This is a genomic window from Bacteroidota bacterium (assembly GCA_016711505.1).
Lineage (GTDB): Bacteria > Bacteroidota > Bacteroidia > AKYH767-A > 2013-40CM-41-45 > JADKIH01.
Window position 1 is genome coordinate 519,043 of record JADJSV010000017.1, and the last position, 53,180, is coordinate 572,222.

40 protein-coding genes and 3 pseudogenes are annotated in these 53,180 nt (G+C 36.1%); 8 read left to right on the forward strand and 35 right to left on the reverse strand.

Translation table 11 applies throughout. The annotated features are described in order from the left end of the window. Positions 1-215 precede the first annotated feature (215 nt). The 4 genes from IPL24_15830 to IPL24_15845 form a co-directional block, all read right to left on the reverse strand. On the reverse strand, positions 216-1,202 hold the full coding sequence (locus tag IPL24_15830) for a T9SS type A sorting domain-containing protein (GenBank protein MBK8365075.1): 987 nt from the start codon (positions 1,200-1,202) through the stop codon (positions 216-218). A 234-nt stretch (positions 1,203-1,436) separates the two neighbouring features. After that, entirely contained in the window at positions 1,437-1,949 is a 513-nt protein-coding gene (locus IPL24_15835) for an SRPBCC domain-containing protein (GenBank protein ID MBK8365076.1), read from the reverse strand. Positions 1,950-2,244: 295 nt separating this feature from the next. After that, positions 2,245-2,679: an SRPBCC domain-containing protein gene (locus IPL24_15840; protein MBK8365077.1), complete on the reverse strand. Its 435-nt coding sequence runs from the start codon at positions 2,677-2,679 to the stop codon at positions 2,245-2,247. A 119-nt stretch (positions 2,680-2,798) separates the two neighbouring features. After that, on the reverse strand, positions 2,799-3,278 hold the full coding sequence (locus IPL24_15845) for a DinB family protein (GenBank protein ID MBK8365078.1): 480 nt from the start codon (positions 3,276-3,278) through the stop codon (positions 2,799-2,801). Positions 3,279-3,420: 142 nt separating this feature from the next. Between IPL24_15845 and IPL24_15850 the strand changes: the two are divergent. After that, positions 3,421-4,403 (forward strand): annotated as a pseudogene (locus IPL24_15850) (helix-turn-helix domain-containing protein). Between the two features lie 21 nt (positions 4,404-4,424). Here the strand turns inward: IPL24_15850 and IPL24_15855 are convergent. The 22 genes and pseudogenes from IPL24_15855 to IPL24_15960 all read right to left on the reverse strand — a co-directional run bounded on the left by IPL24_15855 (position 4,425) and on the right by IPL24_15960 (position 29,364). Then, positions 4,425-6,142, reverse strand: a pseudogene (locus tag IPL24_15855) (HAMP domain-containing protein). After that, positions 6,139-7,263, reverse strand: a complete 1,125-nt coding sequence (locus tag IPL24_15860; GenBank protein ID MBK8365079.1) for a sensor protein KdpD — start codon at positions 7,261-7,263, stop codon at positions 6,139-6,141. The pseudogene IPL24_15855 and the gene IPL24_15860 overlap by 4 nt, the downstream one beginning before the upstream one ends. A gap of 72 nt (positions 7,264-7,335) precedes the next feature. After that, on the reverse strand, positions 7,336-8,412 hold the full coding sequence (locus tag IPL24_15865; protein MBK8365080.1) for a porin: 1,077 nt from the start codon (positions 8,410-8,412) through the stop codon (positions 7,336-7,338). A gap of 10 nt (positions 8,413-8,422) precedes the next feature. Continuing rightward, positions 8,423-8,983, reverse strand: coding sequence for a K(+)-transporting ATPase subunit C (locus IPL24_15870; GenBank protein MBK8365081.1), 561 nt, complete (start codon positions 8,981-8,983; stop codon positions 8,423-8,425). Between the two features lie 12 nt (positions 8,984-8,995). After that, positions 8,996-11,005, reverse strand: coding sequence for a potassium-transporting ATPase subunit KdpB (gene kdpB / locus IPL24_15875; protein MBK8365082.1), 2,010 nt, complete (start codon positions 11,003-11,005; stop codon positions 8,996-8,998). Positions 11,006-11,025: 20 nt separating this feature from the next. Beyond that, positions 11,026-12,726 carry a potassium-transporting ATPase subunit KdpA gene (gene kdpA, locus IPL24_15880; protein ID MBK8365083.1) on the reverse strand — a complete coding sequence of 567 codons (1,701 nt, stop codon included), beginning with the start codon at positions 12,724-12,726 and terminating at the stop codon, positions 11,026-11,028. Positions 12,727-12,730: 4 nt separating this feature from the next. After that, positions 12,731-12,808, reverse strand: a complete 78-nt coding sequence (gene kdpF, locus IPL24_15885) for a K(+)-transporting ATPase subunit F (GenBank protein MBK8365084.1) — start codon at positions 12,806-12,808, stop codon at positions 12,731-12,733. Positions 12,809-13,290: 482 nt separating this feature from the next. After that, positions 13,291-14,640 carry a sigma-54-dependent Fis family transcriptional regulator gene (locus IPL24_15890; GenBank protein ID MBK8365085.1) on the reverse strand — a complete coding sequence of 450 codons (1,350 nt, stop codon included), beginning with the start codon at positions 14,638-14,640 and terminating at the stop codon, positions 13,291-13,293. Positions 14,641-14,736: 96 nt separating this feature from the next. After that, positions 14,737-15,582: an alpha/beta hydrolase gene (locus IPL24_15895; GenBank protein ID MBK8365086.1), complete on the reverse strand. Its 846-nt coding sequence runs from the start codon at positions 15,580-15,582 to the stop codon at positions 14,737-14,739. 140 nt (positions 15,583-15,722) lie between these two features. Continuing rightward, positions 15,723-16,103 (reverse strand): VOC family protein, encoded by a 381-nt coding sequence (locus IPL24_15900; protein MBK8365087.1) that lies wholly within the window; start codon positions 16,101-16,103, stop codon positions 15,723-15,725. A gap of 180 nt (positions 16,104-16,283) precedes the next feature. Further along, positions 16,284-17,141 carry a T9SS type A sorting domain-containing protein gene (locus IPL24_15905; GenBank protein MBK8365088.1) on the reverse strand — a complete coding sequence of 286 codons (858 nt, stop codon included), beginning with the start codon at positions 17,139-17,141 and terminating at the stop codon, positions 16,284-16,286. A gap of 34 nt (positions 17,142-17,175) precedes the next feature. Then, on the reverse strand, positions 17,176-18,162 hold the full coding sequence (locus tag IPL24_15910; GenBank protein MBK8365089.1) for a hypothetical protein: 987 nt from the start codon (positions 18,160-18,162) through the stop codon (positions 17,176-17,178). A 151-nt stretch (positions 18,163-18,313) separates the two neighbouring features. Then, positions 18,314-18,742 carry a hypothetical protein gene (locus tag IPL24_15915; protein MBK8365090.1) on the reverse strand — a complete coding sequence of 143 codons (429 nt, stop codon included), beginning with the start codon at positions 18,740-18,742 and terminating at the stop codon, positions 18,314-18,316. Between the two features lie 1,163 nt (positions 18,743-19,905). After that, entirely contained in the window at positions 19,906-21,117 is a 1,212-nt protein-coding gene (locus IPL24_15920) for a T9SS type A sorting domain-containing protein (GenBank protein MBK8365091.1), read from the reverse strand. 206 nt (positions 21,118-21,323) lie between these two features. Beyond that, complete coding sequence (locus IPL24_15925; GenBank protein ID MBK8365092.1) at positions 21,324-21,533, reverse strand: T9SS type A sorting domain-containing protein; 210 nt, start codon at positions 21,531-21,533, stop codon at positions 21,324-21,326. Positions 21,534-21,602: 69 nt separating this feature from the next. Beyond that, positions 21,603-21,776, reverse strand: coding sequence for a hypothetical protein (locus tag IPL24_15930; protein ID MBK8365093.1), 174 nt, complete (start codon positions 21,774-21,776; stop codon positions 21,603-21,605). Beyond that, positions 21,754-22,566 carry a galactose oxidase gene (locus tag IPL24_15935; GenBank protein ID MBK8365094.1) on the reverse strand — a complete coding sequence of 271 codons (813 nt, stop codon included), beginning with the start codon at positions 22,564-22,566 and terminating at the stop codon, positions 21,754-21,756. Before IPL24_15935 ends, IPL24_15930 begins: the two co-directional genes overlap by 23 nt. A gap of 254 nt (positions 22,567-22,820) precedes the next feature. After that, a complete protein-coding gene (locus tag IPL24_15940; GenBank protein MBK8365095.1) occupies positions 22,821-23,867 on the reverse strand; it encodes a hypothetical protein in 1,047 nt (348 codons plus the stop codon). 360 nt (positions 23,868-24,227) lie between these two features. Next, positions 24,228-25,949 carry a T9SS type A sorting domain-containing protein gene (locus IPL24_15945; protein MBK8365096.1) on the reverse strand — a complete coding sequence of 574 codons (1,722 nt, stop codon included), beginning with the start codon at positions 25,947-25,949 and terminating at the stop codon, positions 24,228-24,230. Positions 25,950-25,994: 45 nt separating this feature from the next. Continuing rightward, complete coding sequence (locus IPL24_15950) at positions 25,995-27,410, reverse strand: T9SS type A sorting domain-containing protein (protein ID MBK8365097.1); 1,416 nt, start codon at positions 27,408-27,410, stop codon at positions 25,995-25,997. A 301-nt stretch (positions 27,411-27,711) separates the two neighbouring features. Continuing rightward, positions 27,712-28,227, reverse strand: a pseudogene (locus IPL24_15955) (transposase). 258 nt (positions 28,228-28,485) lie between these two features. Then, a complete protein-coding gene (locus IPL24_15960) occupies positions 28,486-29,364 on the reverse strand; it encodes an FkbM family methyltransferase (GenBank protein ID MBK8365098.1) in 879 nt (292 codons plus the stop codon). 127 nt (positions 29,365-29,491) lie between these two features. On the opposite strand from IPL24_15960, the gene IPL24_15965 reads away from it, so the two are divergent. Continuing rightward, a complete protein-coding gene (locus IPL24_15965) occupies positions 29,492-31,513 on the forward strand; it encodes a tetratricopeptide repeat protein (GenBank protein ID MBK8365099.1) in 2,022 nt (673 codons plus the stop codon). A 52-nt stretch (positions 31,514-31,565) separates the two neighbouring features. On the opposite strand, the gene IPL24_15970 is transcribed toward IPL24_15965, so the two are convergent. Further along, positions 31,566-33,089 (reverse strand): T9SS type A sorting domain-containing protein, encoded by a 1,524-nt coding sequence (locus IPL24_15970; GenBank protein MBK8365100.1) that lies wholly within the window; start codon positions 33,087-33,089, stop codon positions 31,566-31,568. Then, positions 33,056-34,378: a hypothetical protein gene (locus IPL24_15975; GenBank protein MBK8365101.1), complete on the reverse strand. Its 1,323-nt coding sequence runs from the start codon at positions 34,376-34,378 to the stop codon at positions 33,056-33,058. Before IPL24_15975 ends, IPL24_15970 begins: the two co-directional genes overlap by 34 nt. Positions 34,379-34,551: 173 nt before the next feature. Here IPL24_15975 and IPL24_15980 point away from each other — a divergent pair, with 173 nt between their 5' ends. Further along, positions 34,552-37,863: a hypothetical protein gene (locus IPL24_15980; GenBank protein MBK8365102.1), complete on the forward strand. Its 3,312-nt coding sequence runs from the start codon at positions 34,552-34,554 to the stop codon at positions 37,861-37,863. Between the two features lie 81 nt (positions 37,864-37,944). Here IPL24_15980 and IPL24_15985 read toward each other — a convergent pair whose 3' ends face one another. Further along, positions 37,945-38,871: a hypothetical protein gene (locus IPL24_15985; protein ID MBK8365103.1), complete on the reverse strand. Its 927-nt coding sequence runs from the start codon at positions 38,869-38,871 to the stop codon at positions 37,945-37,947. Positions 38,872-39,665: 794 nt separating this feature from the next. Continuing rightward, a complete protein-coding gene (gene tnpA, locus IPL24_15990; GenBank protein MBK8365104.1) occupies positions 39,666-40,118 on the reverse strand; it encodes an IS200/IS605 family transposase in 453 nt (150 codons plus the stop codon). A gap of 52 nt (positions 40,119-40,170) precedes the next feature. On the opposite strand from tnpA, the gene IPL24_15995 reads away from it, so the two are divergent. Further along, positions 40,171-40,446 (forward strand): hypothetical protein, encoded by a 276-nt coding sequence (locus IPL24_15995; protein MBK8365105.1) that lies wholly within the window; start codon positions 40,171-40,173, stop codon positions 40,444-40,446. Positions 40,447-40,631: 185 nt separating this feature from the next. Here the strand turns inward: IPL24_15995 and IPL24_16000 are convergent, their stop codons facing one another. Further along, positions 40,632-42,326 (reverse strand): T9SS type A sorting domain-containing protein, encoded by a 1,695-nt coding sequence (locus tag IPL24_16000; GenBank protein ID MBK8365106.1) that lies wholly within the window; start codon positions 42,324-42,326, stop codon positions 40,632-40,634. A 245-nt stretch (positions 42,327-42,571) separates the two neighbouring features. Between IPL24_16000 and IPL24_16005 the strand changes: the two genes are divergently transcribed. Then, positions 42,572-43,744 (forward strand): DUF1624 domain-containing protein, encoded by a 1,173-nt coding sequence (locus IPL24_16005; GenBank protein ID MBK8365107.1) that lies wholly within the window; start codon positions 42,572-42,574, stop codon positions 43,742-43,744. A gap of 508 nt (positions 43,745-44,252) precedes the next feature. On the opposite strand, the gene IPL24_16010 is transcribed toward IPL24_16005, so the two are convergent. The 4 genes from IPL24_16010 to IPL24_16025 all read right to left on the reverse strand — a co-directional run bounded on the left by IPL24_16010 (position 44,253) and on the right by IPL24_16025 (position 47,511). Continuing rightward, a complete protein-coding gene (locus tag IPL24_16010; GenBank protein MBK8365108.1) occupies positions 44,253-46,373 on the reverse strand; it encodes a T9SS type A sorting domain-containing protein in 2,121 nt (706 codons plus the stop codon). A 146-nt stretch (positions 46,374-46,519) separates the two neighbouring features. Further along, positions 46,520-46,672 (reverse strand): T9SS type A sorting domain-containing protein, encoded by a 153-nt coding sequence (locus tag IPL24_16015; protein ID MBK8365109.1) that lies wholly within the window; start codon positions 46,670-46,672, stop codon positions 46,520-46,522. A gap of 105 nt (positions 46,673-46,777) precedes the next feature. Next, a complete protein-coding gene (locus IPL24_16020) occupies positions 46,778-46,873 on the reverse strand; it encodes a hypothetical protein (GenBank protein ID MBK8365110.1) in 96 nt (31 codons plus the stop codon). Positions 46,874-46,953: 80 nt separating this feature from the next. Continuing rightward, positions 46,954-47,511, reverse strand: a complete 558-nt coding sequence (locus IPL24_16025) for a T9SS type A sorting domain-containing protein (protein MBK8365111.1) — start codon at positions 47,509-47,511, stop codon at positions 46,954-46,956. A gap of 1,133 nt (positions 47,512-48,644) precedes the next feature. Here IPL24_16025 and IPL24_16030 point away from each other — a divergent pair. Genes IPL24_16030 through IPL24_16040 form a run of 3 tightly spaced genes read left to right on the forward strand, consistent with a single transcriptional unit; the run spans position 48,645 to position 52,635 of the window. Further along, positions 48,645-51,191, forward strand: coding sequence for a T9SS type A sorting domain-containing protein (locus tag IPL24_16030; protein ID MBK8365112.1), 2,547 nt, complete (start codon positions 48,645-48,647; stop codon positions 51,189-51,191). After that, entirely contained in the window at positions 51,188-51,649 is a 462-nt protein-coding gene (locus IPL24_16035) for a hypothetical protein (protein MBK8365113.1), read from the forward strand. The genes IPL24_16030 and IPL24_16035 overlap by 4 nt, the downstream gene beginning before the upstream one ends. Next, complete coding sequence (locus IPL24_16040) at positions 51,625-52,635, forward strand: T9SS type A sorting domain-containing protein (protein ID MBK8365114.1); 1,011 nt, start codon at positions 51,625-51,627, stop codon at positions 52,633-52,635. Before IPL24_16035 ends, IPL24_16040 begins: the two co-directional genes overlap by 25 nt. The last annotated feature ends 545 nt before the right edge of the window (positions 52,636-53,180 follow it).

Sequence of the window (53,180 nt, forward strand, 5' to 3'; positions counted from 1 at the left end):
AATCGAAGTCTTATCTTTCGTTCAAAAAATTAAATTCCGCTATTAATATCCGAAATTTATTTAAGTTTTAAAATAAAATATGAAAATATATAAAAAGGAGATGATGCTAAGCATCACTCCTTTTTATATTTAAAGGTTTACAATCTCAAAGTAAATTTTATTTTCTGTGTGTTAAATTTTAAATTTCTTCTTGTCTTTCTTAAGGTGGATTCAGTTTAACTCTTAATAAACTTTTTAGATCTGATGTTTTTATCATTACCGATTATAACTTCATACACTCCGACTGACAATTCTGATATATCAATAGTGTGACTTTCCTTTGAAGAGTATCCGGATTTAACAATTTCACCAATGCTATTAACTATTTTAAAAGCGCCAATTTCATTTCCTTCAATTTCTATATTGATAATACGACCGGAAGGATTTGGAAATATTTCAATCGATCCACCAATGTTCAACTCTGAAATTTCTGTACTTCCAAATCGCGGATTAAATCTGAATACAGTGCCACTATCAGGAACACCTGACATGGCAAGAAAACTATAATTCGCCGCTGAGTCAATTGCGAAATTGGTTGGCGATCCTGTTATCCAAAGTTTTTCATAACAGAGTGTAAAGTTATCCCGCGAATAAAACATTCCAACCTGCGGACCAGAAGTAGTATTAAAACCACTTGCATTGTTAGCTGAACGAGGGCCGTAATGAATTTCAATAACGCTGCTTGCCTGATAGATCCAGATCTGAAGATTAACAAAGTTGATTGCCGATCCAACACGAATTTTAAGATTTTTCCATTGGCATTTTAAAATATAATTTCCCGGTATGCCATCAATAACATGCGTAATCGATGACGCTGAATCAATACTATCCAGATAAGTGAATGCCGCATCAATAATAATGAGAGAAGAATCATTATCAATTCTCAGATTTCCATTTGGTTGAATAGCTATTGTTTTTATTCCATCAAATGTGAATGGCAAGTTGTAGAAGTAAACTGTTTGTGAATTTAATCCTTGCAAAGTATACGCATTAGTAGACGGATTGAATGCTGACCATGGAACATCAGTCGGAAATTCAAGATCGGAATACGCAGATTGCGTTGCCTGAAACTCGTAAGAATTCTGTGACCTGACCAAAGTGGATGTTAAACATAATACTACTGTCAGAATAATTTGTGTGATGTGTAGTAGATTTTTTCTCATAGTGATTAATTTTTAGTTGAGTATCTGATTTGCTTAATCACTCAAATGATTAAACTATCGCTCCAACAAAAATAAGAGCGATAATTACACAACAAAATCTTTCGGAGAATTTCTGATACTACATGTACATGTAGAAAATTATTCAATTATTTCTTCTGACAAAACTCTGACGGAGTGTCGGTTTCTGAAGCTTATAAAAATGCTTGAATATTTTTAACAAGTAATTACACAACTTTATTTTTTCAATTTCCACTTCTCAACTAACTCTGCATTGAATCCTTCTCCGACTTTCGGATTTGGAGTTCCTTTTCCTGTATCGATAAAACTGAGTAGACTTTTTGTGATGTAGCCTGTCCAGGCATCGTTACAAACTTTGTAACATTCATATTCGGGAACTAAACCTTCGTGAGTGAATTTGATCACTGAATGTGGGGGTTGATTTTTACCGGGAGTTGATGGACTTATTTCAAAGATCAATTTTGTATTTACCCATTCGGTTTTGTCATCAATGAAATTGAATTGATTGTCGAGTACAAGATAAACCAATCTTTTTCCGGGAACTGATTCGATCAATTTCAACTTACATAAGTGAACGTCTTTGTAATGATAGAAGAACTTTTCATTTAGCTTGTCGCTATTGCCTTCAATTTCCTCCGACCACCAGCCACGGAAATTCTGAATTGCCTTGAAAGCTGTTGTTTCGTCTTTGTTGATGATGATGGTTGCTGTGAAACTTTTGTTTTCCATTTTATGATTTTATAATTGGGTATGCGATTATTTTATATTTCGATTAAAATATTTTTAGAGATTTCGAACAAATGGCGATAAAGATCTGCGCTAAATCTGCGGGATTCGCGAGATCTGCGGGAAATATTTTTAAGCGAAATTTAGCTCCCGCAGATCTCGCGAATCCCGCAGATTTAGCGCAGATTTTGGCTATTTGTTATTAAGAGTATAATAATATCGGACTATTAAATATAAAAAGAAAAGAATGTCATTTCGGTAGCCTCCTCGTGAACTTTTTCTTTGTGCATCATTTTCATCAGGCTTCGATTAAAGGCTTCAGTTTGTTCTCCAGATATTGCGTCCATGCCGGCGCACATGCATCATAACATTCAACGGTTGGAGTTAAGCCTTCGTGTGTGAATTTCAATTCGGTTGAATTACCGTTTGTTGAGATCTCGAAAATAATTTTTGTTCCTGTCCACTCATCTTTATGTTCGATGAAATCCAGATTACAATAAGTGGTAAGCCATACTACTTTTTTATCAGGAATAACTTCTACCAATTTATGTTTTGTAGAATGTAATCCATCACCGGCTTCAAAACTGAATTCATCATTCAGATCTTTTGTGTTGCCTGTAATGTTTTCCGAATAATATCCGGACCACCAACTGCGTACATCCTGTATTGCTTTGAATACTTTTTGTGGAGATTGAGTGGTTTGTAAAGTGAGGGTGAAATTTTTTGTTGTCATAATTAAATTTTTTTTTCTGCGGTTTTTCTGCGTATTCTGCGCAATTCTGCGGGAAATAATTCTGGTGTTTTATTTCCCGCAGAATTGCGCAGAATACGCAGAAAAACCGCAGAGATATATTATTTTAAATATACTAACTGCCCAATATGATACTGCAAATGTGTCGTTCTGGTCAAAAGAATATTCAACTTACTACGATGTGGTTCTTTTGCGAAGTCTTCTTCGGAAACCGATGTGTGTCTTTCAAACCAGTTGTCTGAAGTCAGACGTTCGAACTTTTGTTTCATGTCTTCCTTTTGCTCATTCCATTTTGAACGCAAGTCCTTTGCTGAAGGAATTTCTGTAACTACTTTATCCGCTTCTTCCAAAAAGGCTTTCGAAAGTTCCGGATATTTTTTTTCACCCATATTTAATAGTACAAGCATGCTATCATGCACTGCGATCAAATGTCCTAACAAATAGATTCCCCGATTCTTTCCCGGTGCTACTTCTCTCTGCAGCTGTTCATCATTCACTGCATTCAGCAATTTGTTACAATTTTCAATAGATGCATTCCATCTATCCATTACCATTTTTACGATTATCTGATCTTTAGTCATTTATTTCGCTTTTTTAAGTTATTTTAGTTTATACTGCAATATTAGTGTCGCATTTTGACTTTATGTGGTGGATATATAGACATTATAACGGGTTGTTTTGGACATCCCAATTACCTAGATTTGCATTTATAGAATTGATCGTATGAAACACATAACCATATTGGTTCCCGACGGCGAAGGCAATAACTTAAGTAGTATCATCGGTCCATACAAGATACTTTCCAGAGCAAATTGGTATTATAAACAAAATAACAATCGGGAGTTATATTCAATACAACTTGCGGGAGTTCTGAAAAAGTAAATTTTTATGATGAACTATTTTCCGTAAAACCACATACAACAATTTCAAATCTTAATAAGACTAATCTAATAGTAATTCCTTCGCTGAATCACGATTACAAAAATACTGCACAGAAAAATAAATTGATGATCGATTGGATTGAGAAGCAATATAAGAATGGTGCAGAAGTCGCAGCTATTTGTACCGGTGCTTTTCTTCTTGCAACAACAGGGTTACTTGATGGGAAAAGTTGTTCAACACATTGGTCTGCCAGTGAAGACTTCAGAGTTCTGTTTCCGAAAGTAAATATAAAGGCTGACCGACTTATCACTGATGAAAATGGAATTTATACAAATGGCGGCGCGTTTTCATTTTTGAATCTTATAATTTATCTGGTTGAAAAATATTTCGACAGACAAACTGCTATTTATTGCAGCAAAGTTTTTCAGATCGAAATGGACAGAAACAATCAATCACAATTTGCAATCTTTACCGGACAGAAACTTCATGGTGACGATGTTGTTAAACAGGCGCAGGAAATTCTTGAGAAAAATATTGCTGAGAAAATTTCTATCGAAGAGTTGTCTTCAAAATTATCTGTTGGAAGAAGAAATTTCGACAGAAGATTCATCAAAGCTACCGGCAATACACCTACAGAATATTCTCAGCGTGTAAAAATGGAAGCAGCAAAAAAAGCACTCGAATCAACACGCAAAACTGTCAATGAAGTAATGTATGATGTTGGCTACTCCGATCAGAAAGCATTTCGGGAAGTATTCAGGAAAGTTACGGGGATGTCGCCGGTAGAGTATCGTGGCAGGTTCAATAATGATCCGGGAACGTGAATTGAATTCAATGACACCAATTTATGTACTAAGTACAAAACTAAATTTACTGCCTTCACCAATTTCACTATCAACCCATATTTTCCCGCCTTGAGCCTCGATAAACTCTTTGCTAATGGCAAGTCCTAATCCTGTTCCGGTTTTATTGCTTCCCGGAATTTGAAAATATCTAGTAAATATTTTATCTCTGTATCTTGATTCTATTCCTCTTCCAAAATCCTGTACTGAAAAAGTAACCTTATCAATGTCTTTTTTCACTTCTATTACAACACGACTTTTTTCCTGTGAATATCGGATAGCATTCGTCAAAAAATTGATCAAAACCCATGCTGTTTTCTCTGCATCTGCTTTTACTAATGGCAGATCAGAATCCATTTTTACTTCGAGCCCGCCCTCCTTTTGATCAGCCTGAACTTTTACTGCGTCCAAAGCATATTGTAGAATTTGAGACGAATCGCTTTGCTGTATGGTTAGTTGAACATTGCCTGTTTCTACCTGACTAAGGTTAAGTAATTCACTTGTTATTTTCAACAAACGGTTACTGTCATCTTTTATACTTTCAATAAGTTGTTTTTGTCCATCATTAAGTGAGCCTGTGTTAATATTTTCCAGGAGTTGCACACTGGCCTTAATTGTAGAAATAGGTGTTTTTAGTTCATGAGAAATTGTCGCAATGAAATTAGTTTTAGCATAATCCAGTTCTTTGAATGAAGTAACATTTTTCAAAACAATAAAATGACCAATTTGTTTTGGCTCCTTTTCACCGGTTGGAGCTATAGAAATAGGTATAACTTCTTTTTCAAAATAACTTTCCTTATTATCAGCATAAATTTTAATCGGCTTTTTATCTTGTTTGTCACTGATAACTAAACCCTGAACAAGTAAGCGCATCAGGTCATTTGTTACAGCAACATCCTGCGCAAATTTACCTGCCAAGTCTTCCTTTTTCATTCCCAAAATTTTAAGCGCTGCACCGTTCACAAACAAAATCAATTTCTCTTCATCAAGACCTATTACCGGATCGTGCTGATTATCTATCAATGTTTCAATCCTTTTTTCTCGAATAAAAGTTTAGCCAGATTACTGTTATTATATTCTTCCAATTTCTTAGCCATTATATTAAAGGCTTGTGCCAGTTCCCCAAATTCATTATGGCCTTCAAAATTTACTCTTTCAGAATATTTTTTGGCTGCAATTTGTTTAATACTTTCTGTTAATTCTTTAATTGGATTTGCGATATTCCCCGGCAAATTGACGAGGAGAACGAAAGCAATAATAAAACAAAACGTACCTGTTAAAGCAATCCACCATGTTGCCTCAGAAGCAGTTTGTTTTGCAACATCGCTTTTCCGTTGTATCGCCTGCATGTTCAACAGCATAATATCTGCCAGATCTTTTCGGATGGAAATGTAAAGCAAACTATCTTTAGGAGCAATCAGTAACTTATCAAAATCAACAGACAATTTTTCTGTCAATTCCTTTTCACCAATTTCTGTTACGTTACTTTTTTGTTTAGTAAGATTTTCAGAAAATTTAATGCGACTTTTAGTGTCAGTAATATCTTCATCTAATGCAATCAACATATTGCGGGAGTATTCAAGTGTCTTGTAATTAGCAACCAATATATTCTGTGTGTCCCTATTTAAAGCATTTATGTACACAGTACCAATCACAGCAAGCATTATGATGAAGAGAAATAATAACCCAACTCCTAAAGTCAACTTTGTTTTTATTCTCATGATAGTATGATTAAATCAATTTCCAGTTTATTCAGTTTTTTTAATAACTCATTGAAAGTATTAGTAGCCATAATAATTGTGAACAGATTAAAGTGTGGCTTCCCTATACAAATTGTTGTTATTCCCCTTTCTTCTGCTACCTCAGCAATGGACTTTGCAATATTCGAACTTTGCTTTTTAATTATTTCTGCACCTAACTCTGTTGCAAGTTTATAATTATTTATCAAATGCCTCTGTTTGTCAAGTGCAATTTTATCAGAGCTTTCTTCAGGTGTCTCTACAAAAAGTACATACCATTTACAATTATAATAATTTGCAAGACGTGCCGTCTTCCTGATTATTTCTTTAGCAATTGTTTCATTACTGCTTATGCAAGCTAAAAATCGTTCCTGACGTAAAGCTAAATTTCTGGGTAATTCTGTTTCAATTTTTCTTTCAACTTGTGATGCTACTTCTTTCAATGCCATTTCTCTTAACTGCAATATATGCTCCGCTTTGAAAAAATTCTTTAATGCGGTCTCAATCTTTTCAGCATGATATATCTTCCCTTCTTTTAATCGGGTAATTAACTCATCGGCAGTAAGATCAATATTTACGACTTCATCAGCTAGCGCAATTACTTTATCCGGAACTCTTTCCATTACTTCTATTCCGGTAATTTTCCTTACTTCTTCATTCAGACTTTCAATGTGCTGGATGTTTAAAGCACTAATAACATTAATTCCTGCATTCAAAATATCCATTACATCCTGCCAGCGCTTTTCATTTTTACTACCTTCAATGTTAGTATGAGCAAGTTCATCAACTATTACAACTTCCGGACGCAGACTGATGACAGCCTGTACATCCATTTCTTCCAGTTCTTTTCCTTTATAAAAAATCGTTCTCCTTGGAATCAATGGTAATCCCGCTAAAAGCTCATGCGTTTCTTTTCTGTTATGGGTTTCAACGTAACCAATCTTAACATCAATGCCATTTTGCAATAAAGCACGCGCTTCCTGTAACATCCGGTACGTTTTACCTACTCCGGCGCTCATGCCGATGTAAATTTTAAACTTACCCCGCCTTGACTTTTGTATCAGGTCAAGAAAATCTTGCGCTGATTTTCTGCTCTCTTCCATTGATCATAATTTAAAACAGGCAGAGAACCTATGCCGGTCTTTAGCCGGAATTAGATTCTCCACAATTTTTTATTAAAATGAAATTGCTATGGATGTAGTGAAGAAATAATTTTGCTTCGAAGGTTTATTGTCCATTGTAAATATTTCATCTTTACTATTAAGTCCTCGTCCTTCTATTCTCCACAATACATTATCACTAACAGCATAATCCAGATTTAATGAATACCCCATTGTCTGAAAACCATTTTGCGTTCCTGTTGCAATGATAACACCTTTTTCATCTGTATAATATTCTGCTCTTGCAGCTATCCGAACTTTTGATGTTGGTTTATATTGCATGATTAATACCGGAGAATACCAGTTGTTATATTCACTCTTTTTAGCATTCTGCTGCATACCGATATCAAAACCTGCAGTGATTCCAAATTTCTCCGTCAGTTGAAACTGACCATAAAAATTATTAAAGATGCGCATTTGCTTTACACTATCCGGTTGTTCATTCCCTGCGAATGTACTCCAATTGAATGTAACTTTCGAATTCGGTTTATAAGTAAGCTGGGTTCCAAAAGCTGGTGTCTGATTTCCGGGTATACGTTGTACACGTTGCCATCCATTCAAATACATTGCTGCTAAATACAACTTTTCATTCCCGGAAGTAAAACTAATTCTAACTCCTGATTCATAATAGGGTGAATTTTCAGCTAAAATACTTCTTGTCAAATTCCAACAGTCTTTTCCAATTGCACTTTCAAAACCAATATGAGATGGTAAAATTCCGGCATCAATCCACATGTTCTTCTTTTTGGAAATTTTAAATCCTACGTTGGCTTCAAAAATATTTTTCAATAAATTTTGCTCTCCCGCCAGATTATACTGTGGATATGTCCCTGCCATCAAACCAAAGTTCCCTCTAACATCATCGGTTGAATAATTCGCTTTTACGAGTCCCAGGTTTAAATTAACTTCATTGTGTCTGTTGAATGAATAAAAGAATGCCGGACGCTCGTGATTTTCCGGATTTCCAATATCATAACTGTAATATGCTTCCACGTAACCTGATATTGTAAGCGGATCTGCTTTCGTTGTATCCTGAGCATCCACTCCGGATAATATTGAAATAAAAGCACTAAGTAGTATTGTTGTTTTCATTGTGGTCATTTTATCTAAGATTGTCTAATTCTAAATTAAGTTTTAATACGTTTATTTTTTCTGTTCCGAATAATCCCAATAATGGTTTTTGTGTATTTTCTGAAATGAGTTTTTGAATATTTTCTTCTGAAATATTTCTGACCATTGCAATTCTTTTCACTTGCACCTTTGCTGCCTGCACTGAAATATTCGGATCTAATCCACTTCCACTGGCTGTGACCAGGTCAGAAGGAATTTGTGATTTTTCAATTCCCGGATTGTGAACCAGAAATGTATCAATCCTTGACTGAACTTCTGCAAGATAATCCGGATTACTTGGTCCCTTGTTACTTCCGCCGCTGCCTGCCGCATTGTATCCAACAGCCGAAGGTCTGGAGTAAAAATATTTATCGTCAGTAAATGACTGACCGATATTAGCGTAGTATTTTTTATCGCCCTGAATAATAATTTCTCCTTTTCCGTTGTTCGGAGCGAATTGCGCAACACCATAAACTGCCAGAGTATAGATGCCCATAAAAAACACAAGCGAAACCAGTGTAAGTCTTATTGCTGGTAGTATATTTGTTTTCATAATGAATTTTTTTTAGATGAATACTGAAACTATAAGGTCTATTGCTTTTATTCCAATAAATGGTATTAATACACCTCCTAAACCATAAATCAAAAGGTTCCTGCGAAGTAGTGCACTCGCACCAATCGGTTTGTATGCTACACCTTTTAAAGCTAAAGGGATAAGAAGCGGAATGATGATGGCATTAAAAACTACTGCAGAAAGTATTGCACTTTCCGGAGAATGCAAATTCATAATGTTCAATCCTTGCAAAGCCGGAATTGCAACAATGAAAAGTGCAGGAATGATGGCAAAATATTTTGCAACATCATTTGCAATACTAAAGGTCGTAAGTGTACCACGTGTCATCAGCAACTGTTTGCCGATTTCAACGATCTCTATCAATTTAGTTGGATCATTATCCAGATCAACCATATTACCTGCTTCTTTTGCCGCCTGTGTTCCGCTATTCATTGCAACACCAACATCAGCTTGTGCCAGTGCAGGGGCATCGTTAGTTCCATCACCCATCATTGCAACTAATCTTCCTTCCGATTGTTCTTTCTTGATGTAATTCATTTTATCTTCGGGTTTAGCCTCTGCAATAAAATCATCAACTCCTGCTTTCTCTGCAATGAATTTTGCCGTTAAAGGATTATCACCTGTAACCATAACGGTTTTTATTCCCATTTTGCGAAGACGATCAAATCGTTCTCTTATGCCCGGTTTGATAATATCCTGCAATTCAATGACACCAATTATTTTTTCATTTTCAGAAACTACCAATGGTGTTCCGCCATTGCCTGAGATCGCTATAACTCTTTCGGATACCTCTGAAGGATAACTATTCCCTGCTTTTTCACTCAGATTTCTGATCGCATCTGACGCACCTTTTCTGATTCGTGTACTTTCAAAATCAATTCCTGAACTACGTGTTTCAGCAGTAAATTTTATGAACTTTGGATTACTGATATTGTAATCAGATGAACTTACTCCAGCCAGTTCAATGATTGATTTCCCTTCCGGTGTCTGATCACTCATCGAACTCAATACAACACATTTTGTAAAATGCTTTTCGTCGATTCCATTAGCACGATAAAAATGGGTAGCCTTACGATTACCAATCGTTATTGTTCCTGTTTTGTCAAGTAACAAAACATCAATATCACCTGCTGTTTCAACTGCTTTTCCTGATTTGGTAATTACATTTGCTCTCAATGCTCTATCCATTCCTGCAATTCCTATTGCGGAAAGCAAACCTCCTATGGTTGTCGGGATCAGACAAACAAACAATGAAATAAATGCCGCAATTGTTATAGGCGTATTTGCGTAGTCTGCAAATGGCTTCAGTGTAACGGTAACAATAATGAAAACAAGAGTAAATCCTGCAAGCAGAATGGTCAAAGCAATTTCATTCGGAGTTTTTTGCCGACTTGCGCCTTCTACCAATGCAATCATTTTATCTAAAAAACTTTCACCTTGTTCAGTAGTAACTTTTACTGTGATTTTATCCGATAAAACTTTTGTTCCACCGGTTACTGAACTTTTATCACCGCCTGCTTCACGAATTACCGGAGCCGATTCTCCTGTAATAGCACTCTCGTCTATGGTTGCCAACCCTTCAACAATTTCACCATCTGCCGGAATAATGTCTCCTGTTTCGCAAATAAAAACATCTCCTTTTTTCAATTGAGAGGAAGAAATTAATTCTCCGCTTTTTAATTTTGCAGGTGTTTCTTCTCTGGTTTTTCGTAAGCTGTCGGCTTGTGCTTTACCGCGGGCCTCAGCTATTGCTTCTGCGAAGTTGGCAAAAAGCAATGTGAGTAATAATACAATAAACACAACAAAGTTGTAAGCAAAACTGCCTTGTGTTTGTTCGCCGGATAAAATCCATAAGCACACAATGAACATTACAGCTGTTCCAATCTCCACCGTAAACATTACGGGATTACGAAACATTATTTTTGGATTCAGTTTCACAAAAGACTGTTTCAATGCTTCCTGCATTAAGTCTTTTTGAAACAAGGATGTATTTTTAGTCATCTTCTTTAATTTTATAATCATTAATACAATGAGAAGTGCTCAGCGATCGGCCCTAATGTAAGCGCAGGGAAAAATGCAAGTGCAGCCACAATAGCAATCACCGCAAACACCATCAGGCCAAAAGTTGGAGTGTCTGTTTTTAACGTACCATTACTTTCCGGAATATATTTTTTACTTGCTAAAATTCCTGCAATTGCAACGGGTCCAATTATCGGCAGGTATCGTGCAAACAACATCACTATTCCGCATGCTATATTCCAAAACGGAGTGTTGTCGCCTAATCCCTCAAAGCCGCTGCCATTGTTTGCGCTTGCGGAACTGAATTCATATAACATTTCACTGAAGCCATGATTGCCGGGATTGGCTAACCAGCCTGAATATTCTGTTGGATTTCCTGCGTATAAGAAACTGGAAATAGCGGTTCCTGCAAGAATCAACAAAGGATGTAACAATGCTATTACCATTGCTATTTTCATTTCTTTAGCCTCTATTTTTTTCCCAAGAAATTCAGGAGTTCTTCCTACCATTAATCCGCTGATGAAAACCGCGAGTATAATAAATATGTAAAAATTCAGAAAGCCTACTCCTACACCGCCATAAAAGGAATTGATCATCATTCCTAACATAGTGAACATTCCGGTGAGCGGTGTCATACTATCATGCATGGCATTTACAGAACCATTAGAAGTACATGTTGTATTGATTGCCCAATAAGCAGAAGCAGCAGAACCAAATCGAATTTCCTTTCCTTCCATACTACCATATGATTGATCAATTCCCATTTTAGTAATAGATGGATTGCCATTCATTTCATAAATTATAGAAGGAATAACAAGAATTAAAAAACCGATAGTCATTACACCAAAAATTGTCCATGCTAATTTTCTTCTTTTCAATACATATCCCATAGCAAAAATCATTGCAACAGGAATCAGTATGATTGAAATTGTTTCAACGATGTTTGTAAAGTAATTCGGGTTTTCAAATGGATGTGTAGAATTGGGTCCATAAAATCCACCACCATTTGTTCCAATTTGTTTTGGTGCAACAAAAGCAGCTACAGGCCCACGACTTACCTGAACTGTATCGCCTTGCAGAGTAACCATTGTGTCTTTTCCTTCAAACGTCATTGGTGTGCCGTTAAAGGCAAGAATGATTGCTACTACAAATGCGATTGGTAAGAGAATTCTTGTGCAGCTTCGTACAAAGAAACTGTAGAAATTGCCAAGAGTTGTTGCAGTTTTTTCTTTCATTGCAATAAAAACAACTGCGCAAATTGCAATACCGGTTCCTGCACTAATAAACTGCCATAACATTAAGATCAACTGTCCTAAATAAGAAAGGCCGGTTTCTCCTGAATAGTGCTGTAAGTTGGTATTGGTAACAAAACTCACTGATGTATTGAATGCAAGATCACCACTCATAGATGGATTAGCATCCGGATTTAGTGGCAGCCAACTCATATTTGTAAGTACAAACATTGAAATAATGAACCAAACAAGATTGATAGTAAGTAATGCTACCAGATGTTGCTTCCAGTTCATTTCTTTTGCCGGATCAATGCCACTTAGTTTAAAAAATAATTTATCTAATGGATCGAATATTCTATCAAGCCAGGTATTTTCATAATTGAAAATTTTGCCGATGTAACGACCTAATGGAATAGCCAGTGAAATGACCACTCCGTACATAAGGATTACTCCAAGTATTTCTGTATTCATGGTATTAAAATTTTTCAGGTTTAAGCAGTACGTAGCACATATAGACGAAAACTGCAATTGCGATAATGAATAATGCTGTCATAGTGATTAGATTTTTTCAAAGAAATTAATTGCCTTGTAGAATAGGAGAAATCCTAAAATTCCGGTTGCGGTTAAAATTGATGTGAGCATTTTAGTTTTTGTAAAGGTTAATTTAGTTAGGCCTACGGTCGAGATTTGTATCATATAGCCTAATGATTCTCATCATGAACTCAAGAATTACATGATATTATCTCTAACTGCAATAATGGATTAATTGGTAAATAATCGGTAAACCACTCCGGTTAGAATGATGCTTCCGTAAAATGCGACGAAGACGTGCCATGAGTTCACATTTTTGGCTATCCATCTTTTCTGTGAGTATTTCATTTGACTTATTTTTCGCCACCTATACCAAAATACTATCCATAATTTCCAGATTCTTTCAACCCACTGAAACATAGTTCATTGTTTGAAAACGTGACTTTCGATCACAAAAAAACCCTTTCGTTTTGAAAGGGTTTGCACTATCGTTTCGCTATGTTATTAGCTGATCTTGTAATCTTCTAATTTGCGGTAAAGTGTAGTTAAAGCAATATTTAAAAGTTTGGCCGTTTCTGTTTTGTTTCCATTGGTATAATTCAAGACCTTTTGAATATGAATTTTCTCGGCACTTGCCAGATCAAATGCAGAAAGCTGTTTCCCATTATTAATAGATGTAGTTGTGTGAAATTCCGTTGGAAGAGATTCTACCAAAAGTTCGTTTGTCTCAGACAAAATTACACTGCGCTCAATTACGTTTTTTAGTTCTCTGATATTTCCATTCCAGGTGTGCTGTTTCAAAGCCTCCAAAAATTCTTTAGATATTTTTACTATTCGCTTATTCGTTTTTGCAGAAAATAATTGCAGAAAATGATTTGCTAAAAGTTCAATGTCTGCAACCCTTTCCCGAAGCGCCGGCAGTTGTATTTGAAAAACTGAAATTCGGTAAAACAAATCCTGTCTGAAATGGCCGGCATCTATTTCTTTTTGTAAATTTCTGTTTGTTGCTGCTATAATCCGAACATCAACTTTAGTTGTTTTACTTTCACCTACTTTTAGAAATTCGCCGGACTCTATAACCCTTAGCAACTTTGCCTGCAGGTCTAAAGCCATCTCTCCGATTTCATCCAGGAAAATTGTTCCATTATTAGCTTCTTCAAAAAGACCTTTCTGATCTTTAACTGCACCTGTAAATGCTCCCGCTTTATGTCCGAACATTTCACTTTCCAAAAGATCCTTACTGAACGCTGAACAGTTTATCGCTACAAAATTTTGTTTGTGTCTCTTACTCCCTTGGTGAATTGCTTGTGCAAAGAGCTCTTTTCCTGTTCCAGTATCGCCGGTCAGTAATACAGTAGTATCTGTTTGAGCAACTTTCTGCGCTAACTCTATTGCTTGAAAAATTGATCTTGATTTACCAAGAATTTTATCAAAAGAGTATTTAACTCCTAACTGTTTTTCAAGTTGATTTACCCGTTTAGCCAATTCAACTTTTTCAATAGCGCGATATATCAGTGGAATAATTTTTTCGTTATCGTCACCTTTTGTGATATAATCAAATGCTCCATTCTTTATTGCCTGCACTCCATCTGGTATATTTCCGTAAGCAGTGAGTAAAATTATTTCAATCAGTGGTTGCGACGACTTTATTCTGTTTATCAATTCCACACCATTACCATCAGGCAATTTGACATCACAGATCACAACATCTATTTCAAACTGCTCCAGAAGCTTCATAGCAGATCTACAATCTCCCGCTTCAGCCACATCGAAACCTTCGGATTTTATGATCCTGCCAAAGAGATTCCGAAGTTTTTCTTCGTCGTCAATGATTAGAATTTTGCCTTTATTCATCTGACAAAGATACAGGTTTGGGGTATAGCCAATTATATAAACTTTAAAAACTTTTCAGACTTATTACAAATTTAGCAAATATAAGGAGCGCAAATTTCAATGCCGTAATTCTTCTCCTTTGAAATTATCACTCAGATACTTTGCAACGATTGAATTAAAAAGCTCCGGATTGTCTTTTGTCACAGAATGTTTTTCTCCTGTAAGAATGCAAAGATTTCCTTTCTTAATATTTCTGTATATAAATAATGAGTGTTCTTCCGGAATCACATCTCTGTCTGTTGTCATAACTAACACCGGACATTTTATTTGTGCGAGGTCATTTTTTGAAATGTGCGGTTGAAATTCCATCATCCGGTTACGTTGTTGAATTATCTTCCAGTCTTTAGTTGTGTCTTTTTTGGCAAGCATTTGGTCAGCATTTCTTCTATCACTTTTTACTTCATCATAGCTGAATGGATAAAGTCCGATTGTATCCGGAGTTAAATTCGCAGCAAAAGCTACCCCTTTCTTAATTTTCTTCGGATAATCAATTGCAAGTAACAAAGTCAGAATTCCGCCATCACTTCTGCCAACGACATACGCTGAATCAATTTTCAAATGATCCAGTATTCCTGAAATATCTTTTGCCATTTGGGCATAGGTAAGACTATCATTTCCAAGTTCACTTTTCCCTCTCCCTCTGCAATCCGGAATAATAACTTTATACTTTTTGGAAAAGAATTCTATCTGCGGTTTCATGTAAGATATGTTTCCGCCATTTCCATGAATCAAAACCAGCGGCTCGCCTTCTCCGTAAACTTCGTAATAAAGTTTTGCTCCGTCGAGTGTAATGTAATTGCCGGCTTCATTGCTATTACCAATTGAAGTCGCATCAAAAACTTTTTGTGCAATGACAGAAAATGAAAATAATAAACAAGTGACGACTAGCATACAGTTTTTCATATGGTTGAATTTTTTTCGGTGAATATCTTCTTGCTAAACATGAAATTTAGAATCCCCAACAAATATTTGATTTAATACTCCCGGTAATCCCAAAATCATCCATTTAATCCCGGTATCCATTTAATCCCGGCATCAGTTGTTTACTCCCCAATAGGCTCCCACAATTCAATCTTATTACCTTCAGGATCCAGAATGTGAACGAACTTTCCATAGTCATATGTTTCGATTTTGTCGACGATTGTTACGTTTTCTTTTTTTAGTTCTTCGACCAAGGCTTCGAGATTGTCTACTCTATAGTTGATCATGAAGTCCTTTGTTGAAGGCTCAAAATATTTTGTTTTCTCCGGAAACGTATTCCACTGTGTTGTTCCTTTTTTTGTGCTGTCATCTTCATGGCGCCATTCAAAACTTGTTCCGTATGGAGTTGTATTAAAGCCAAGTTTTGATTTATACCATTCGTTTATTGCTTTCGGGTCTTTGCATTTGAAGAAAACACCGCCTATACCGGTTACTTTTTTCATTTGTGGTAGCGAAAGGTTTGTTATTGAATTTAGCGCAAATCCGATTGTGAAAGAGGATGCAAGAGCTAAAATCAGAAGCAGGGGTCGTTTAATTGATTTCATGCTTATAAAAGTAGTATTAAATTAAATACTATTAACAGAACAATTTATTTCAAGCAATTCAATTGTTTACTAATAATTTCAGTTAATAATCAAGCTACCATTAGCAACAATCCGCTTTTCATTCATGATCAGAAAGAAATAAATTCCGTCATTCATCTTCTCTCTGTCGATTTTTATTTCATTGCCTTTGACGTTCGAATACTCCCTAACTATTTGTCCTTGCATATTAAATATTTTCAGGATATTTATTTCATGTAGAGGATTTTCAAATGAAAGAATAGTTGATTCAGTGAATGGGTTTGGCGTCACTCTATAATTATTAATATTGTGGATTTCTTGTATTCCAACTGTATTATAGAAACAGTCGGTGAAGTTTGAACTCTGATATTTCAAAGTATCATTTTCTTTCAAGCAATTTAATTCCGGATAAACATCAATAAAACAAGAACCGGTCCCAACAAAGGTTAATCCGTTTAAACTTCCGACACCTTCTATCCAGGTATCCTGTCCAAAATTGGAGAGAAACATTCTTTTACGCAACTCTCCATTTAATAAACTAATTGTATCTACTGAGTCAACGATCATTTGTAAATTACACCCATTCAGGCTTGTTGTGAAAGTATCGCCTTGATTGAGTGAAAAATCATATGCAAGATATTCTCCATTTTCATAAAAGTAAATTCGCTTCGTAATAGTTTCTTCCCTCGCAGCGATCGGATATGAATACGCAAAACCCGCTGAATCCCGATTCACTATTAATTTTTTATATTGAAAGGTCCCTATTGTAGTGTCTGCACCAAAACTAAAAACCGTTGTTCCACACGGACCAAAATTTAAGCATGAAACAACATTCCAGACTTTGTTTGTGTCAACTAAAGTCTGAGCATTTGCTTTGATTGTAATTAATGCAACCAGGATGAGTAATAGTTTTTTCATTTTCGTAGAGTTTTAATTTATGTGTAAGTTGCGCTTATTTTATCTCTCCTTCTCTAATTGTCAGTCCTACTAATTTATAACCTTTGTCTGTTCTAAGAAATTCATAATTGTTTTGTGGAAAGTCATTTTTGTCATTGTAAGAAATGATGATTGACATTGTTGGATAGATCCAATCTTTCGGCTCGCCGCAGTTATTAAAATATTTTTCAAATTCTTCCCCTTTATAAATAAAAGGATTCAGTCCATCATCTGAAATAAAGTAATCTGTATTTGGCTGCAGGATTTCCAATAGTTCGCTTTTTATAACCGTAAAGTTGTCCGAAATGAGTTTTACTTTATTTGCTTTTACTCTACCATGTTGTGATTCCCAGTTAATGGTATCGTAAGAAATATCAATCAATTTTTCTTTGGTTAGATCGTTTAACAACTCTTTTGTAATCCATTGTCTGAATTCTTTTTCAAAATCTACAAACGAATAATATTTTCCTTCAACTGATCTGAAGTTCACCCTGGTCGAATCAGATGTGGGTTTGTCAGAAATTATTAGCGAATAAAAATTCAAGTGATCTTTGTATATGAAATCATCAATAAGAATTTTATCCGTGGTATCAATTACCTGCCACTTACCACCTTTCCAACTTGGATGCTCATCATTCTCATCAATATAGTGTTTCTCTGCACCTATCAACCCAGTCGACATTCCATTGACAACTTTGGATAAAAAATTATACTTTGCAGGAATTACGATATCACCATTCCTGTTAAACATACCCGCCTTATCAGTTTTTCTATCTCTGAAGGTAATAAATCCTTCGCTCTCGCATACCGGACTGTTATCGTAAAACTCTAAGCTGTCATTACCAAACTTTTTTCCTGCTTTTGTCAGATAATAACTTTCCCATTTCCCGTTTGTTTCATCATTAACAGCAATGATTTCATCAAACTTTCTTAGTTCAGGAGTTTGTCCAAACATTGTGAAATTCAGTAGTGCTAAGAGATATGTCAGTAAGTTAAACTTCATTTGGTTTAGGAGCACGTAATAATTGCAGCAAACGTTTTGCAGTTCCCTGAAGGTGGCCATTTCAGGGCATTTCACTGTCGCCAAGCACAAACTTTGTTAGAAGCACAACGTTTAACTTGACCACTGAACCGCCACTTTTGGGTAGGTGTTGTTAGCTGAAGTTTTTGTCCTTTGGCATAGGTGGTAAATCAAAATACAGTCGGACTTTATTTATATTATCTAAAATAAAATGCATATGGTCTTTTTCTCTATTTTCATTCCACAATTTGGTTATCGCATCATTAATGTTGTTATATATATCATCATGTAAATCTGTTACTTGCCAATACCACTGACCTTTACGCCCAGTTTCCTTTAATTTTAAAAGTCCTAAAGCATTAAGTGGAGAAAGAAAGCCAAGAATATAATCCTTACTAATATCACATTTTTCAGCTAAGTCCTTTGTTTCAAATTCTCTTTTCGAGTCTTTACCTAGTTTTAAAATATAGAGAATAAGCTGTCCATTTATTGAAGTTTTGGTTAAAATGTTTTTTATGCTCTCAGTCTCAATTGCATTTGACTTAATAAATTTAGTTTCCACTGTGCCCAAACTTTTTCACTTAATTGACTTAAGAGAAGCTGTGTCGTATCAGTTTTTTTGCTTATTGTCTCAAGTAAGTCTGGCATTCTATCAAATTTCCGTTTTAGGTCTTCAGTAATTGTAGACAGAGATTTAGTTGAGTCGGAAATATAGTTTGAAGCGCTATCGAGCTTAGCAATATTATGTCCAAATGAATTGTTTGAATATACTGCATAAACAATAGCTAACACAGCTAATACCAGCGATGAAATTGTAAGAGCAAATGAGATTAACTCAACTAGTCTAGGAATATTACCCCATTGAATTGTGACAAGACAAATTATTACTGCAATTAGGATTGCAATTATGTAAGTAACATGGATTCTACTATTGTTTTGCATTGTTTAATTTGGTTTAAAATTTCATCTAACGTTTAGCATTGCCGAAGCATTATTTTTTTACCGAAATATAAAAATAAAAAGAGTCAAAAAATAATGTTTTGGCAATGCGGTGTTATAGGGCGTTTTTTATTTCATTTGTTAAGTTCGGTCGCTGTTATGTTTTCAAGTTTGTCTAAATTTTATGACACTTTTATTTAGCAAATAATAAGTACTAATTGAGCTTATAAAACATAGTGACCAAGCAATAATTTCTGCTGTCTTTAAATCATTGTGTTTCCATCCACTTAAAGCCAAATAAATAGTCGGTGTCGTTAATGTAAGGAGAATTCCAGTTGTAATCACAGCGAACGAATTTCCTGTTATAAAGAGCTTTCTTGTAAAGTAAACAATCGGGTAATAGGTCACAAGACTTAGAACTAAGGGAAGTATATTGTAGAATAAAGAAACACCTATCATGTCAAATAAAGACATATCAGGCGCGCCAGGAAAGGCGCTGATTGTTTCAGGAAGATATGTTTCATTTGTCAAGTTATACTTCATGATTACAAAGTGAAACATCATAAATGATAGGTCTTTAATAATAATATGGAATGGAAACCATTTCATGTCAGTTGTCTCAATGTGTCATTTTTTAAAATGTCCTATAACATTCGGATTAACGCACCTCATTTCGTCACCCCCCTTATTAACGCAACTCCACAAAAAGTATCCAACCTCTATTTACGCTTATCTCCCCCAAACCTACTCATAAAAAAAGCCGGAAACAAATCCCGGCTTTACACTTTAATTTCGATAAATCAACAGCCGCTTATTCATCCGCTGGTTCGGATTTTCTACCTCAAGCAAATAAAAACCATCTGAAATCAAGTCCGGTAAATCAAGCCTAACAGTAGAGAAATTATCTGCCATAAAAGAGAATACTAATTTTCCGGTAATATCAATTATTCGAACGGTTGCTCCACGAAGATCAAATCCACTTGAAGTAATTGTGATCTTGCCGGTAGCAGGATTTGGATAAATAGAAATACTTTTGCCTTCAGTAAGATCCTTTACTCCTGCAATCACCGGCTGCCTCTTCCTGATCTCACCGCAGAACTGACTGAACAAATACAATGAACCACCTGGTGAGTTTTTCAGAATATAAGATTCTGTGGTGATCCAGTTGATACCTGTGGTTTCTGTTTGCCAGCTCTGAGCATTGTCTGTTGTGTAGGCAACATCGCCGTAAGCATTTGCAACCATACAGAAATTTCCATTCATGGCAAATGTAGTTGGATCGGGAAAATTGTATTGCTGCGGGAATGTAATTCCACCATCACTCGTTTTGTAGATCATACTGCCATCATGAAAATAGCCGTTCAGTGAATCTGCAAACTTAAACACGACACAATAGAATCCGAGATTGCTATTTACAAAATTCCAGTTGGAACCGCCGTCACTTGTTTTCAATAACTTTGTTCCGTTATCTAAAAAACCTGTCGTCGGATTTACAAATTGCAGATTCTGTCCGTCAAACAATGTATCGAAGACATGAAAATATGATGCTCCGTAATTTTTGAATTTTCTTAAGCGCGCAGCATTGTTGAGATAAAAACCGGTGGAATCGTTAATCAGTTCCAACGATTGAACTATAAATGATGAATCAAGATTGTGCATTGTATATGTTGCAAAACCGTCAGTGGTCCTCAACAATTGTACAGGTGCGCCGCCTTTGATCAGGTAACCGCTCAAACTGTCAGTCATTGCGACCTTATCGATGAAACCCCATCCGTTGATATGTCTTTTATCCCATGTGATGCCGCCATCGATAGTACGCAACACGCAAGCACCGCTTGTATCTGTTGCTGCTACATATCCAATGTTGTCTGTAGGAAATGCTGCGTCCCGGAATTCTGTATAGTTGTCTTGATAAACGGGGATCCATTGTGCAAATGCGTTATGCGTTGTAGTTGAAATTAATATTGCAATTAGTATTGCGAAGAGGTGAGATTTCATTTTTTTTCAATTTATAGTTAATGTGTATCCGGGGAAGATAAACACAAGAACACTTAGAGCACAATAAGAGCACGGAATTTTTTAAAACATTCTACCTATCACTTTTAAATAGACGATGTCTATAAAGTTTCGTTGTTATTTGTATTGAAAGCCATTCCGTGATCTTATTGTGTCCTTAGTGTTCTTGTGTTAAACCCTTCTCCCGTTCAATTTTTAATTACTTTTTTCGATTGCATCACTCCTCCGGATTGATTTTTAATCAGCAGAAAATAAATCCCGTCAGAAAAATCACTTGTATTTATTTTCACTGCATCACTCAAGGAATTTTTCAGTACAAGTTTATAAACAATTTTTCCGTTTACATCAACAATTTCAATCAATCTGTTTTCTATTCCACTTTGCAAATTAAGAACCAATTCATTTGAAAATGGATTCGGATAAACATTCCATACATCTTGTTCAACGATTGAAACTGCAGTCGGAAGCTAAGTAAACTCCCACCAGTCTTTCCGCGGAACAATGCTTCCATAATATCCCGTTCCTGCAAACACACGCCCGCTTGCTTTTTGTATAACAGGCGCAATGATTATCCCGGGATTAAATGCCGGACCAATTGCCCATGAATTTGTTGTTGCATCATATACTCTGCATCCAGGCACTCCAACGAAACTTGGGAAAATTAATTCCGCCGATCACGTACAAATTATTTCCATCCGAAAAAACTCCCGCTTCTGCACGACCACTTCCACCCATTGATGTAATTGCCGTCCAGCTATCGTTGTTGGGATCGTATTCATAAAAATCTGTATACGATGCAGACTGATCATCATTACCGCCTAAACCGATGTATCCTTTGTTGCCAATAACAGATGCTACTGCATATGCTCGAGTCGGACCGGGCAGACTTGCTTTTTGTGTCCAGATATTTAAAGCCGGAGCATACTCGTAAAGATCATCGTATGTAGTTGTGAAGGAACCATTAGGTGTAACAACAAAAGTTTGTCCGGTGCCAACATATCCTTTGTTACCAATACAAAAGCTGACGGCTTCTTCCCTCTCAAAGCCTGGAAAGTCTGCCAACTGTGTCCATGTATCTGAAACCGGTTCGTACTCCCAGAAATCTTTCAGGTAACCATTGCCATCATTTCCGGTTCCCATGTAAGCTTTATTGCCGATTGTAAATGCAGTGCATGCAGATCTGTTTCCTCCTGGAAAATCTCCTTTCTGTGTCCATGTATCCAAAGTCGGATCATATGCCCATACATCGTTGTATAAAAGTGAACCATCGTATCCACCCATAACATAGATCGTGTTGTTGATCGAAAACCCTGTGGCGAAAGTACGCACAGTTCCGGGGAGGTTCTGACGTTGGGTCCATTGGGACAATGCCGGTTTTGAGAAAGATGCCAGCAATAGAATTAATGCAATTGATCGTATTAGATTTTTCATGCGCGTGAATTATGGAATGTTAGAAATTGATTTGTTATTTGTACAAATCTCCAATGAATCTACGCTTAAGACAAGTTTTTCAGGTGGACAAAAGGTGGACACTGTTAGGAAAACCGTATTCTTCGGGTAAACAAAGCTCGATCTGGGTGAAAAAAGATTTAACACTGAGTTCACTAAGTTTTTGTCATAAGAACACAAGTGGTGAATATGTGTTCTTGTGACAAATTCTTAGTGGACTTAGTGTTAAAAAAAAATTACTTCCCGAATTTCACAAATTCACTTCCATTGTATTTATAAACCCCCGCATTATCCGTCGCAACCCAAATTCCTCCGGAATTATCCTTATAAATTGAAACCGGTAAAACTTTTACTTCGCCATCCATAACAATGTAGTTAGTAAGATCTTCGCCATTATAATTCCAAACACCTTCATTGTAATTCGTCATCCATAAATTTTCCTTGTCGATTACTGCTGATGTATAATATGGCAGAACCATTTTTGATTTCTGTTTCGATAAATCAATGGCGGGCAGTTTTTCATAGACCAGATCTGTTTTCGTTTTACTTGTACTGATTTTGTATTTGCTGATAATATTACTGAACCGGAAAAAACCTTCATTATCTTCTAAGATCGAACGAACCGCAGGAACCCGACCGTCATCGAGTACTGACAATTCTTTTTCGTAGATCCACTTCAATGATTCACCATCAAAACGGCAAACACCTTTTGATAATGTTCCGAACCAGATGTTGCTTTGCTTGTCCTTATAAATAGTATAAACGCCATGGGTTATATCATGCTCCAAAGAGTCGATGTCAGAAAATTCGAGATGATGTAAAGTTTCGCCATCATATCTGTAAGCGCCAAGGACATCGCCATTACCTTTAAACCAAAGTTCATCTTCTTGCAATTTCCATTGACTCATCATAGATTTGACAGGAGATAATGAAACAAATTTTTCGCCATCGAATTTTGAAACTCCGATTGGTGTATCGAAAAAAATATTTCCGGATTTATCTTCCTGAATTCCTCTGATCCTGTTTTCGATTAACCCATCTTTGTCTGTGTACTGCTTTATAATTTTTCCATCCCAACAATAAACTCCGGTTCCATTGCTGCCAAACCAGTAATTATTTTTCTTGTCCTGGAAAATTACCCAAATGGATTTATCAATTTGCTGAACAGTGCTGCCAATTATTTTTGCAGTTGCAGATTGGCCTTCAGCGTTTTTATTTTGCCCGTTGCAAGATGATATCAATATGCTAAGTAGAAATATTGAATTGAAAATTGATTTGATCATTCTCAAACTTACTGAAAATAATTTGCTTGCGGTAAATTTTTTTAACACTAAGAACACTGAGTTTTTAGCACAAGAGCACAGAAAAATCTGCGCCAAATCTGCGGAATCTGCGAGATCTTCGGGAGAAAAATAATTACGCTTAAAATATTTCCCGCAGAATTGCGCAGAACACGCAGAAAATCCGCAGAGATCCCTACGGGATTAATTTAAAATTAAATAAAAATACCTCGCAGAGGTTTCTGCGGATTTTCTGCGTGTTCTGCGCAATTCTGCGGGAAATAAAACATAGTTGCACGAAAAAAAAGGCCGGGAACAATCACCCGGCCTTTCGTCAAAAATATACTATAACCTTCATTCAAATTAATTTCGATTAATCACAAGTCGGTCGCTTACGAGTTGATTGGAACTGCGGATCTCTACTATGTAAAATCCGTTGGAGAGTGATGTTGGGATATTAAGAACTACCGATGAAAAATTATCTGCACCTAGCTTTGTTGAATAAACTAATTTTCCTGTAACATCTACGATACTCACCATTGCACCACGAAGATCAAATTCATTCGATCTGATAGTGATCTTATCTGATGCCGGATTCGGATAACATGAAATGTATTTGTTGCTTTTGGTTTCTGTAACCCCAACTCCTGCCCCACCTGGAAGAACTGTTGGAGTCAAACGAAACAGAAAAGTATCGAATAGTTGATTAATACGAACTATTGTATCTGAACCATAGAATACGAAATCATTTCCCAATGGAATTATTTTAGTTCGTGGTTGCGCTATCGGATAGATCACTGTATTGTTGCGTGTACCATTTGTCTGAACTAATCTTGTTGTCTGATCCATACCGCCATCAGGATACCAGCTCATTGCAAAAAATAAATTATCATTATAGATTGCCGGATATTTTACTTGGAATGGTACTACATCTTGCACGCCGAATGACCATGCTGAGCCTGCAGTCGTTCCGTCTGTCTGTGCTAATCCTGTTGAATCATTATCGGCTCCATTGAAGTAAATATAATTTCCTAAAGTCACCATTGCAGTTCTGACCAATAAACCATTGTTCATCGTAACCTGAGTTGTGCCTGCAACTGATCCATCACTTTTCCATAGCTCTCCACCAAATCCGGCATCATAAGATTCGAAATAAAATACTCCATTCAAATCGACTGCTGCATCCTCAGCATCATATGGAAACAATGTTGTTTCTATTCTGAAAGTTCCTGCAGCGGTTCCATCAGTACGCCACCAATGTCTTTGTGCTGCACCAATTCCACCGGCATCATCACCCTGGAAATAGAGTAATCCACCTGCCACTGTAAAATGCGGATGAATCGATGAAGTACCTGTACCGTCATCAAAAATTCCACGTACTCCCGGAATTATATCACTTACTAATTGTGTTCCTGCTGAAGTTCCATCTGTACAATAAAGTTCCCAGCCATGTGTGCCATCTGTTGCAGTGAAATATAATTTGCCATGATATTCAGTGAGGAAAGATGGATTTGATGAAACTGTTCCCGGATTGAGATCAATTACTTCTTGTGTTCCGCCTGTCGTTCCATCTGTTACCCATAGTTCATTTCCATTTGTCAGATTACCTGCATTCATATAAAGCAAGTTATTCATTTCACAAAAATCGGGAACTTTATAATCAGTAAAATCCCAACCTATCAGTCCCGGATTGAATTCATAAAGCATATTTGTTCCTGCATTTGTCGCATCACTCACCCATAATTCCATTCCATGAATTCCATCATCAGCATAAAAATATAGTTTGTCTTTATAAACGTGGTTTTCGTATTTCAACCCATCTGCTCCTGCTTGAGTCATGGAACTAAAGAGATCCGACGCGAAATTCGGGTTGATATCTTTTACCAATGCCGTTCCAGCCGGTGTACCATCAGTAGCCCATAGTTCGTATTCCCATTGAAGCGCACCTTCCTGACCATAGATAACTTTTCCGTTTACTGATTTCATACTGGGCCCATCAACTTTAGCAGGTACTATGATCGATACCTGACTGAAAGCCGGTGAAACTGAAATGCAAATCAGAATTATATATAGAATTCTTTTCATCGTGGATTTAATCTTTAGAAATTAAAATATGTTTGTCTGTTTAAATTACCTGTTCAGAGTGATCTTCTTCACTACCGTATTTTTTCCGGTATTCATTTTCAGAAAATAAATTCCTGATGGTTGTGATGAAAGATCCAATTCATTTCCTGAGATCTCAGCAGGAATTTCTTCACCAATTAAATTATATACTCTGAAATTCAAGATCGGATTTTCAATTGAATGAAGAGTGACCTTTCCTGTCGTAGGATTCGGGTAAATTTGAATATTTACTTGTGAATTCGCTTCATCTATTCCGGCATTCAATGGTGTGTGAAATGATCTCGATTCATTATAGCCATAAAATTCTCCGCCAAAAATAAACGAGTTCAATGAATCTGCTGTACTTCTGATGTTGTAATATCCATTACCAAATTGACAACAGATACCTCCGCCTGCATCTGTATTGATCACAAATGTGTAGCAAGAATTTGGATTTAAATTCCAGTTGTATGTATAGAAATTATTATTAAGAAAAACACCCGCCGGACTTGATGCAACTGTATCTTCGTTCTCGTCAAGTAATTTCCACGATGTACGTGAATATGTTCTTAGAAGATTAAGATCTAATGTCAGGTTGAAATCCGGTGCTTCCGGTGCAAGTGTAAGTGTAGCCTCCTGCGTATTTCCTACAGTATATGTTTCTGAAGGAACAATAACATTGAATTCATATTCTACTCCTTCAACCAGATTCACAGTTTCAAATGTTACATCTTCCGTTGCATCCTGTGCAAGATTTCCGGTCCAGTTTTTACTTTGAAGTACAACACCATTTGCACTGACTTCAACAGTTGCAGCTGTCATAGGAGTTGAACCCTGATTATATATACGCGTAACCGGATGTTCGCCATCGCAAAACTGACGGTCTTCTGTATCATATAAAGTTGCATCTATTGCTCCGTTATCAAATGGTAGCGGACAAAGTGCTTTCCAGCTTTGTAGAAATCCTTCATACGTTGTGCCCATTGGAATTCTTACACCATTAGTTGATCCCGGACAGTGTACGAATAATGTTGGATAACCATTCATAACATAGTTACTCTGAACTGCAGATCCTTGTCCGTATGGTCCGATGATAGGATACGGCGTTGTTGCAATCCAGTTTCCCATTGCTTGCAGACCCGCACCTGATAGGTTAGCCATACTACTTGTAGGATCGCCATCAACAAAGATGATAAAGAGGTCATCTGTTCCTTCGGGACCGAATTCATGGTAAAGTTTTTCCATAATGCCGGTAATATGAAAATCCCAGCAAGGAGCGCACCAGTTAGCGCTGATATCTACCAAAACCGTTTTTCCGGTATTTACAATGGAATCGATGTTGTAAGTGTTTCCATCTATGCCCGTCGCAATCCAGTTTTGATTCTGTGCACCGGCATTCAGACTTGTTAATACAAGAATGAAGAATGATAATTTTTTGATCATGACAATTTATTTCTAGGGTTTAGGGAAATCAAACATAGACAATTGAATCATGGCAAAAAATGGGGAATGTACAGGCGTAGGGGTTTGTTTATCCGACGTGCTAGTTGCGCAGGACTAGTTGCGCAGGATCTGAAGATCCTGTGCTAGCGAGCTGTGGATTTTTAATCCACAGCTGCGCAGGATCTGTGATCCTGGTAAGCGAGCTGTGGATTTTCAATCCACATCAAAGCCTAAAAAAATCATAATCCGATGATGTCACCACAGGCGGTGTCAAACACTCCACCTTTACCAAAGAAGAAAGTCCATAATAATCGCGTGCAGAACTATGAAGATAGTCCTGTTCATTACAAACGATTTTTCCGGCAACAGGATTGTTATGTATATATTTTAATTTCTGCCATGTAAATTTTTCTGAATATACCTCTATTGCATGATTTCCATCCTGCCATACTTTGAAAAATTGTGTCTTCGGATGCGTTTTTGCGGCAAAACCAAATTTATCAATGAGCCATTTGCGTCTACTTTCCTTTTCGTTAAGTATAACATCAATACACTTCTTACTGGTAAATTTTTTAAAATCCCGAACTACATCTGATAGTTGAATACCTTCATCAGTATTGGTCAATAAATGAAGATGACTAGGCATTAAACACCATCCATAACAATGGAGGCCTTTGTTTTCAATGCAATAGTTTAGAGAGTCTGTTATGACTTCCATTAAAGCCGGTCTTGTGAATAAATCAATCCACTCTACGACTGTCATTGTGAGAAAATATGATTTATCTTTTTTTATATTATATCGATGTCCTGTTTGCATGATTGATTTGTTTATCATGCAAAAATAAACTGTCTTTACATTGGGAAAACATGGGAAGCGGAGATACTACTTTTAATATACACTATTTATTAAGAGAATTAGTGTTTTTAATGTGGATTAAAAATCCACAGCTCGGTTGCACAGGATCACAGATCCTGCGCAGCGGTGAATCCTACAGCTCGCTAGCACAGGATCACAGATCCTGCGCAGTGGAGGATCCTTCGCAGCAACTTAATTTAAATTTTCAAAATCAAAAACTTAAAGCATAAGCTTTAATTCTTTCGCTGTTTTTTCATCACAGAGCAGGTAATTATAATAATCACTCTTCTTTATATGATCCGTTTGATGAATACCTTTATTTTCATCAATGTTAAAATACAAATAACCCATTCCTTCAGTCAGTTTTTCAACTTTTGCTCCGATCTCATTGTTGAGAATTTCTATCAACATCGTCGGACGAAACTCTTTCAAATAATCCGAAAAGCCTTCAAGCACTTCCGGTTCATGCGTCTCAACATCTATCTTCATGAGATCGATACGAGGAATTTTATTTTCTCTTATATAATTATTCAATGTGATCGTTTCTATTTCAACTTTTTCAACTTTTATGGAAGAAGGCAGATAATTGAAATTGACCGTTACCGACAAAATATGCTCCGCATTGGTATCATAGATAAATGCTTTACCGGCAAAATTAGAAACGGCCTTATCGACACAAACTACATCGTACGAATTCAATGCGACATTTTGCTTCAGCTTTTCAAAAACTCTTTGTACAGGTTCAAATGCATAAACTTTCGAATCCGGATTCACTGCTTTTGCTATAAGAGAAAATATTCCAGTATTTGCACCAAGATCCAAAACATATTCTGAACGTTCACACAACTTCAGCCACAAACCAATTGACTCCTTCTCCCAGCCATTCTTTAATCCACTCCAGAAAATTTCATTCTCGATCATGAAACCATAATGATTTAACTTGAAAGACTTTTTATTTCCTGCATCAACTTTGAAAACTCCTTTAAATGGTAAATGCTTATAAACTTTTTCGCCGGGATGAAATACGTTTTTTATCAAATAAAATAATTGTTTTTTAAAAGGTATCAAGTGATAAACTGATTTAATTATTTCTTTCATTAGAACAGAAGTTAAGAATTTAAATGTAATAATTAATGAGATAAAATCGGGTACAATTAATTTTTCTTGTGAGGATCAACATAGCAGTAAAAATAATTTTTATATTTCTGAAAATTCTGCTCATTCCATGAAATGGCCGTTTTTCTTCTTTTTTATTCTATGGATACTTCGAACCGGGGCACAAGATGGTAATAAAACTTATGTAGACTCATTACTGAACAAACTACCAATACAAAAAGAAGATACAATAAAAGTTAAGACCCTCTTATATCTTTCCGAATATTTCTCTCTTATTGATCACACCAAAGGAATGAAGTATGCCGAAGATGCCGCTACTCTTTCTCAAAAAATTGAATGGCTAAAGGGAATCGTCCTGAGTAAAATCTCTATCGGACGTGTATATTGGAGAATGGGAAATTATAAAGCAGCCATTTCAATCCATAAGGGTGCTTTACAATTAGCAGAAAGGTCAGAATTTACAGAATTGATTCCGCAAATTATTATTTACGTAGGACAAGATCATGCAGATGGTGGTGAATTCCGCGAAGCTTTACAGCATTTTGAAAATGCAAAAGATCTTTTTAAAAAAGCCGGAAATCAAAGTCAGGTTGCAAATTGCTTATTGATGATATCCTGGGTTCATGATGGCCGCGGAAATTTTCCGGAATCTTCAAAGGCAAATATTGAGGCTTTGAAAATATATGAATCCTTGAATGACCATTATGGCATATCAGTAGCCTCTGCAAATCTGGCGATAGATAATATAAAGCTTGAAAAATATCCTGAAGCAGTCACTTATATAGAGAAGGCAAATAAAATTGTTATTGAAGAAGAAGATTATATAAACCTGGCATCTAACTATATAATCCTGTCTGACATACATATTAAAATGAAGGATCTCGATGCTGCATTAGAGGACGCAAAAAAAGCACTGGCAACAGGAAATAAAATATCTGATAGAATCACTATTGGAAATGCTTATAGTAAAATGGCAGAAATTTATTTTATGAAAAATGATTATGCAAATTCTGTTGTGCACTATGAAAAAGCAATTGGATTTTTAAAGCCTGTAAATGCTAATGTTCTGCTGACAAACAATTATAGTAATTTAGCATTGTCTTATCTCAGGTTAAATGAATCCCTGAAAGCAAAAACAGCACTTGATTCATCGGAGATCTATTTACAACTGACTGAAGGTTTACCATCAAAGGAAAAATTTTACAAAGGAAAACATCTTCTTGACAGCATTTCAGGAAACTGGAAAAATGCATACTCAAATTATCACGAGTTTGTAAATATCCGTGATAGCATCCATAATACTGACATAACAAAAAAGCTTGTGCAAAATCAAATGCAATATGAATTTGATAAAAAAGAAGCACTTGAAAATGCTGAACAGGAAAAGAAAGATCTCAGGCAAAGAAATATCCGGAATTCAATCACCGCCGGCTTTGCAGGGACAATTGTTTTTTTAGTAGTCGTTTATCGGCAGCGGAATAAAATTAATAAAGCCCGGAAACGCAGCGATGAACTACTGTTGAATATTCTACCTGAAGAAGTTGCTGATGAACTGAAACAAAAAGGGAGTGCAGAAGCCAGGCACTTCGATGAAGTCACAGTGATGTTCACCGACTTTAAAGGTTTTACAAGTTTGTCAGAAAAACTTACTCCTTCTGAACTGGTAAATGAAATTCATATTTGTTTTAAAGCTTTCGATGATATCATCAGTAAATATAATATCGAAAAAATAAAAACGATCGGTGACAGTTATATGTGCGCAGGTGGTCTGCCCATAACAAATTCTACGCATGCTATTGATGTTGTAAAAGCTGCGCTGGAAATCCGGCAATTCATGCAAAACCATATTGAAGACCGTAAAATGTCCGGTAAAGAAATTTTTGAAATACGCATTGGAATTCATACCGGACCTGTTGTAGCCGGAATTGTTGGAATCAAAAAATTTGCATACGACATCTGGGGCGATACGGTAAATATCGCTTCGCGAATGGAATCAAGCGGACAAGCAGGACAAGTGAATATCAGTGGCGCTACTTATGATAAAGTGAAAGACAATTTCTCCTGTCTCCATCGCGGAAAAATCAGTGCAAAAAATAAAGGAGACGTGGATATGTATTTTGTTGAAAGCTAAGAACCAGTAAAGGATTTGAAAATTCCTTTACAACTGAATTAACTTTCATTCATCATTGGACAACAATTTTTTTCACAATTTCTCTATCATTATATATCTTGAGAAAATAAATCCCTTTTGTTAAAAATTTCAATTGAATATTAACTGCTCCTGACTTATCGTTATTCTGCACTAAAACATTTTTTCCCACGATATCAAACAACTCAATTCTATTTATCATTTTATCAGCAGAAATAACATTCAGTTCACTACTCGCAGGATTCGGATAAATAAAAACATTGTCTGAATAAATCGTTTCTGTGATCTTCACAGGAAATGAAACATTCGTTGTAATTGTATTTGTAATTACCGGTTGATTAAAATCAAAATAGATCCGGGCAGTATTCCTGATCTGAGAGCCGACAGAAAGTCCGGGCTTCAATTTTATTTTATACTGTACATAGCCGTGACTGTTTGCTTCGTCATTTGTACTGTCAGGTAAATTGATCTCAACAAAATCAAATAGAATTTTATTTCCATTCAACTGAGTTGTCATGTTGTGACTGTTTGCAATCAATGTAAAAGTCGACAACTCCAGATTTGAATCCAATGTATCTACAATGTAAACATGTTGCGCCGGTGCAGTTCCTGTATTCTGAAAATGGATTGTATAAGTTAACCATTCCTGGTCAGCCGCAATATCTCCCTCTGGATTTACTTCTTTTGTATTCGGATCATAACTATTGCCAATGATAAAACAATTTTGAAAGACATTATTCAATGGATCATTATCGGAAAGCGGATTTACATTCACAGTAATGCAGACCGAATCTCCGAGTTGAGAAGTTGAATCTGCAAATAAAATAATTCTAAAATCAGTTGTGAAATTTACTGTTCCGAAATCACTAATAGTGTACGTCAACAGATTCCCGGTAACTACCGGATTCAGTGCTCCGGCTGCTGCTGAAAGAAATGATACAGGTCCGCTGATAGTTACTGAAACATCACCACTTACTCCCGTTGCACATCTTAGGCCATAGAAAGACGAAAGATCACCTGCTCCTATGTTCACATTTGCACTATCGCCCGGAAAAAAATTTCTCGAACGAAGAATGATACTATTTACTCCTACATCAAACCCCGGATTACAGTTGAAACCGAAATTCATATCTGAATCCATTGAGTCGGCAAGAGTGAGCATTGAAGAATGAAAACCTCCCGGTGGACAAGTAAGTTCAAAAGGCAATCCTATTGTATCAACAGTATAGGTATAGGATCCTGTATCTGCAGCAAATGCATATACTCCGCCGTCATTTGATAACGTTTGTTGTTCCAGAACAGAATTTCTGTATAGCTGAACTTTGATATTTTTCAATCCTGATTCATTTGTATCACTCACACAATCGCTGTTCAGATCAGAATATAATCTTCCATCAATATTCCAGAATGCAGTACACGAATTGATATTGAATGGTTGGCAAAGAGGATACGCATTCATTGGAGGATTACTTCCGCCAACAGAACCATAGTTGGGCAAACATTGAATACCGGTATTATAAAATATCAACGCATTGACTTTTTTAGTTCCGGCAAACAAGTCAGATTTGGATTATTATAAATATAAAGAGCGTTCATAGAATCAGGAAGTTCAGGTAGCGTAGTAATCAAATTACCCGGACACGAAAGATTCAAAAGCGATGGCGGAAAGGCAGGCAAAATTGTTATCTGATTTGAATCGCAAAAAATAGTTTGGAGAGCCTGATTAAATGCAGGCAAACCTGTTAGAAGATTTTTTGTACAATTTAAGTACAACAAAGAATCATTTAATACTGGTAACGATGTTATTAAATTTCTCTGACAGTCAATGACAATTAATGAGTCGTTCAATGCAGGTAATGAAGAAATCTGATTTTCATAACAAAAAATTCGTAGTAAAGAATTTGGCAAGGGAGGCAATGTTGTCAATTGATTTCTATTGCAAATTAATTGTTTCAATGAATCCGGTAAAGTCGGTAATGATGTGATCTGATTTTCTGAACAACTCAAATACTGCAGGGTTGTTGGTAAAGATGGCAATGATGTAAGCTGATTTTGTTCGCAATCAAGGTCAATTAAACCTGCCGGCAAATTTGGAATTGTTGTCAGATTATTAGCTCTGCATTGTAATGACGTTAATGTTGCAGGCAATGCAGGAATTGAGTTGAGTGGATTCCACGAAACGATCAAACTTTCAAGTGTTGCGGGAAGAACCGGAAGTGAACTTAAATTACAACCATAACAATCAAATTTAATAAGAGAAGATGGAAAGGAGTTAATCAAAGTAAGCGATGTATCAAAACTACACATAAGATATCCTAAAGAGTTAGGTAAAGGGGGTAAACTTGTAATCGGACAAGATCCACAATAAAGTTCAACTAAATCTGATGGCAATGCCGGTAAAGTAGTAAGTGGATTTCCTTCACAACGTAAACTACGAAGTGTAGCCGGTAAGGCTGGAAGAGAAGTCAGTTGGTTAATGCTTACAAATAAACTATTAAGAGAATCGGGCAAAGCCGGTAAAGAGGTTAATTGATTATCGACACAATACAAAGTACTTAATTGTGCCGGTAATCTGGGTAATGATGTGATCATACTTCCGGAGATACTCAAAGTTCTCAGACTATCAAAATATTGGATTCCTTCCAGACTAATGATATTTGTTGAACCACTTATACTCGTTGCCGATAAAACATCACTACAGGTTGTATCCATCTGATTACCGTTCATACATAGAGGGAAACGTAGTGTCAGGTAGTTCACAAAACTTGTATCCGGGATGGTAACCCATTGAGCGTTTGATTTAGAAACGATCATAAGTAAGAGAATGATCGAAAAGAGCTTTTTCATTTGCTGTAGTTTTACCTGATGTTTTATTTTTAGAGAGGCTTTAGAAAAATAAATTCCTGTATCAATGTAGGAAAAATTGAAAATTGGGAACAAAATTTTGGTGAATGTACTTTAATTTATTGTGAGACAGGTAAATGTGAATGCTGATTTAAAACAATTCCTATATTCACCTTGTGAAACTGTCTCTCACAAAAACCTTTTTTACTTTAATTACTGCCCTATTTTGTTTCTGTGCAAATGCTCAGATTGCAAATTCCGGTCGCGGCATGTATGTCAACCGCTTTTTCAGAACGGCTGTAAATTCTATTGGTGCACCGATTGTTGATCCGAATTATTCAATTTTAAGTATTGCTGCAAAAGAAGATTCATTATTGCAATTTGCAAAAGACAATCATATCACTTATCTCATCCTGTATGATCTCTATTACGTTTTTGGAAATGAAACATACGAAAACTATTTGTGTTCATTTATTGATAAAGCTAAATCGCAATTTTGCATAGAGAAAATAGGTGTGGCTTCTTCCTGCGCAAGTTTGTTCGATAATATTGAAATGATAAATGCGACTCCGCCTGCAAGTTTTTCGCTGCAACGACATGTGGAGCCCGCATTTCGTCAACAACTTGCAATTGCTTCTGAAGAATTTCAACCGGGCGACTCATTGTTCTATTTATCCGAAGCAACGAAATTCAACCTACGTGCTTCAACCTTTAACTCCGGTTGCAATTCAAAGATCGATGCTTTAGTTACAGAATATGAATTCTGGAACTCTACAGCAGATGATTGTGTTGGTGATACACCCAGCAAGGATGTAAAATTCCAACGCTATCAATCTCTCATAAATTATATTGACATCATCCGTGATAATTATAATGATGCTCAATCAGCACATCAGATCACAATTGAAAGTTATATCGGATATTTAAATCAGAATACATTATATACCGATCAACAAATAGCTGACTGGATCGATGGAAGTTATAATGGTAAAAAACGTATTGACCGGATACTTCCTCATTACTATACAACTGATGCTGCTAAAGCATATAGCAGAACCAGCGCTGGACAAAACATGTCAGGTTATTATTCTACGCGCTTTCTTGATCTTTGTCAACCATCAACTTCAAATAATACCAGCATCACTCCGATCTTCAGTACAGAAAGTACTTATTGGGGTGCCGGAGCTAGTTATCTTTCAACCTGGTTCAATCAGAGTCCGGGTAATAATCTTTTCACAGCAGAAAAAATATTTTACAATGACTGGTATGCAGATGCAAATACTTATTCGCCGGCTTTAGTTGGAAGTGCAACACTAGGTAATGAAATCGAACCGGGAAATGCGATCTGGTTTACATCAAATCAAATGCTCAATCATCTTAACCGGTCACTTTTATTTTCATCGAACAGTCCCGTTTGTGTGACCGCCGGACAAAACGGGTCATTCACTTTTCAATATCAGGGACCAATTGAACAAGGATTAAATTATCAATTTTATCTCACTACTTCCGGAACAACAACTGTTGTTTGCGGCTCTGCAAATTCTATTGCATGGCCGGCATACAATGGAAGTACACAATCTTCAATTGATCTTAATGCCGCTTTAGGAACATGTTCATTGCCATCCGGTGATTATGATGCACATCTTGTTCTCACTTTTGCTGCATGCAATATTTATGTTGCACCGATTCAGAAAGTAAGTATAACAAACACCGGAAAAATTGTTGCACGTACTGCTACAACTGCCTGTCAGGGAAATCCTGTTTATCTCACAGCAAGCACAACAGGAAGCGGAACGACAACCTACGCATGGTATGATGGGAACTCCGCTATTTCGGGCGCTACATCACAAAGCTATGTTGCAAATCCTGCATCGACAGGTGTACGAAATTATTCTTGCAAAATTACCAGTTCTGTCGGCGGATGTTCTGCCAACAGATCAAATATAATTCCTGTTACTATAAATGCTAATCCGGTTGCAACTATCACAGTGCAGAGTACATCAAGTTGTTCGTCCGTCATCAGAGCAAACCCATCAGGAGCTACTTATTCATGGCAAGATGGAACAACAACTCAAAATTATACTACTTCAAATAGCGGAGTATATTCTGTTGGTGTAACACTAAACGGATGTACATCAACAGCGAAATATTCTTATCAGAATGTCAGCATTCAAAATATTTCACAGACTAAATCATGCAGTGATACAAATACAGGATCATTGGTTGTAAATTTATACTGGGGAACTTTTCCATATTCGCTTTCCTGGTCTGGCCCGGTAAGTGGTAATCAGACAAATTTACAACCCGGACACACGACTATCAGCAATCTTCCTGCAGGAACATATACTGTTGTAGTTACAAGTTCGAATGGTTGTACAAAAACTCTTTTCCCAAATCCTGTCATCGAAGAATATCCGCAAATTACTTACACCACTAATGTGAGTCCAAGTACTTGTTCAGCAAGTTCAGATGGAATGATCTCTCTGACCAATGTTGCAGGTGGAATTGGTGGTACATATACATTCAACTGGCCATTCAATAATTCTACTCTTAATTCTATCAACAATATTCATTCAGGAAATTATTACGTTGATATCAGCGATGGAACATGTGTAGTCAGTGATACAATTCATGTCCCTGCAATGCAATCTACTGTTAACGTTGCATTAGGAATAAATCCCTCGACCGGAAATTTAATATGTGCAGGAACGAATGCAAGTTTCAATGCAGTCCCGGTTAATGGCGGACTAAATCCTTCTTACCAATGGAAGGTCAATGGAAATATTACAGGTGTAACTGACAGTACATTCAATACTGATCTACTTGAAGATGGCGACACTGTCAGTTGTACAATGATTGCCGATCAGGTTTGTGCTTCTTTAAATCCGGTGAGTGCTTCCACTACAATGCTTGTTGATATTTGTCCTGTCACAGTAAACTTAAATTTATTTCTGGAAGGATTTTATCTTGGCGCATCACAGATGCGTGCAGTTATCGACCCTGTAATATATCCGAATTTGTGCGACACAATTACAATAGAGTTACGTGATACAACAGGAGCGAAAAATCTCATTCATACATCAAAACAAATTTTAAATACTGATGGGACTTGCGTATATTCATTTATTCCATTAACAACAAGATCGTTTTACTATATCGTTATTAAACATAGAAACTCATTGGAGACATGGAGTGCGACTCCGGTATTCTTTTCCGGAATCAATGTGGAATATTCTTTTTCAAATTCAGCTACCAATGTGTTTCTTAATAACGTTTCAGATCTTGGTGACGGAAATTTTGGAATCATTAGTGGAGATGTTGATCAAAATGGTGTAATTGATCTTAACGATCATAACTCTGTCAATAATTCGGCAATGATTTTTCAAACCGGATATTACTCTGATGACCTCAATGGAGATGGATTGGTTGAGTCCGGAGATTTTTCCATCGGTGAAAACAATATTGGAAGAATCGTAGGGATGCCTTAATAAAATATTTCATTCAATAAAAAATGAGTTGCCTGACGAATCAAACAACTCATTATTTATAAATTTTAACCCGAATTATTATTATTCCATTCCTAATTCATCTGATTTAGTAGTCAAAGTTCCGGTAAACGAATAAGTCATATTCTTTCCGTTCTCTATTACTTTAACTGTTCCTGAAATCGAGTTTCCGGTAACTGTTCCCGACCATTCAAGTGTTGAATTTGAATCATCAGAATTTGCCTGAGTAGAAACTGATGAGTTTCCCGTTGTTCCTGTCGATGGAGTACCTGACATTCCAGTCGAATTTGAATTTCTTCCATTAGAAGAAGGTGCTGTTGTACCTGATGAACCCGCTGAATTAGTTTTTGAAGGTGAAGTTCCCAAAGTTCCCGGAGTACTTGAGTTTGTTCCGGTTGATGAACCTGATCTACCTGTAGAATTCATGTCATCAGAACTCGTCGATTTTGAACCTCCATCTACTGTATTTGTAGTGTTGGTAATATCTGAACCTTCTGAATTCGAAGTTCCTGAATTGTTTTTCATATTATCACCTGAATTACCGGAACCTTTTTTGCTGTCAGTATTACAATTAGATGTGAATGCAATCGCGTCTGAAGAAGCAGACGAAGTAGTTGTTGAATAACTACATTCCTTTACTTTCACCGGACCTGACATTGATGACTTCAACATACCGTTTTTGAATTTCAATGTTCCTGATTTAGCTGTTGCGTTTTTGTCAGTACCTGATTGCATCTGATTGCTTCCACTTGCTTTCTCCATAGAAGATCCATCCTGATTTTTCATCTCCCCTGATTGAGTACCAGAATTCATTCCTGATTTATCACCGGATTGAGGATTTATACTCTCACTTCCCGCTGTTGTCAAGGTAATTTTAAAGGATTTTCCGTCTAATGCTCCGTTTTTCCGTGACATATCACTTTTTGTATCCTGAGCCATTGAAATGGTTAAGATCAGCGTTGCCGGAATTAATAAAAATAATTTTTTCATGGCTTATTGTTTTTTTAATTTACAGATATCTATAAAATAATAATGCCAATGGAATTAATATCAAAAGATTTAACTCTTGAGGAAGCGATGTAACAACTTAGAAATAGAGGTATATTTTTACTCGCTTCATTTAAGACCCAATATTTGTTCAATCTTTTTCATCTATCAGTTTATCTGAAACAATGTCCCACACTTAATTCTCATTAATGATTTAGACTTTTGATTGTTGGTAGTATTCATTCGATTGCATGCTATTTTTTAGTTGTAGTGTTTCATCTTTGGTGATGGCCATTCTTGTTGGATGGGATTGTTTTTTCGATGGGCTGCGCCCGTCGTTGGTGAATATCGCGCCTTCAGCGCTTTTATTGGTAGGGGCTTGCCTTCTTGTTTGATGGGTGCAGTTCATCACGATGGGCTGCGCCCGTCGTTGGTGAATATTGCGCCTTCAGCGCTTTTATTGGTAGGGGCTTGCCTTCTTGTTTGATAGTTGCGGTTCATCATGATGAGCTGCGCCCGTCATTGGTGAATATTGCGCCTTCAGCGCTTTTATTGGTAGGGGCTTGCCTTCTTGTTTGATGGGTGCGGTTCATCACGATGGGCGGTGACCGTCGTTGGCGGATATCGCCCCTTCAGTGCTTTATGTTTTTTGAGCCCTGAAGGGGCGATTATTTGCATTGCATAGGGCGAAGCCCTATGAAAAGTATTGCAATTTTGTTAGCCCTGAAGGGGCGATATCCACCACCACAGGATGTAGCCCTGTATAGTATAGGAGCATCATAAAAAAATACATTCTTTCAATCCCACACATACCTTTCATCATACTCTACTCTATATTCTTTGAGTAGACCCCGGTATTCATCCTGAAAATTTTGTATGTCGTGATGACGATGTTGATTTGCTATGTAAGAAATAACAGAATCCACATTCTTCGGACTAACAGAAAATGCTCCATAGCCATCTTGCCAGTAGAAGGTTTTGTATGGATCACCTTTTGTTTTTATCCATTTGGATGAATGCGATTTAATTTCTTCCAATAATTTCATCAATGGAATTTTTTTCGATAGCATACATAATATGTGAACATGATCAGTATATCCGCCAATCTTTATTGTCTGACATTCTAAATTATTACAAATACCTCCCATGTAAGCATGTAATTCGCTTTCTATGTCCGGTAAAATTATAGGTTGCCGGTGCTTCGTACTAAAAACAATATGCATGTAATTTTTTACTAAAGACTGGCCCATGTGATTTTATGTTTGGTCTTTTCAAATATATAATTATTTTTTTATCGATGCATTGGATTGTGACGTCGGCGGTGTTATTGGGCTTCATTTTCGATGGGTGGTGAATGTCGGTGGTGTTATTGCCCGTCATGTTCGATGGGTGGTGAATGTCGGTGGTGTTATTGCCCGTCATTTTCGATGGGCGGTGAATGTCGGTGGTATTATTGCTCTTCATTTTCGATGGGCGGTGAATGTCGGTGGTATTATTGCTCTTCATTTTCGATGGGCGTTGCCCGTCGCTGGCGAATATCGCGCCTTCAGCGCTAGATGGTTTTTCTTTGAGCCCTGAAGGGGCGATATTCATCACCACAGGGTGAAGCCCTGTGTATAATAGAGAAAAAAAAAGGTGGATTGTAAATTATATTTATTCTCCTATAATAACCCTCACCACTTTTCCATAAATCTTTCCCGATATTTCATTTCCGCTATCATCATTGTTTTTGCAGATATAAAATCCTTTCACCAAATGTCTTTCTATTCAACTACAACAATTTTCCCGCTATAAATTGTTCCGATTTTTTTATCAGTCACTTTATAATAATAGATTCCGTTTGCAAACTTAATCTTTGCTAAATGGAAGTCTGCATTTATCTCTTTTGAAACAACTTGTTTTCCGGAAATATCATAAATGTTTAATTCATAGTCAGAATTATCTGGAACTTGAATAATTGAATTTTCTGAGATTGGATTAGGGAAAATCTGCAGGTTCGTTTCAGAGTCATAAATATCTATTTCTGTTGGTATCGAATTTACAAGTGTATTAAATGTTTCATTTGTACTTACAGGCAGATTAGAATCAAAATAGATGTGCGCCTTGTTTTTAACCAGTGTATTATTAGTAACTGTTGTCAATGGCAATATGGAATAAATTATCATCCCATGACTGTTTGGCTCATCGATATTGCTATCCGGTAACAAAATATTATTGAAGGTAAACCGCATTGCACGATTCGCTTCTCTCTGGACACTTACATTTGAGCTCGCATACAAAAGTTCAAACGTATTCAAATCAAGATCCCAATCCATTGTATCTCTGATCACAACATTATATGCTGTATCTGTTCCGCAATTCTGAAAGCGAATAAAATATTTGAGTTCAGAATTTAATTCGGTGTAATGAAAAACAGGATCAATTCCGGCCGGCTCTACCCTTTTATCATTCGGATCAAAAGAACAACGAACAATTTCATTAATTGTATCCGTTTGCACATAAACATTTCCATTAGAACCATTCAATGTATCATAAGCAATAAATCCGCTGGTATCTGCAGGAATTCCACCTAAGAAATTTATTTCCCCTTCAAGCGACTGAAATGGTTGTAGTGTGTAATTCCATTTCAAAGTATCTCCGGAAATGAAATCAGGCGTCGGTATTGCAGATGTATATATCAATGCGGAATCGCAAATAATTGTCACAGTCCCTGTCTGAATATTATTCGACAAACTAGTCGTATGCCAGAATGAATTAAACAATCTATTGCATCGGATAGGATCTGTATCAGAAATAAATCTATGAACCATTATTGTATCAGCAGGAGTATATAAACCAAAATCATTTCCACTAATATCATCCGGCGGAACTGTAATGGAATAAAATGTTGAAGGAGTAGTAAGAGTGAAGTTCGCCGGCACCACAATTGAATCCGTAAATGTTCCGGATCCCAGATGTCCACTATATTTACCCGTATAATCAGTCTGCAAAATAGTCCCGCCCGGATTAATATGTACAGACTGAAAAGCAATACCGTTCTCTAATGTATCACGACTTCCATTTTGGTTAGCATCAAAGTAAATATACCCTTCAAGCAACGTTTCCTCTATATAAAAAGTACTTGTTATACGATCATAAGTGTCAAACGTATTTCTAACATGAAGCGTATAATATCCGGGTGCTGCCGTCTGTGGAATACTGAATGTTGCATCAAGAGAATCTGCAAAACCCAGGTAAGGAACATGCGCGAACATGTTATAAGTTGTAGCATTGATCTGATATAACCCCTGAGTCATATAGATAAGATAACTACTCCCCATTCCGGAGCTGATCGTCAAAATTGCACCCGGTGCAGTTATTCTGGTCACAAGAGTTTCTCCTCTCCTCCCATGATTAGGGTTCTGAGAAATAGCAGAAAGAGAAATAAGCAACAAAAATAATAGTAGATAATTCTTCATATGATCCGGCTTTTGAGAGTAACATTGTAATGATACTTAAAATTCAATTCCCAATAACCTGGAATTATGCTGACAGGCATCAGTAATAGGTCAATGGATGATTCTGATGGATGGGAAGAAAGCTGCCTATAGGCCAGACGTCATTAGCACTTACCATTTTTACGTCGATGCGATTAGTTTGTATATAAATGAAATTTATTTCATCTTTAAATTTTTAATTACAAGCAAATCAATAAAACCAACGAATGACATCACTAACAAAAAACAGAATCGAATCTCTTGACCTTTTAAAAGGTATAGTGATGATAATTATGGCACTTGACCATACAAGAGACTATTTTAATGCATCTGCATTTTTGTTTAGTCCGTCAGACCCAACAAAATCAACTTTAGCAATATTTTTTACAAGATTTATAACTCACTTTTGTGCACCTACATTTTGTTTTCTTGCGGGAGTTTCTGCATTTATGGTTGGGAAAAGGAAATCGAAAAAAGACCTTTCATTATTTTTAATAAAGCGGGGGATTTGGCTGATATTTATTGAACTTACAGTGGTAACGTTTGGATGGCAATTTGATCTTCAATTTAGAATAAACGGAACTGCAGTTATTGCAATGTTGGGTTTAAGTATGATCATACTATCCGCTTTGATTTATCTTCCAAGAAACTTTTTAATTGCGTTTTGTTGCGTAATAATTTTTGGTCACAACCTGCTCGATAATATTTCAATTAGTAACAATTTTTTATGGGCGAGTATACACCAGCAGGAAATCATTTCTTATCCTGATGGGTTTAAATTTTACATTGATTATCCTATCATTCCATGGTTCGCTGTCATGGCTCTCGGCTACTGTTTTGGAACATTCTATGACAAATCTTTTGAAAGTAATAAACGAAAAAGGGTTTTCAGCACAATTGGATTATCGGCAGTAGTACTATTTTTTGTTTTGCGGGCAATTGATATTTACGGTGACAAAATTCATTGGACAAATTATGCAAATATTCAGATGACGATAATGTCGTTCTTTCAAATTTCAAAATATCCGCCATCCTTATTGTATCTGTTGATTACATTAGGTTTCATGCTTTTGTTTCTTGCCTATTCAGAAAATTTAAAAGGCAGAGTAGTTTCTTTTTGTACCACTTTCGGCAGAGTGCCATTCTTTTATTACATCATTCACCTTTATATTATCCATATGTTGGCTGCAATTTTTGCAAAACTCTCAGGCTACGGATGGAAATTATTGGTTTTACCTGATTGGATATTAGGATTACCAACTGTGAAAGGATATGGTTTCAGCCTGTCCGTAGTATATGTTGTATGGATCTGCGTAATTGGAATTACCTATCCGCTTTGTAAGTGGTACGACAGTTATAAAATGCGTCATCCGGAAAAAAAGTGGTTGAGTTATTTGTAAACATGTTTAAAATTAATCACATGAAAATATCAGTAGAAAGAAATTTTTAAGCCGATTAGGAATGGGTGTTGGTGGGACTTTTTTGGGTACAAGCTTAATAGCCGGTTTTAAAACTGCAGATAATGATGATTGTAAAATAACTCCTATACAGGAATTAGGACCTTATCCTGCAATTAAATATCGGACACAACCTGACTTACAATGTTGATTTGACAAAAATTGAAGGACATACAAGGATAGCCCAGGGACAAATTATTACAGTCTTCGGTAAAATTGCCAATAAAAGATGAATTTCAAGCATGGGCTTTTTATCGTTCATCCAACGCTTTATGAGGGATCAATCCGGTGCAATCGCAAATCTCAAATTGCATTTCGGTACCGGCTATGATATAATAAGAGGTATGAGACAAAGCAACCGCTACTATTTTAATTTGATACTTTTAAATTTCAAAATAGAATTAGAAAGAATAAGCCCGACACATCCTCGGGCTTATTACTATTTGAATTATTATTTCCGAATAATGATTGGTTTAGTAATCACGTCAAATTGCGAAACAATCTGTGCCAGATAAAATCCATTTCTAACTTCGTCGATACAAATATTATTTTCAAGTGATAATAGTCTTTCGTAGCGTAAAACTTTGCCACTCATATCTATTAATTTGAAAATTAAATTTCCATTCATTGATTCTTTTAATGTAATTGTCAAATTGTTGGTTGCCGGATTTGGGAAAATCAAGACGTTATCATTTATTCTATTTTGAAAAACCGTTGAAGATGTAAGATCGCTCAATCCTCTTTTCCATACCGAATGTGTTTCAGTTGCAGCAAAAACAGTGTCACCGATTATTAGCAGATCGTTGATCTTATATAAATAGCCGGGTCTGTCATAGCTAATCCAATTCATACCATTGTTAAAGCTTATGAACATATTTCCATAGTGATTATTAAAACTATTTATACTAATAACTATTGTATCGGATTTCGCCGCAATAGATTGTGCAGAGGGGTTAACAGGTAGTCCATTGTTTAATGTATTCCATGTATTCCCTGTATCAGAGCTTATATAAATTCCATTCTCTGTTGACGCTAACAAATCCGTACCTCTTATAATTATTTTTGTAATGTCAATCGCCGGAGCCATACCTGTATCAGACCTGCTCCAGGTTAATCCACCATCATCAGATTTAAATAAACCTTGTCGGAAACTCGCGCCAAAATAATAACCTCCAAATGAAATGATAGACTTTAAACTATTTTGGAATCCCGGGAAGCTTGTCCAAGTTGCCCCATTATCCGATGACCTTATCATACCTGCATAATTACCGGCAAATACAAGTGAGTCAACAGTAGATACATCGATCACTATAGTGCTATCCATTATGCTATGCAATACCTGCCATGATGCTCCTGAATCACTGCTTTGAAATATTCCCCGATCACTATTTGTTCCGGCATACATAAATTCACTGTTCGCAGCAATTGATCTTACAAACAAACTTGCATATGCAGGGATGTTAAGTCCGCTTCCGGATGGTAACCATGTATTTCCATTATCTGTACTCTTATGAATTCCATTTGGACCAACATCCCCACAGTAAATTGCGTTGTTATATTTCAAAAAACAATAAACACGAACGTTGGCCAATCCAATATTCATTTCCCGCCAGGTTCCTCCGTAATCTGAACTCTTGTAAATGCTGGCTCCCATTGAACTCATGACGTATATATCACTTCCGGAATTTGTTAATCCCGATAGAAAATATTCCGTTGGAATTTCATATGAACAGGAAGTCCACGTTACTCCATCATCAAGACTTCTATAGATATAGTTTTTAAGTCTGGTTCCGGAGGTATCTCTGAGAATAGTTAATAGGGTGTCACCGAACGAAACAATATCAGCAGGAAGGAAATTAAAAATTGTCGCTGAAGAATCCCATGTTTCAGCTTTGTCTGATGATTTAAAAAGTTTCTTGTCATATGTCGTAACTAAAAATTCATTGTCTCTCACTACAAATCCTGTAACGTTGCGGGGAAATTTATTTTGCCACCATAAAGTATTTACCTGCTTATAAATACCTTCGGATGAAGAAGCATATAATGTATCATCCACAACAAATAATTTATTAAATACCTCATTTGGTCCCAGGCCAAGGCCGCCTGTAACAAATGTATTTCCTCTGTCAAGTGATTTATCAATGCCGCCTTCATAGGCTATGTATAAAACTCCTTTTACTGAAAAAAGCGTTAAATAATTTCTGAAATATGATGTTCTTGTCCACACCGATCCAATTTTTCTGTATAAATTTCCCTGATGTGTTGATGCAAAAACTGTATCTCCAATTGCACATACGCTATTAATAGTTCCGGAAAATCCTGATGTATCAGCAATCCAGGTCTCTCCATGGTCTATGCTCATAAATAAAGTTGACACTGTAGGATAACCCCCGCTTATTATATAGGCACCATTGCCCGCATAAATTGTATCGCCCACAATTGACAGTCCGGTACAGCTACCTCCACCCGGCCCTGAAGTTTGCATCCATTCAGCTTTTGCAATTCCTGATAAAAACAGAAACGAGGATATAATAATAAGTGAAAAACGATTGATGGAAATTTTGTAAAACATTTTGTTTGGGATAAATTTAATACAAGATAACAAAATAAACTTTATAATTTTCCCTTTCGATAAATCCCTCAACTCTATCTGCAATTCCGACGCTCCGATATTTAAATATTCTTCATTATGAACTGCATTTACCAATAGCAACATTTTCATTGCACAACCAATTTCTTCATGAAGTTCCCTTCTTCCGAATGAATCGTAATAAAGTAGAGCCCTGTCGAAAGATCTTCTGAGGTTAATTCAATTGTATTGTTTCCTGAAAAGCTTTGTGAGAATACACAATTACCTGTTAGCTCAAATATCTTAAAACACCGTCAACGACATTTCGTCCGTTGAAAAAGAACCAACATCTCATACTTCTGTTCTGCTACAAAATAAATTGTCACACACCATCTTTCGAAAACTAATTAGTCTAATACTATCAGCCTCCTGATTTGAATCTCATTTCCTACAGAAAGTTTTATAAAATAAACTCCTGAACAATCGAAATCTTTTGTGTCGATATAAGTAGTAAAATATAAAAGCTCGGCGCATTACCGGGCTTATTATCCCCAAATGGCCATGCATTTATTTCTCCTGCAATTTATTGTTTAATTAAGTTCTTTCTTTTGATATTTTTTCCTGAAATCAGTTGAACGATATGAACTCCATTTGACAATTCTGAAATATCAATTGCTGTTTTCTGTTGTTCAATATTTATTGAGTATTCCAATTCTCCCAATAGATTAAATATTTTCAGTTCGGAATGAAGGAAATTTTCAGACATTGAAAAAGTAAAGGAGTTAAAAATTGGATTCGGATAAAAAGTAAAGTCAAATTTGTCAACCGGTTCATTTATTGAAGTAATTAAAAAGCATTGTGTTGTGTCAATTGGCATGAAAGAAATTAGTGCCAAACCAATATTATCATATCCATCATAAATATGGCTTGCTATAGTCGCAGAGTCTGTGCTACACCAATAATTATTGGGAATAGTCATGTTATACAATGATACATCATAATATAAATCGTATTGTATATTATTACAAATCCTGTTGCAATAAATTTCATCAATTTTCCAATGCAACTTTATTCCAATATTATTATTTTCAAAAACGTTATTTGTAATAATGTTAGGTCCGTCAGTAGAACCGCATTCCAATCCTATACCATTGGAAACTATTTCACAGTTGAAAATGGAATCATTATCATAAGTCCAAATGCCATTGACACTGTTCGAATCAATGATACAATTTTTTATTATCCCTCTTACAGGAATACGAAGGCCTGTTTGATTATTTGAAATGATACTATGATCAATTCGGATATCCGACTGATATTTTATTCCATAATTGTTATTTGTGAAAACTGAAGAATCAACATCGCAATAATTAAAATAATCATCTGAAAATAATCCCGCATAATTATACTCGAATTTCGAATTTTTAATAGTGGTCGATTTGGTATGGAGACATTGTTAAGCGCGTACGTTCCATATCGAAAATTACAATAAGCAAATTGAGAGGGAAGACTTAAATGTAAATAAATTTTATCCCAACTGCTTACTGCGGGCGAGGGAGAATTGCTTGTAAATTTAACATTTGGGAATACCACAGTTGTATCAACTACTATATATGGGCTATTTGCCAAAGTCCAGGTAGTATTGGTGTAAATTCCGCCACTAACATTCGTTTGTGAAAAAACGAACAGGGACTGAGCACATGTAATGATAATCGCTACTAAAGTTTTAATAATTGATTTTTTCATTTTAAATATTTTTTATTGTTTTTTTTATTTTACCCAAATATATTTTAATGATCCTAAAGCCCTCGCTCTACTATTTCTTTTTATGATCTTTCCAAACATTGTTCAACACAAAAGCATTTGACGTAAATATATAAATTATTATCAAAACTTACTGAACACTACATGGTAAAGTATTGGCTTGTCTTTCTAAAAGTTCGACAAATCTAAATGATTCCGTTATTTCCCTTATAATTTTCAAATTTTTGATCCAACAAATTTCTGAACTAACAGTTACTTCTTCAGAATCCTTAGGACACACACAAAAATAACGCTAAAGATCGCCGGTCACATTTCATTCTTCAAAAATTTCAACATACAACTACTTTCACTAAATTTTCCCTATGCGAAAAAAAAAGGTTACAACTTAATCTTAATATTTATCGAAAATAAAACATACATTTATCTCTCAATACTCCATAGGCTTGAAATTCTATGAGATTAACCTAAAATATAAAATTTGAAAAATATTTTCGTAAACCTTTAAAACTGATGAGAAAAACTCTACCCTTACTACTCATTTGCATATTTATCTTCAATTATTCCAGAAGCCAGTCACTTACATCACTTGGCGGTGGAATGACCATGCATGGAAATGTTAGAGTTATGCAATACGATTCGCTTTATAACTTACTTTATATAGGCGGCGATTTTAGATCTGTTGATGGAGTACATGCAAATAATATTGCTTGTTGGGATGGCACAACCTGGTTCACCATGAACGGCGGAATAAATGGCACAGTGCGTTCGATGAAATTAGTCGGTCATGATCTCTATGTCGGAGGTTACTTTCAGACTGCCGGCGGAGTATCAGTAAGTAATATTGCTAAATGGAATCGAACTTCATGGTTCTCTCCCGGATCGGGCTTACCATATATTATTAATAATCTTGAATTATTTCAGGGCGTTGTTTACGCCACAGGGTATTTACAAAACGGTTCAATAACTTCCATTTCTGCATATAATGGAACAACATGGAATCAGGGCTTTTCAAGTTTTGATGGTGGAAATATAAATGGAATGCTAGCAACCGACAGTGCACTTTTAATTTATGGAAACTTTAATAAACTGAATGGTGATACTGCATATAGACTTGTAAGCTTCAATGGAACTAATTTTTATACATATCCTTCAAGGTTCTACGGTGTATATTCTCTCGCTTTAAAAGATTCATCAATTTACGTGGCCGGTAATAGTAATTACATTACAAACCATCCTACAATTTGGAAGAATGGAGTATGGCAAACCGATTCAACAAAATATATGGACCGCCATACCGAAAAATTATTTACATATAACGACACTTTATATTCTGTCTTAGATGTAGGAGGTATCGGTAGTTATCTCCATATAAAACCCGTGACTAGCGACTCAATCGGAAGTATATTTGCGAAATTCAAGTACGCAACTCAATATTATCAACGTATTTATTCTGTTGTATCATGTGGTCAGAAACTTTTTTTAGGAAGTGATTTGACACATTTTAATGATACACTTTCTATGGGAGTTTTTTATAAGAATGGATCATCATGGGCTACTATTGGCAAAAATTCTTTTCTCAATGAAAGTCAAACGTACAGTTATGCTTTTACAACATGCATGATCAAGGACAGTACAAATGGAGACCTTATTGCAGGAGGACAATTCTTTTTTGCAGGTGAAAAATACTCGCCATATGTAGCCAGATGGGATGGAAGTTCATGGCATGTAATGGGACAAGGATTAGACAAACGGGTCGTTAAGCTGATACATTTTCAAAATGAAATTTATGCAGTGGGTTATTTTCTTAATTCAGGTCCAACGAGATTAAACGGCATTGCGAAATGGAATGGAACTGACTGGTTACCCCTTGGAACAGGCGCCAATTCTTTTATCCGCGATGCTTGTATTTTCAGAAATGAGTTATACGTTGGTGGAGATTTTGATACTATCAATGGAATAAGAGCACCCTACTGCGCAAAATTTGATGGAACAAATTGGTATCCTGTCGGATCAAACGCACTCGATGCAACTGTATCTTCGCTTGTAGTTTATAATGACACTCTTATTGCCGGAGCAGATGATCATTTTTTTGTTGGAACCTCATCACTTTCAAAATTTGCACATATTAGTGGATCATTATGGACATCGACCGGATTTCCTAATCCTACACTTTATGATCCGGTCACATCAATGCTGGTTTTTAATGGAGAATTATTTGCTTGCATTTCCGGTTACACATCAAGCGCTACCTCTTCGAAAATATTCAAATTCAGTGGATCTACATGGAGTTCGATTGGAACTATAGGTGCAAATTTCTTAACTCTTTTTGGACAATTATATGATTTTCACGGTCAGCTTGCAGTTTCATCAATCAATGAAGGTCTTTTTATATATGATGGTGTAAGCTTTAATAAATATTCAACCCTGGGAACATTGTGTATTCTCAATGATTCAACAAACGTTGATTATATAGGAGGAATTATTCATGATGTCTATCACGGAAATACTGTGAGAGAGATAAATTCCATCGGGAAACTTGAATTTACTCTACCACAGGTAACTTTATCTATGAATGAAGACACGATTTGTGAAAGGCAATATGAATTTTATCATGCTGTATCGAATGATATTTTTGTAAACCTTCATTGGCATTTTCCAGGAGGAATGCCGGATACATTATATAACTCCTGGGATCCTATTATACAATATGTGAATCCGGGAAATTATCAAGCGTATCTTGTTGCTACAAATCTAATAGGGACTGATACAATTTTCTTTTCTTCTGACCTTACTGTATTACCATGTCTCGTAGGAACAGAAGAAAATTTAAGTTCTCAATTAATGGTCTACCCGAATCCAACATCGTCATATATAAAAATTAATCACGCAGATAAAATAGACCGTATTGAACTTACAGATCTAACAGGTAAAATTTTATTGAGTATGAAGTATAACATTGACACAGGACTCGACCTCACAGATTTTCCTGCCGGGGTATACTTACTTAAATGCAGAGGAAATGATTTTTTCCCTACTTATAAAATTTTCAAACAATGAAGAAGATCGTTTTCATTCTCCTTTTTATATCTCATTTGTACATCAAGGCGCAAAAAAATGATAATGTATGGATTCTTGGATACCATTTTTGCGGAGGCTGTCCAGTTTCTGCACTGGACTTTACCTATGGTTTACCTGATACAGTAGGGATTTACAGCGGAGCTGACGGTTTCGCAACTTCATCAATGATTAGTGATTCAACAGGATTATTTCAATTTAATACAAATGGTATTTATGTTTGTAATAAGTACGGGCAGGTAATTCCGGGCAGTATTGATTTCAATCTGGATGCCGGTGTAACATCAAATGGCTGGACATATTATATGCCCTACTACCAATGTGCTATAACAGTTCCATTTCCGGATCATCCAAATCAATATTATATTTTTCATTTGTCAGGAAGAAGTTGGGGAATTTTACTCAACCTTGTCGAATGGCTTACAGTACTATCGACATGAGTGCGAATGCCGGTTACGGACAGATGATTCTTAAAAATCAGACTGCTATCGATGACACTTTGCTCTATTCAACAATGCAGGCAGTAAAGCATGGAAATGGGCGTGATTGGTGGATTGTAGCACACGAATGGAATAATTCAGGAATGTATGCAGCATTGCTTACGCCGGACAGTGTTACCACCATTGTTCGATCAACCACCGGACCCGAAATAAAAAGAGGAATTTCAGTCGGGCAAAGTCAGTTTTCACCCGAAGGGAGTAAATATGCAATTGCCTCAAGAGATTCATCGTTACTGCTAATTTACAATTTCGACAGATGCACCGGAGAATTTATTTTTAATACAGTAATACGACATGTCTACAGCACAAACGGTTTTAATTTTGTTTCATGTGTATTCAGCCCCAACGGTAAATATTTATATGCAAGCGATCACATCAATGTATATCAATTCAACACAGACACCATTGACATAGCGGCCTCTGAAAAGATAGTTGGAACTCTCGTTTCTGGCTCTTCATACTTTTTCAAATTTTGTAATGCTCCCGATGGAAAAATATATCAATGCTCTTGGGGTAGCGACAATCACCTTAGTGTCATCAATGACCCCAATCAACCCGATACCAGTTGCCACTTCGGAGAGAGACAGCTCAAAGTTATGTATATGGAAAATAACCTCCCTGATTTTCCCAACTTCAAGCTAGGCCCAATTCCAGGCTGCGATTCACTGACAAATTATGTCGACCAAATTAATTTATCTGATGAGAATGTTTTAGTTTACCCCAACCCATCAACAGGCATTTTCAAGTTTACAACTCCGGAAAAAATCAAGAAGATACTGATCATGAGTAGCGATTTGAAACTTATAAAAACTATTACAGAAAACAATTATGTTGATCTAAAAAACACAGCTGAAGGTTTGTATTTCTATATCGTTGCCACCGAAGATAAATTATATAAAGGGAAACTAATTAAACTAAAAGAATAGTAGTTTTCTGCCGGTTAAATGTTAATCAGGTCACAATTTTAATTCCGAAGTATTTACTCACAATAATATATAAATTTTAAAATACCACCCGTCGAAAGAACGCACCATAAAAATGACTACTTGTTTTCATATCTCCAAACCTTAGCGACCCCATTGTACGAGTACATAAATAATGTGTCACCATTAAAACTAATTTCATTCTCATTTTTCGTCCGGATACTGAATTTCCAGTGTATCTGCATTCAGCCAATACCTAAATGATCTCAGGTCTTCCACATAAAATATAGAATCGAGGTCAATTCAAAAGGTTGCGTTTTGCACGAAACGCCGGCGGATCGGTATATTTCAAAGTGATTTTAAGCTGAAGGATTTTGTTCATATTCGTTTTACATTTATCCATGCAATAATAAACAATCAAAGATTAAATTAAGCAATATATTCCAAAATAGAACCGACAACGGTAGTATTCACTTTTCTACTTCGGTGTCCCAATCCCTTCCATTGACACTATTGAAATAAGCAATTTCTTTCTAATTTAGGTATTT

Excerpts from the sequence above, each read along its gene's own strand:
- IPL24_15830 (MBK8365075.1), bottom strand. The coding sequence starts at position 1,202 with ATGAGAAAAAATCTACTACACATCACACAAATTATTCTGACAGTAGTA.
- IPL24_15835 (MBK8365076.1), bottom strand. The coding sequence starts at position 1,949 with ATGGAAAACAAAAGTTTCACAGCAACCATCATCATCAACAAAGACGAA.
- IPL24_15840 (MBK8365077.1), bottom strand. The coding sequence starts at position 2,679 with ATGACAACAAAAAATTTCACCCTCACTTTACAAACCACTCAATCTCCA.
- IPL24_15845 (MBK8365078.1), bottom strand. The coding sequence starts at position 3,278 with ATGACTAAAGATCAGATAATCGTAAAAATGGTAATGGATAGATGGAAT.
- IPL24_15860 (MBK8365079.1), bottom strand. The coding sequence starts at position 7,263 with ATGGAAGAGAGCAGAAAATCAGCGCAAGATTTTCTTGACCTGATACAA.
- IPL24_15865 (MBK8365080.1), bottom strand. The coding sequence starts at position 8,412 with ATGAAAACAACAATACTACTTAGTGCTTTTATTTCAATATTATCCGGA.
- IPL24_15870 (MBK8365081.1), bottom strand. The coding sequence starts at position 8,983 with ATGAAAACAAATATACTACCAGCAATAAGACTTACACTGGTTTCGCTT.
- kdpB (MBK8365082.1), bottom strand. The coding sequence starts at position 11,005 with ATGACTAAAAATACATCCTTGTTTCAAAAAGACTTAATGCAGGAAGCA.
- kdpA (MBK8365083.1), bottom strand. The coding sequence starts at position 12,726 with ATGAATACAGAAATACTTGGAGTAATCCTTATGTACGGAGTGGTCATT.
- kdpF (MBK8365084.1), bottom strand. The coding sequence starts at position 12,808 with ATGACAGCATTATTCATTATCGCAATTGCAGTTTTCGTCTATATGTGC.
- IPL24_15890 (MBK8365085.1), bottom strand. The coding sequence starts at position 14,640 with ATGAATAAAGGCAAAATTCTAATCATTGACGACGAAGAAAAACTTCGG.
- IPL24_15895 (MBK8365086.1), bottom strand. The coding sequence starts at position 15,582 with ATGAAAAACTGTATGCTAGTCGTCACTTGTTTATTATTTTCATTTTCT.
- IPL24_15900 (MBK8365087.1), bottom strand. The coding sequence starts at position 16,103 with ATGAAAAAAGTAACCGGTATAGGCGGTGTTTTCTTCAAATGCAAAGAC.
- IPL24_15905 (MBK8365088.1), bottom strand. The coding sequence starts at position 17,141 with ATGAAAAAACTATTACTCATCCTGGTTGCATTAATTACAATCAAAGCA.
- IPL24_15910 (MBK8365089.1), bottom strand. The coding sequence starts at position 18,162 with ATGAAGTTTAACTTACTGACATATCTCTTAGCACTACTGAATTTCACA.
- IPL24_15920 (MBK8365091.1), bottom strand. The coding sequence starts at position 21,117 with ATGAAATCTCACCTCTTCGCAATACTAATTGCAATATTAATTTCAACT.
- IPL24_15935 (MBK8365094.1), bottom strand. The coding sequence starts at position 22,566 with ATGAAAAATCTAATACGATCAATTGCATTAATTCTATTGCTGGCATCT.
- IPL24_15940 (MBK8365095.1), bottom strand. The coding sequence starts at position 23,867 with ATGATCAAATCAATTTTCAATTCAATATTTCTACTTAGCATATTGATA.
- IPL24_15945 (MBK8365096.1), bottom strand. The coding sequence starts at position 25,949 with ATGAAAAGAATTCTATATATAATTCTGATTTGCATTTCAGTTTCACCG.
- IPL24_15950 (MBK8365097.1), bottom strand. The coding sequence starts at position 27,410 with ATGATCAAAAAATTATCATTCTTCATTCTTGTATTAACAAGTCTGAAT.
- IPL24_15960 (MBK8365098.1), bottom strand. The coding sequence starts at position 29,364 with ATGAAAGAAATAATTAAATCAGTTTATCACTTGATACCTTTTAAAAAA.
- IPL24_15965 (MBK8365099.1), top strand. The coding sequence starts at position 29,492 with ATGAAATGGCCGTTTTTCTTCTTTTTTATTCTATGGATACTTCGAACC.
- IPL24_15975 (MBK8365101.1), bottom strand. The coding sequence starts at position 34,378 with ATGAAAAAGCTCTTTTCGATCATTCTCTTACTTATGATCGTTTCTAAA.
- IPL24_15985 (MBK8365103.1), bottom strand. The coding sequence starts at position 38,871 with ATGAAAAAATTATTTTTATTAATTCCGGCAACGCTGATCTTAACCATT.
- tnpA (MBK8365104.1), bottom strand. The coding sequence starts at position 40,118 with ATGGGCCAGTCTTTAGTAAAAAATTACATGCATATTGTTTTTAGTACG.
- IPL24_16000 (MBK8365106.1), bottom strand. The coding sequence starts at position 42,326 with ATGAAGAATTATCTACTATTATTTTTGTTGCTTATTTCTCTTTCTGCT.
- IPL24_16005 (MBK8365107.1), top strand. The coding sequence starts at position 42,572 with ATGACATCACTAACAAAAAACAGAATCGAATCTCTTGACCTTTTAAAA.
- IPL24_16010 (MBK8365108.1), bottom strand. The coding sequence starts at position 46,373 with ATGTTTTACAAAATTTCCATCAATCGTTTTTCACTTATTATTATATCC.
- IPL24_16030 (MBK8365112.1), top strand. The coding sequence starts at position 48,645 with ATGAGAAAAACTCTACCCTTACTACTCATTTGCATATTTATCTTCAAT.
- IPL24_16035 (MBK8365113.1), top strand. The coding sequence starts at position 51,188 with ATGAAGAAGATCGTTTTCATTCTCCTTTTTATATCTCATTTGTACATC.
- IPL24_16040 (MBK8365114.1), top strand. The coding sequence starts at position 51,625 with ATGGCTTACAGTACTATCGACATGAGTGCGAATGCCGGTTACGGACAG.